The organism is Phenylobacterium sp., assembly GCF_004297125.1.
Classification (GTDB): domain Bacteria; phylum Pseudomonadota; class Alphaproteobacteria; order Caulobacterales; family Caulobacteraceae; genus Phenylobacterium.
On sequence record NZ_SCVD01000019.1, the window covers coordinates 221,166 to 274,727 of the forward strand.

The 53,562-nt window shown below is 70.3% G+C and carries 54 protein-coding genes and 1 riboswitch (2 of these 55 running past the window's edge); of the genes, 28 read left to right on the top strand and 26 right to left on the bottom strand.

Annotated elements, in window-relative coordinates:
- From EPO51_RS09380 to EPO51_RS09390, 3 genes are all read left to right on the top strand, one after another.
- Positions 1-430 carry the 3' portion of an NfeD family protein gene (locus EPO51_RS09380; protein ID WP_293349185.1) on the top strand. 29 nt of this gene lie to the left of the window's left edge, so 430 of the gene's 459 nt are visible here — the last part of the coding sequence; its start codon lies off the left edge, out of view; it ends in the stop codon at positions 428-430.
- A gap of 171 nt (positions 431-601) precedes the next feature.
- Complete coding sequence (locus EPO51_RS09385) at positions 602-1,918, top strand: hypothetical protein (RefSeq protein ID WP_293349187.1); 1,317 nt, start codon at positions 602-604, stop codon at positions 1,916-1,918.
- Between the two features lie 129 nt (positions 1,919-2,047).
- A complete protein-coding gene (locus tag EPO51_RS09390) occupies positions 2,048-2,341 on the top strand; it encodes a DUF1330 domain-containing protein (RefSeq protein WP_293349189.1) in 294 nt (97 codons plus the stop codon).
- On the opposite strand, the gene EPO51_RS09395 is transcribed toward EPO51_RS09390, so the two are convergent.
- The 3 genes from EPO51_RS09395 to EPO51_RS09405 are packed head-to-tail and all read right to left on the bottom strand — an operon-like array spanning position 2,338 to position 7,310.
- A complete protein-coding gene (locus EPO51_RS09395; protein ID WP_293349191.1) occupies positions 2,338-3,879 on the bottom strand; it encodes an acetolactate synthase large subunit in 1,542 nt (513 codons plus the stop codon). The two genes, EPO51_RS09390 and EPO51_RS09395, sit on opposite strands and share 4 nt — an antisense overlap.
- Positions 3,876-5,654 (bottom strand): feruloyl-CoA synthase, encoded by a 1,779-nt coding sequence (locus EPO51_RS09400; RefSeq protein ID WP_293349193.1) that lies wholly within the window; start codon positions 5,652-5,654, stop codon positions 3,876-3,878. The genes EPO51_RS09395 and EPO51_RS09400 overlap by 4 nt, the downstream gene beginning before the upstream one ends.
- 51 nt (positions 5,655-5,705) lie before the next feature.
- Entirely contained in the window at positions 5,706-7,310 is a 1,605-nt protein-coding gene (locus EPO51_RS09405; RefSeq protein WP_293349195.1) for an ADP-ribosylglycohydrolase family protein, read from the bottom strand.
- 90 nt (positions 7,311-7,400) lie between these two features.
- On the opposite strand from EPO51_RS09405, the gene EPO51_RS09410 reads away from it, so the two are divergent.
- On the top strand, positions 7,401-8,042 hold the full coding sequence (locus EPO51_RS09410; RefSeq protein WP_293349198.1) for an NUDIX hydrolase: 642 nt from the start codon (positions 7,401-7,403) through the stop codon (positions 8,040-8,042).
- On the opposite strand, the gene EPO51_RS09415 is transcribed toward EPO51_RS09410, so the two are convergent.
- Both EPO51_RS09415 and EPO51_RS09420 read right to left on the bottom strand, forming a co-directional pair.
- Positions 8,039-9,256, bottom strand: coding sequence for an RNA polymerase sigma factor (locus EPO51_RS09415; RefSeq protein WP_293349201.1), 1,218 nt, complete (start codon positions 9,254-9,256; stop codon positions 8,039-8,041). The two genes, EPO51_RS09410 and EPO51_RS09415, sit on opposite strands and share 4 nt — an antisense overlap.
- Positions 9,256-9,606 (bottom strand): YciI family protein, encoded by a 351-nt coding sequence (locus EPO51_RS09420; RefSeq protein ID WP_293349203.1) that lies wholly within the window; start codon positions 9,604-9,606, stop codon positions 9,256-9,258. The genes EPO51_RS09415 and EPO51_RS09420 overlap by 1 nt, the downstream gene beginning before the upstream one ends.
- 95 nt (positions 9,607-9,701) lie before the next feature.
- On the opposite strand from EPO51_RS09420, the gene EPO51_RS09425 reads away from it, so the two are divergent.
- The gene (locus EPO51_RS09425; protein ID WP_293349205.1) at positions 9,702-11,057 is read left to right on the top strand and encodes a serine hydrolase domain-containing protein; all 1,356 of its coding nucleotides are present in this window, start codon (positions 9,702-9,704) and stop codon (positions 11,055-11,057) included.
- Here the strand turns inward: EPO51_RS09425 and EPO51_RS09430 are convergent.
- Both EPO51_RS09430 and EPO51_RS09435 read right to left on the bottom strand, forming a co-directional pair.
- Positions 11,054-12,388 carry a dihydroorotase gene (locus EPO51_RS09430; protein WP_293349207.1) on the bottom strand — a complete coding sequence of 445 codons (1,335 nt, stop codon included), beginning with the start codon at positions 12,386-12,388 and terminating at the stop codon, positions 11,054-11,056. The genes EPO51_RS09425 and EPO51_RS09430 overlap by 4 nt on opposite strands.
- Positions 12,389-12,391: 3 nt before the next feature.
- Positions 12,392-13,372, bottom strand: a complete 981-nt coding sequence (locus EPO51_RS09435) for a glycosyltransferase family 9 protein (RefSeq protein ID WP_293349209.1) — start codon at positions 13,370-13,372, stop codon at positions 12,392-12,394.
- Between the two features lie 54 nt (positions 13,373-13,426).
- Here EPO51_RS09435 and ygfZ point away from each other — a divergent pair, with 54 nt between their 5' ends.
- On the top strand, positions 13,427-14,248 hold the full coding sequence (gene ygfZ / locus EPO51_RS09440) for a CAF17-like 4Fe-4S cluster assembly/insertion protein YgfZ (RefSeq protein WP_293349211.1): 822 nt from the start codon (positions 13,427-13,429) through the stop codon (positions 14,246-14,248).
- Here ygfZ and EPO51_RS09445 read toward each other — a convergent pair.
- A complete protein-coding gene (locus tag EPO51_RS09445) occupies positions 14,219-15,100 on the bottom strand; it encodes an alpha/beta fold hydrolase (RefSeq protein ID WP_293349214.1) in 882 nt (293 codons plus the stop codon). The genes ygfZ and EPO51_RS09445 overlap by 30 nt on opposite strands.
- 51 nt (positions 15,101-15,151) lie before the next feature.
- On the opposite strand from EPO51_RS09445, the gene EPO51_RS09450 reads away from it, so the two are divergent.
- The 5 genes from EPO51_RS09450 (at position 15,152) to EPO51_RS09470 (ending at position 21,190) form a co-directional block, all read left to right on the top strand.
- Positions 15,152-15,742 (top strand): DNA-3-methyladenine glycosylase I, encoded by a 591-nt coding sequence (locus EPO51_RS09450; protein ID WP_293349216.1) that lies wholly within the window; start codon positions 15,152-15,154, stop codon positions 15,740-15,742.
- Positions 15,742-16,407 carry a ribonuclease HII gene (locus tag EPO51_RS09455; protein WP_293349218.1) on the top strand — a complete coding sequence of 222 codons (666 nt, stop codon included), beginning with the start codon at positions 15,742-15,744 and terminating at the stop codon, positions 16,405-16,407. The genes EPO51_RS09450 and EPO51_RS09455 overlap by 1 nt, the downstream gene beginning before the upstream one ends.
- A gap of 136 nt (positions 16,408-16,543) precedes the next feature.
- Positions 16,544-18,787: an ATP-binding protein gene (locus EPO51_RS09460; RefSeq protein WP_293349220.1), complete on the top strand. Its 2,244-nt coding sequence runs from the start codon at positions 16,544-16,546 to the stop codon at positions 18,785-18,787.
- Positions 18,788-18,874: 87 nt separating this feature from the next.
- A complete protein-coding gene (locus EPO51_RS09465; RefSeq protein WP_293349222.1) occupies positions 18,875-19,954 on the top strand; it encodes a site-specific DNA-methyltransferase in 1,080 nt (359 codons plus the stop codon).
- 81 nt (positions 19,955-20,035) lie between these two features.
- Complete coding sequence (locus EPO51_RS09470; RefSeq protein ID WP_293349224.1) at positions 20,036-21,190, top strand: MFS transporter; 1,155 nt, start codon at positions 20,036-20,038, stop codon at positions 21,188-21,190.
- On the opposite strand, the gene mutY is transcribed toward EPO51_RS09470, so the two are convergent.
- Positions 21,187-22,233: an A/G-specific adenine glycosylase gene (mutY, locus tag EPO51_RS09475; protein ID WP_293349225.1), complete on the bottom strand. Its 1,047-nt coding sequence runs from the start codon at positions 22,231-22,233 to the stop codon at positions 21,187-21,189. The genes EPO51_RS09470 and mutY overlap by 4 nt on opposite strands.
- 44 nt (positions 22,234-22,277) lie before the next feature.
- On the opposite strand from mutY, the gene EPO51_RS09480 reads away from it, so the two are divergent.
- The 9 genes from EPO51_RS09480 to EPO51_RS09520 all read left to right on the top strand — a co-directional run bounded on the left by EPO51_RS09480 (position 22,278) and on the right by EPO51_RS09520 (position 30,363).
- A complete protein-coding gene (locus EPO51_RS09480; protein WP_293349227.1) occupies positions 22,278-22,817 on the top strand; it encodes a DUF721 domain-containing protein in 540 nt (179 codons plus the stop codon).
- A 116-nt stretch (positions 22,818-22,933) separates the two neighbouring features.
- Positions 22,934-23,554: a DsbA family protein gene (locus tag EPO51_RS09485; protein WP_293349230.1), complete on the top strand. Its 621-nt coding sequence runs from the start codon at positions 22,934-22,936 to the stop codon at positions 23,552-23,554.
- Positions 23,555-23,556: 2 nt separating this feature from the next.
- Positions 23,557-24,192: a DsbA family protein gene (locus EPO51_RS09490; RefSeq protein ID WP_293349232.1), complete on the top strand. Its 636-nt coding sequence runs from the start codon at positions 23,557-23,559 to the stop codon at positions 24,190-24,192.
- A gap of 5 nt (positions 24,193-24,197) precedes the next feature.
- The gene (locus EPO51_RS09495; protein WP_293349234.1) at positions 24,198-27,641 is read left to right on the top strand and encodes an AAA family ATPase; all 3,444 of its coding nucleotides are present in this window, start codon (positions 24,198-24,200) and stop codon (positions 27,639-27,641) included.
- Between the two features lie 169 nt (positions 27,642-27,810).
- Positions 27,811-28,155 carry an AtpZ/AtpI family protein gene (locus tag EPO51_RS09500; protein ID WP_293349236.1) on the top strand — a complete coding sequence of 115 codons (345 nt, stop codon included), beginning with the start codon at positions 27,811-27,813 and terminating at the stop codon, positions 28,153-28,155.
- A 9-nt stretch (positions 28,156-28,164) separates the two neighbouring features.
- Positions 28,165-28,992: a F0F1 ATP synthase subunit A gene (locus EPO51_RS09505; protein ID WP_293349238.1), complete on the top strand. Its 828-nt coding sequence runs from the start codon at positions 28,165-28,167 to the stop codon at positions 28,990-28,992.
- Between the two features lie 32 nt (positions 28,993-29,024).
- A complete protein-coding gene (locus EPO51_RS09510; RefSeq protein ID WP_293349240.1) occupies positions 29,025-29,249 on the top strand; it encodes a F0F1 ATP synthase subunit C in 225 nt (74 codons plus the stop codon).
- Positions 29,250-29,271: 22 nt separating this feature from the next.
- Positions 29,272-29,868 carry a F0F1 ATP synthase subunit B family protein gene (locus EPO51_RS09515; protein ID WP_293349242.1) on the top strand — a complete coding sequence of 199 codons (597 nt, stop codon included), beginning with the start codon at positions 29,272-29,274 and terminating at the stop codon, positions 29,866-29,868.
- A gap of 3 nt (positions 29,869-29,871) precedes the next feature.
- Positions 29,872-30,363: a F0F1 ATP synthase subunit B family protein gene (locus EPO51_RS09520; protein ID WP_293349244.1), complete on the top strand. Its 492-nt coding sequence runs from the start codon at positions 29,872-29,874 to the stop codon at positions 30,361-30,363.
- Positions 30,364-30,697: 334 nt separating this feature from the next.
- Here EPO51_RS09520 and EPO51_RS09525 read toward each other — a convergent pair whose 3' ends face one another.
- The 6 genes from EPO51_RS09525 to EPO51_RS09550 all read right to left on the bottom strand — a co-directional run bounded on the left by EPO51_RS09525 (position 30,698) and on the right by EPO51_RS09550 (position 37,670).
- Positions 30,698-31,093, bottom strand: coding sequence for a PGPGW domain-containing protein (locus tag EPO51_RS09525; RefSeq protein ID WP_293349246.1), 396 nt, complete (start codon positions 31,091-31,093; stop codon positions 30,698-30,700).
- A gap of 215 nt (positions 31,094-31,308) precedes the next feature.
- Positions 31,309-32,865, bottom strand: a complete 1,557-nt coding sequence (gene gcvPB, locus EPO51_RS09530) for an aminomethyl-transferring glycine dehydrogenase subunit GcvPB (RefSeq protein ID WP_293349248.1) — start codon at positions 32,863-32,865, stop codon at positions 31,309-31,311.
- Complete coding sequence (gene gcvPA / locus EPO51_RS09535) at positions 32,865-34,205, bottom strand: aminomethyl-transferring glycine dehydrogenase subunit GcvPA (RefSeq protein WP_293349250.1); 1,341 nt, start codon at positions 34,203-34,205, stop codon at positions 32,865-32,867. The genes gcvPB and gcvPA overlap by 1 nt, the downstream gene beginning before the upstream one ends.
- A gap of 163 nt (positions 34,206-34,368) precedes the next feature.
- Positions 34,369-34,734 carry a glycine cleavage system protein GcvH gene (gcvH, locus tag EPO51_RS09540; protein ID WP_293349252.1) on the bottom strand — a complete coding sequence of 122 codons (366 nt, stop codon included), beginning with the start codon at positions 34,732-34,734 and terminating at the stop codon, positions 34,369-34,371.
- A 94-nt stretch (positions 34,735-34,828) separates the two neighbouring features.
- Positions 34,829-35,974: a glycine cleavage system aminomethyltransferase GcvT gene (gene gcvT, locus EPO51_RS09545; RefSeq protein WP_293349254.1), complete on the bottom strand. Its 1,146-nt coding sequence runs from the start codon at positions 35,972-35,974 to the stop codon at positions 34,829-34,831.
- Positions 35,975-36,135: 161 nt separating this feature from the next.
- Positions 36,136-36,227, bottom strand: a riboswitch (glycine riboswitch).
- A 726-nt stretch (positions 36,228-36,953) separates the two neighbouring features.
- A complete protein-coding gene (locus tag EPO51_RS09550) occupies positions 36,954-37,670 on the bottom strand; it encodes an Npun_F0296 family exosortase-dependent surface protein (protein ID WP_293349256.1) in 717 nt (238 codons plus the stop codon).
- Between the two features lie 629 nt (positions 37,671-38,299).
- Here EPO51_RS09550 and EPO51_RS09555 point away from each other — a divergent pair.
- Positions 38,300-38,869, top strand: a complete 570-nt coding sequence (locus EPO51_RS09555; protein ID WP_293349258.1) for a VOC family protein — start codon at positions 38,300-38,302, stop codon at positions 38,867-38,869.
- A 179-nt stretch (positions 38,870-39,048) separates the two neighbouring features.
- Here the strand turns inward: EPO51_RS09555 and EPO51_RS09560 are convergent, their stop codons facing one another.
- Together EPO51_RS09560 and EPO51_RS09565 are read right to left on the bottom strand one after the other, a co-directional pair.
- A complete protein-coding gene (locus EPO51_RS09560) occupies positions 39,049-39,525 on the bottom strand; it encodes an SRPBCC family protein (protein WP_293349260.1) in 477 nt (158 codons plus the stop codon).
- Complete coding sequence (locus EPO51_RS09565) at positions 39,515-39,859, bottom strand: ArsR/SmtB family transcription factor (RefSeq protein WP_293349262.1); 345 nt, start codon at positions 39,857-39,859, stop codon at positions 39,515-39,517. The genes EPO51_RS09560 and EPO51_RS09565 overlap by 11 nt, the downstream gene beginning before the upstream one ends.
- Before the next feature lie 125 nt (positions 39,860-39,984).
- Here EPO51_RS09565 and EPO51_RS09570 point away from each other — a divergent pair, with 125 nt between their 5' ends.
- Positions 39,985-40,314, top strand: coding sequence for a hypothetical protein (locus tag EPO51_RS09570; protein ID WP_293349264.1), 330 nt, complete (start codon positions 39,985-39,987; stop codon positions 40,312-40,314).
- Between the two features lie 47 nt (positions 40,315-40,361).
- Positions 40,362-41,081 (top strand): hypothetical protein, encoded by a 720-nt coding sequence (locus tag EPO51_RS09575; RefSeq protein ID WP_293349265.1) that lies wholly within the window; start codon positions 40,362-40,364, stop codon positions 41,079-41,081.
- Positions 41,082-41,115: 34 nt separating this feature from the next.
- Here the strand turns inward: EPO51_RS09575 and EPO51_RS09580 are convergent, their stop codons facing one another.
- Complete coding sequence (locus EPO51_RS09580) at positions 41,116-41,490, bottom strand: VOC family protein (protein WP_293349267.1); 375 nt, start codon at positions 41,488-41,490, stop codon at positions 41,116-41,118.
- 108 nt (positions 41,491-41,598) lie between these two features.
- On the opposite strand from EPO51_RS09580, the gene EPO51_RS09585 reads away from it, so the two are divergent.
- Positions 41,599-42,567, top strand: a complete 969-nt coding sequence (locus EPO51_RS09585) for an alpha/beta fold hydrolase (protein ID WP_293349269.1) — start codon at positions 41,599-41,601, stop codon at positions 42,565-42,567.
- Here EPO51_RS09585 and EPO51_RS09590 read toward each other — a convergent pair.
- From EPO51_RS09590 to EPO51_RS09605, 4 genes are all read right to left on the bottom strand, one after another.
- Complete coding sequence (locus tag EPO51_RS09590) at positions 42,535-44,343, bottom strand: arginine--tRNA ligase (protein ID WP_293349271.1); 1,809 nt, start codon at positions 44,341-44,343, stop codon at positions 42,535-42,537. The genes EPO51_RS09585 and EPO51_RS09590 overlap by 33 nt on opposite strands.
- Positions 44,340-45,023, bottom strand: a complete 684-nt coding sequence (locus EPO51_RS09595) for a Tat pathway signal sequence domain protein (protein WP_293349274.1) — start codon at positions 45,021-45,023, stop codon at positions 44,340-44,342. The genes EPO51_RS09590 and EPO51_RS09595 overlap by 4 nt, the downstream gene beginning before the upstream one ends.
- Before the next feature lie 131 nt (positions 45,024-45,154).
- Complete coding sequence (locus EPO51_RS09600) at positions 45,155-45,541, bottom strand: VOC family protein (protein WP_293349276.1); 387 nt, start codon at positions 45,539-45,541, stop codon at positions 45,155-45,157.
- A gap of 30 nt (positions 45,542-45,571) precedes the next feature.
- A complete protein-coding gene (locus EPO51_RS09605) occupies positions 45,572-46,144 on the bottom strand; it encodes a TetR/AcrR family transcriptional regulator (RefSeq protein WP_293349278.1) in 573 nt (190 codons plus the stop codon).
- Between the two features lie 182 nt (positions 46,145-46,326).
- Between EPO51_RS09605 and EPO51_RS09610 the strand changes: the two genes are divergently transcribed.
- Both EPO51_RS09610 and ispH read left to right on the top strand, forming a co-directional pair.
- Entirely contained in the window at positions 46,327-47,028 is a 702-nt protein-coding gene (locus EPO51_RS09610; RefSeq protein WP_293349280.1) for a nitroreductase, read from the top strand.
- Positions 47,029-47,104: 76 nt separating this feature from the next.
- Entirely contained in the window at positions 47,105-48,046 is a 942-nt protein-coding gene (gene ispH, locus EPO51_RS09615; RefSeq protein ID WP_293349282.1) for a 4-hydroxy-3-methylbut-2-enyl diphosphate reductase, read from the top strand.
- Positions 48,047-48,068: 22 nt separating this feature from the next.
- Here ispH and EPO51_RS09620 read toward each other — a convergent pair whose 3' ends face one another.
- The 4 genes from EPO51_RS09620 to trxC form a co-directional block, all read right to left on the bottom strand.
- On the bottom strand, positions 48,069-49,034 hold the full coding sequence (locus EPO51_RS09620; protein WP_293349284.1) for an oxidoreductase: 966 nt from the start codon (positions 49,032-49,034) through the stop codon (positions 48,069-48,071).
- 2 nt (positions 49,035-49,036) lie between these two features.
- Positions 49,037-49,816, bottom strand: a complete 780-nt coding sequence (locus EPO51_RS09625; RefSeq protein ID WP_293349286.1) for an enoyl-CoA hydratase-related protein — start codon at positions 49,814-49,816, stop codon at positions 49,037-49,039.
- A 57-nt stretch (positions 49,817-49,873) separates the two neighbouring features.
- Complete coding sequence (locus EPO51_RS09630; RefSeq protein ID WP_293349288.1) at positions 49,874-50,941, bottom strand: MBL fold metallo-hydrolase; 1,068 nt, start codon at positions 50,939-50,941, stop codon at positions 49,874-49,876.
- A gap of 72 nt (positions 50,942-51,013) precedes the next feature.
- Positions 51,014-51,460: a thioredoxin TrxC gene (gene trxC / locus EPO51_RS09635; RefSeq protein WP_293349291.1), complete on the bottom strand. Its 447-nt coding sequence runs from the start codon at positions 51,458-51,460 to the stop codon at positions 51,014-51,016.
- A gap of 101 nt (positions 51,461-51,561) precedes the next feature.
- Here trxC and EPO51_RS09640 point away from each other — a divergent pair, with 101 nt between their 5' ends.
- Together EPO51_RS09640 and EPO51_RS09645 are read left to right on the top strand one after the other, a co-directional pair.
- The gene (locus EPO51_RS09640; protein WP_293349293.1) at positions 51,562-52,716 is read left to right on the top strand and encodes a serine hydrolase domain-containing protein; all 1,155 of its coding nucleotides are present in this window, start codon (positions 51,562-51,564) and stop codon (positions 52,714-52,716) included.
- A gap of 70 nt (positions 52,717-52,786) precedes the next feature.
- Positions 52,787-53,562, top strand: partial view of a M20/M25/M40 family metallo-hydrolase gene (locus tag EPO51_RS09645; protein ID WP_293349295.1) — the 5' portion only. 643 nt of this gene lie beyond the right edge of the window; only the first 776 of its 1,419 coding nucleotides appear in the window; its start codon is at positions 52,787-52,789; its stop codon lies off the right edge, out of view.

Below are 53,562 nucleotides of genomic sequence, written 5' to 3' on the forward strand. Positions count from 1 at the left end.
CCAGCCCTTCTGGGTGTGGGCCGGCCTGGCGGCGGCGTTGCTGGCGGTCGAGGTCGTGACCGGTTCGGGCTGGCTGCTGTGGGCCTCTGCGTCCGCGGCGGCGACCGCGGCGGTGGTCGGCCTGCTGGACCTGTCCGTCCCGACCGCGCTGCTGGTCTTTGCGCTCCTGACCCTGGTCTCGACCCTGTTGGCGCGCCGCTACCTGCCGCGGCAGGCGACCGCGCCGGCGGGGGACATCAACGACAACATCGCCAGGCTGATCGGCCACCGGGGTGCGGCGGTGAAGGCTTTCAAAGGCCACTCGGGCCGGGTGTTTATCGACGGCAAGGAGTGGGCGGCCGAGCTGAGCGAGGGCGAAGCGCTCGAAGCCGGCGCCAGCGTCGAGGTCGTGGGCGTGGACGGCGCGCGACTGAAGGTGCGGCGCACCTGACGGCGAGGGCTTCGCCACGGGGGTCGCCGAACGTGGTGCTGTCAAGCTAAGTATTTGGAAACAAGCCACACTTCGGCCCGCTTCGCTGGGCAGCTTGACCCCGGCGACGTGGCCGCGTTTATGTGCCCGCAAAATCACGACCCCAAGGTCACGACCCAGGAGAAGACACAGGTGAAGACGCCTAAAGCAATCGGGCTGGCGATGGCGATGATCGCCGCGCTTCTCGTCCCGGCGGCTGCTGTTTCGCAGTCCAAGAAGGCCGCCGAGGTTCCCGCCGCCGCGCGCAAGTCGGGCATGGCCCAGGCGCCGGCCGTGGTGCAGACCGCGGGCCTCTCCTGCCAGGTCTCGGACGCCCGCCTGATCGGCGAGGACAAGAAGTCCAAGACCTCCTACTATGAGGTCGCCTGCGGCACGGGCCAGATGGGCTACGTCCTGCAGAAGCCGGCCGAAGGCTCGGTCACCGCCTATAGCTGCGTCGAGGCCAACACGCCGCCGGCGCCGGGCCAGGCGCCCTCGGCCCCCTGCATCCTGCCGGGCAACTCCGATCCGAAGGCCGTGCTCCAGCCGCTGCTGAAGACGGCCGGCGCCGACTGCATCCCCGAACAAGTCCGCGGCATCGGCCAGACCAAGACCAACACCTACATGGAAGTCGCCTGCCAGGGCGGCACGGGATACATCGTGCTGGCCAGCGTGCCCTTCGACGGCGCCAAGCCGCTGCAGGCGCAGAACTGCCTGATGTACGATGACGCCGAGACGAACATCAAATGCACGATGACCGACAAGGCCACGCGCCTCGCCGCCATCGACAAGTACGTCACCCAGGCCAACAACGGCTGCGCGGTGAAGGATCGCCGCTTCGTGGGCGTGTCAAAGGACAACTCCACCTTCTACGAAGCCTCCTGCCAGGACGGTAAGGGCTACATCTACAAGGTGGGCTCCACGGGCGCCCTGACCGAGACCTACGAATGCGCCAAGGCCACCCAGATCCTGGGCGGCTGCACCCTGACCGACGCCCGCCAGGCCCAGAACGAACAGGCCGGCCTCTACACCAAGCTGGTCACCAACGCCGGCGGCAAGTGCGACGTCGACAAGTACGCCCTGTTCCCCTCGAAGCCGGGCGAGGAAGTCGTCGAACTGGTCTGCAAGGACGGTTCGGGTTCGATCCTGATCTCCAAGGCCGGCGCCAAGGGCCAGGCCCTGGACTGCGCCCGCGCTCCGGTGGCCGGCTACAAGTGCTCGCTGACCAAGCCGGAAGCCGCCTACGCGCTGCTGACCGCCGACCTCAAGAAGTTCAACTACAACTCCTGCGAGGTCTCGAACAGCCGAGTGGTCGGCAAGACCGAGAAGGGCACGACCTACGTGGAAGTGGCCTGTGCGGACAAGCTCAAGGGCTACATGATCGAGTACCAGGACACGCCGACCGTGACGGCCGTGCAGGCCATCGGTTGCGCGTTCGCCGGCAACTGCAAGCTGCCCGGCAACACCTAGACCTCGGCGAAAGCCAGGACGGCCAAGGCCCGCGGAGCGATCCGCGGGCCTTTTGCTTGCGCGATCCCCCCTTGCCGAACGTGGGGGCAGGGCGTCGAGATTGGGCCTTCTGGAATCGAAGGAACGCCCATGCCGGCCTATGTGATCTTCATCAAGAACAGCACCATCGACGCCGAAGAGCTGAAGACCTACAGCCAGAAGGCCGGCGCGGCGCGGGGCGACCACCAGATCACGCCGCTGGCGTACTACGGCCCGCTGGAGGTGTTGGAGGGCGACTCCGCCGAGGGCGTGGTGCTGCTCCAGTTCCCCGACAAGGCGGCGGCCCGGGCCTGGTACGATAGCCCTGCCTACCAGGAGGCCAAGCAGCACCGGCTGAAGGGCGCCGACTATCGGGTCATCCTGGCCGAAGGGCTGGGCGGCTAGATCGCCGCCTCGATGAACATGGGCCCGCGCTGGCCCATGGCGCCTTCGAAGGCGCGCTCGAAGTCCTCGGCGCTGGTGCAGCGGACGGCGGGCAGGCCGAGGCCGCGGGCGAGCTGGACCCACTCCACCTTGGGGTCGCCCAGGTCCAGCAGCTTGCGGGCCGAGGGGCCGGCCTCACCGGCCCCCGTGCGCTGCATCTCGATGTTGAGGATGCGGTAGGTGTGGTTGGCGAAGACCACCACGGTGATGTCCAGGTCTTCCCGCGCCATCGTCCAGAGCGCCTGGACGGTGTACATCGCCGCCCCGTCGCCGTTGAGGCTCAGCACCTTGCGGTCGGGCGCGGCGACGGCGGCCCCGATGGCCAGCGGCAGGCCGATGCCGATGGCGCCGCCGGTCAGGGCCAGCACCTCGTGCGGCCGCGCCGTCGAGCCGGCCGCCGCGACGCCCGCGCCGGAGGTGACGGCGTCGTCGCAGATGATGGCGCCTTCGGGCATGTGCCGGGCGATCGAGGCGCCGACCGCATAAGCCGTGAGCTTGCCGGTGGGCGCCGCCTCGGGCAGCGAGAGCGTTTGGCTGGGCCCCTCCTTGGGCGCGCCCAGGGCGTCGGCCAGGGCCGCCAGGCCCGCGACGGCGTCCTCGCCCCGCTCGGCCAGGGTGAGCTGCGCGCAGCCCTCCGGGACCAGCACGCTGGGCCGGTCGGGATAGGCGAAGAAGGCCACCGGCATGGTGGTCCCCGCATAGACCATCAGGTCCACGCCCTCGAGCTCGGCCAGGGCCATCTCGCCGAAGTACTGCATCTTCTTCGGCGCGAAGCCGCCGGCGCCGCGCGGCTGGCGGGAGACGAAGGTGTCGGAATAGACGGTGACGCCGGCCGCCTGGAGGCGCGCGGCTTCCTTGAGCGCCTCGGCGCGGACGGCCTGGCCGCCCAGCAGGAGGACCGGCTTCTTCGCCGCCTTGATCGCCCTGGCGGCCGCCTCGACCGCGGAACCTGCCGGGGCGGGGCGCACCGGACGCTGGGCGATCACCGGCTCGCCGGAGGCGGGGAGCCAGGCGCTGTCGGCCGGCAGGATCAGGCTCACGGGCCCGCCGGGCGGCCCGAAGCTGGCGGCCACGGCCTCGGCCGCGAGGCCGGCCACGGCGTCCGGCGTGTCGGCCGACTTCGCCCAGATGGAGTTCGGCTTCACCAGCGTGGCGATGTCGGAGTTCAGCGGCGCGTCGTACTGGCGATGATAGGTGGCGTGGTCGCCGATCACGTTGACAATGGGCGTGTAGGCGCGCCTGGCGTTGTGCAGGTTCGCCACGCCGTTGCCGTAGCCGGGGCCCAGGTGCAGCAGGGTGCAGGCGGGCTTGTCGGCGATCCGGCCGTAGCCGTCGGCCGCGCCGGTGGCCACGCCCTCGAACTGGCACAGCACCGGGCGCATGGCCGGCACGCCGTCGAGCGCCGCCACGAACTGCATCTCGCTGGTGCCGGGATTGGCGAAACAGGCGGTGACCTCGTTGGCCACCAGGGTCGAGATCAGGGCGTCGGCGCCGTTCATTGGAACACCATCACGTCGGAGGGGGCGGGGTCGGCGAACAGCCGGTCGATGGCCTCGGCGCGGCGGGCGCGGGCGAGGCTCTGGGCGATGTAGCCCTTGTCGGTGATCTCGCCCGAGCTGGCGTCGGGCGCCTCGGGCAGCAGCAGGGCGCGGGCGACGCGGCCGCCGGAGCCCTTGGCGCGCGCGTTGAGCCCCTCCAGGCCCTTGCGGACGGCGGCCTCGATCTCGGGCCGGGGCCGGGTGGGGTTCGGGTAGAGCAGCAGGCCCACGGCCTCGCCGTTCTCGCCGCAGACGACCGCGTCGGTCACCGCGTCGCCGATCGCGCCGACCGCGCCGATCCGCAGTTCCCCGACCGAGACGAAGGTGCCGGAGGCCAGCTTGAAGTTCTCCGAGAGCCGGCCGTCGAAAACCATCCCGGCCCCCGGCTGGCCCGGTTCGACGAAGCGGGCGGCGTCGCCCAGGCGGTAGAAGCCCTCGTCGTCGAAGGCGGCGGCGGAGAGTTCGGGCCGGCCCAGGTAGCCGGGCGTGATCTGGGGACCCTTGACCCGGAAGTCGAGCTTGCCGGCCTCCGGGACGAGGCGCACCGAAGTCCCCGGCAGGGGCAGGCCGATCATGCCCATCCGCGCGTTGGCCCAATGGACGTTGCAGGCGGTCGGCCCGGTCTCGGTGGCGCCGTAGCCCGACCCGAAACTGATCCGCTCGCCGACCGTGCGCACCGCCACGGCCTGGATGCGGTCGGCGGTGGCCTGGCCCAGGGCGGCGCCGCCGTACTGCAGGAGGCGCACCCGCGAGAAGAAGGCGCGCGCCAGTTCGTCGTCCTGCTCGAGCGCCTCGGCGAACAGCATCCAGGCGGCGGGGACCATGTTCTGGTAGGTGGGCGCCACCTCGCGCAGGTTGCGCAGCGTCTCGCCGAACCGGGCGGCGGTGGGCTGGCCGGCGTCGATGTAGAGCGAGCCGCCACGGTGGGCTGAGTAGTGCAGAATCGCGTTGGCGCCGAGGCTGTGGCTCCAGGGCGCGGAGTGAACCATCACCGGGGGATCGGGATCGTCGAAGCAGGCGGCGATCTGGGCCGCGTTCACGCTCATGGTGCGCTGGGTGTTGATCACAGCCTTGGGCAGGCCGGTGGAGCCAGAGGTCAGCAGGTACTTGGCGTGCTGCTCCGGCGTGGCGGTGGGCGGGGTTGATCCGACGCTATACAGCCGCGCCAGGGGCGTGTCGCCCGGCCGGGGATTGGCGGCGGCGATCACCGGCAGGCCGGCCAGGACGTCGGCGGCCAGGCCTTCCGCGAACAGGGCGGCGTCTTCGGTGTAGACGGCGGCCGGCCGCAGCACTTCGCAGGCATGGGCGAGGCGCGCGACATTCGCGCCCGGAAGGCCGTACTGCGGGGAGACCGGCGCCACCGGCATTCCCTGGCCCATGGCGGCGTAGGCGATCAAGGCATGGTCGATGCTGTTGCGGGCGAGGATCAGCAGCGGCCGCTCGCCCACCACGCCCAGGTCTCGCAGGCCCGCGCCCAGGGCGGCGATCCGCTGCCAGGCCTCTGCGAAGCTCAGGGTCCGCCAGCCGGCGCCCGAGCGCTCGGCCAGCCAGACGCGCTTCGGCGCCGCGACGGCCCAATGGGCGAGTGGGGACGTGGTCGTCTCGAACCGGGTCGAGAACGGCGTCGGGTTGGTCAGCACATATTCGCCGCCGGCGCGTTCCTCGACGTCGAGACGGCTTGGCGCATAGCGTGGGTCCCGGAACGGGGCGGTCGAGATGTTGAGCTCGGCGTCCATGCGCCGAGGGTTACGGGGGCGGCGCGCGAAAGGGAAGCCCTTCGCGTCGGCTCATTGAGACGGCTGGCTCGCCTCGAGCGAGGGCGACGGCCTGTACCGCAACGACTGAAGGGGCCTGGCGTCCACGGGCTCGGTCTCTCCCACGCTCGCGGCGGCGCACGCGATGAGGCGGTCCGCGACGTCGCAGAGCGGCTCGATCACGTCGAGCTGCCGTATCCAGGCGTGGATCAGCGCGTCGACCCCGTGGAGCGTTCCCCAGACCTGGCCGGCGATCGAGGCGGTGGTGTCGCTGTCCCCGTCATGGTTCGCCGCCAGGCGGAGCGCATCCTCGAAGCTGTCGGCCCGGAGCGCGGCGTAGAGGCCGATCGCCAGGGCCTCCTCGCCGGTCCAGCCTTGCCCCAGGGTCGCGAGCGCGTCGCGGGGCGGGGTGTCGCTCGCCGCCGCGGCCCTGGCCGCCCGGACCGCCGCCAGCACCTCCTGGCCGCCCGCCGTCTTCTCCAGGCGGGCCTCCATTCGCGTCAGCGCCGTCGCCAGGGGCGTCTCGGCCAGAAGGTCGCGGACCAGGCTCGCGAGGGCGGCGGCGCTGAGGCGGCCGGTGGGGTGGCCGTGGGTGAGCGCGGCCGCGGCGTGGGCAAGGTGGAAGGCCTCGTCCACGTCGATCCCCGGAATCAGGCCCAGCGGCGCCACGCGCGCGACGGCGCCGCTGCCCTTCGAGTCGTTGATGGGCGCGGCGGGCGTCCCGCGCGCGCCGGCCTTCAGCGCCGACAGGCAGGTGCTGCCCGGCGCGCGCACGGCCCAGAGTTCGCGATACTGACTGAGGCCCGTGGGTCCTGACGTCCATTCTTCCCGCTGGGTGCGGAACCAGGCCAGGTAGGCGTGCCGCACCCGGGCCAGGATCTGCTCGGGCTTGGGAGGAGCCCCCGCCGCGACCGCCGACAGAAGGCCGTCGGCGGTGTAGAGCGCCATCTGGGTGTCGTCGCTGACCGGGAGGCGTCCTCCTTGGGCTTGCGGCTCCAGGAGCCCCGCGTCGCCGAACGTCTTGCGGATCTGCGTCCAGGACTTGAACTCGACGGGATAGCCGAACGCGTCGCCCAGCGCCCCGCCAAGGAGGCAGCCCAGGATCTTCCCCGCCAGGCGGTGTTGCCGGACGGCTCCGTCGGCCGGCGCCGAGGCGCGGGACTGGCCCAGCGCAGGCGTCGCAAGGCGCGGGGCCCGCGCCTTCGCCGCGGCCTCGCCGGCGGGAACGCCAAGCTCGACCAGGAGCCGCGCCGCCATCCACCGGGCGCGCGCACCGCCCCCGTCGCAATGGATCAACACCTTGCCGCCCCGCCGCAGGACCTCCCTCAATCGATGCCCGGCGTAGGTCCACAGGCGTTCGAAGCGCGCGTCGGGCGGGGCGCCGACGCGCAGGGCGATGTGGTGCCACTGGGGCGTCAGGCCGGACAGGGCGTCGGGAAGGTCCGCGAGCCCGAGGAGCCTGAGCTCCTGCGGCGACATGAGGGTGACGATCGCGTCGGGCCGGAAGGCCGTCACCGCCTCGAGGTCTTCCGCCAGGCTGGCCGAACCCCCGCCGGGGCAGGCCGACACGCCAATGATCGCCCGACCGTGAGCGATCGCTTCGATACGGAACGATTGCGAGGCGCAGGCGAGACTCATGACCGGGACCCTCGGTTGACACGGAGGTGAACTGACTTAGTGTGTGAATCACACTTACCAGCCCTGACTTAGTGTCGTCAATACACGAACATGCCCTTCACATACGAATATCCCCACCCCGCCGTCGCGACGGACATCGCGGTCTTCACCCTGAGGCGCGGCGCGTTGAACGTGCTGCTCATCGAGCGGGGCGCGGCGCCCTACCTGGGCGCGTGGGCGCTTCCGGGCGGCTTCCTCCAGCCCGACGAGGAGCTGGACGAGTGCGCGCGTCGCGAACTCCTGGAGGAGACCGGCGTCGACGCGGACCTGCTCCTGCACTTCGGCAACTTCAGTGCGCCGGATCGCGACCCGCGGGAGCGGGTGATCTCCGTGGCCTATCTGGCGCTGCTGGCGTCCGACGAGCTGCGCCTGGAGGCCAGCACCGACGCGGCCCAGGCACGATGGTTCGCGGTCGGCGACCTGCCGGAGCTGGCCTTCGACCACGCCGAAATCCTGCGCCGCGCGCTGGAGGTGCTGGGGTCGAGGGCGCGGACGATCTCGCCCCTGTTCGCCCTGCTGCCGGCGAGGTTCACCCTGAGCCAGCTCCAGGGGGCGTATGAGGCGGTCACCGGCGAGGAAGCGGAGAAGCGGAACTTCCGCAAGATGGTGGCCAGCCTGGGGTGCGTGTCCGAGACCGATGATTTCGCCCACGGCTCCCATCGGCCCGCCCGCCTGTACGAGGCCGCGAGCTAGGTGGTCGTCAGGGAACGCCGCCGCGCCTCCAGATACAGCCGTTCCGCCGGCGCGGGCCCGAGCGCCAGCGCCGCGTCATAGGCCGCGCGGGCGTCCGCGCGCCGGCCGGCCTTGGCGCTGAGGGCGGCGAACGCGGCCTGGTAGGGCAGCCAGGTCTCCATGCCCTGGATCTTCGCCAGTTCCGCGAGGCCCGCCGCCGCCCCCTCCGCCTCGCCGATGGCGACCGCGCGGTTGATGGCGATGGCGGCGTGGGGCCGGAGTTGGGCCAGGATGTCGTAGAGGGCGGCGATCGTCGGCCAGTCGGTGGCGCCCCCGGTCTCGGCGCGCGCGCAGTGGGTCGCGTGGATCGTGGCCAGGATCTGGCGGGGTCCGCTGCGGCCCAGGGCGGCGGCGCGGTCGAGGAGCGTCGCTCCCTCGGCGATCAGGTCGCGGCGCCACAGGCCGATGTCCTGCCGGTCGGGCGGAACCATGGCGCCCAGGTCGCCCAGGCGGGCGGGGCGGCGCGCCTCCGCGAACCGGACCAGGGCGGCCAGGCCCAGAACCTCGGGTTCGTCGGGGACGAGCTCGGCCAGCAGGCCGGAGAGGCGCAGGACCTCGACGGCGAAGCCGGCGGTCTCGCCGGCCAGGGCGGCGTCCTCATAGGCCTGGGCGTAGGCGATCTCGAGTGTGGTGAGGACGGCTTCCAGGCGCTCGGGCCAGGCGTCGCGGGCCGGAACCTCGAAGGGCACGCCGGCGCCGGCGATCTTCGCCTTGGCCCGCGTGATCCGTTGCAGCATGGCCGGTTCACCGACGAAGAACGCGCGCGCCAGCCGCTGGGTGGAGAGGCCGCAGACAACCTTGAGGGTCAACGCCACCCGGGAGTCCGGCGCCAGCGCAGGGTGGCAGCAGACGAAGATCAGTTTCAGCCGCTCGTCCGGGATGGGCTGGTGGGCCGCCATCAGCGCCTCCTCGGGCGTGGGTTCCGGTTCGGGCGTGTCCAGCACGGCGCGCTCGCGCACGGCGGCGCGGCGCTTGGCGTCGATGGCGCGCCGGAGCGCCGCGCGCCACAGCCAGGCGGCCGGGTCGCGCGGCGCCTGGTTGGGCCAGGCGACGAGGGCAGAGGTGCAGGCCTCGGCGAAGGCGTCCTCGGCCAGGTCCAGGTCGCGCAGGCGCGCGGCCAGGGCGGCGACCACCCGCGGACGGGCCGCGGAGATAGCCTGGCCGAAGCGGCGCATCAGTGGACGATCAGCGGCCGGACCTCGACCTTGCCGCCATCGGTCACCGGCACGCGTCTGGCGATGGCCAGGGCCTCATCGAGGTCGGGCACGTCGATCAGGTAGTAGCCGCCCAGGTGCTCGCGGGTCTCTGCGAACGGGCCGTCGTGGATCGTCTGCTGGCCGTTCTGGGTGACCACGGTGGTCGCGGTCTCGCTGCCCTGCAGGCCGGCGCCGTCCTTCTGGATACCCTTGGCGCGAAGTTCGCCGGCGAGCGCCATATGCTTGGCGACGATGTCCGCCAGCGCGGCCTGGCCGGCCTCGCCGGCATAGGCGTCCTCGGGTTCGTAGATCAGGATCATGTATTGCATCTTGGTCTCCCGCTCGGGTTGAGATTGCGCGACGCGGAGGCGTGCGTCATCCGGGAGACGCGCCACCGGCAGCGGATTCGACAGGGGCTTGCGACATGCGTGCGATTTTTCTGACGGCGGCCCTGGTGCTGGCGGCGAGTTCGGCCTCGGCCGCGGACGATCCACACAACCGCGCCCTGGCGGCCGGCTACAAGGCGGCCTTCCTGTGCAGCGGGATCTTCAACGCCGGCCAGAGCGAGGCGCAGGTCGCCGCCGACGACCTGGAAGGCATCTATCCAGACTACCAGGCGCTGGTGCGGACCCTGCCGGCGACGGTGGACCGGACGGCGAAAACGGTAAGCGTGCCGTTCGACGACAAGCTGCCGCCGCGGATCGCGGCGTGGCGGCCGGGCCTGGGCTGCGCGCAACTGCCGATCGGCGCGCCGGCCACGGGGATCGCGAAGCTCCCCCGACTGGCGATCCAGCCGCCGCCTGCGAAGGCCCGGTGGCCGGATGGGGACGAAGGGGCGACCGCGCCCGGCCCGGCCAAGCTGGGCCCCGTGGTGGAGAAGGCGTTCGACAAGGCGGCCTACGGCGGCGCGACCACGGCCGTGCTGGTGGTGCGCGACGGCAAGATCATCGGCGAGCAGTACCGGGCGGGCTACGACCTGCACACGCCGCAGCGGACCTGGTCAGCGGCCAAGAGCCTGACCGCCACGGTGGTGGGACGGGCCGTGCAACTGGGCAAGGTGAAGGTGGAGGCGCCGGCCAACATCCCGGAGTGGAAGACGCCCGGCGACCCGCGCGCGGCGATCACGATGGCGCAACTGATGCACATGAACTCGGGCCTCTGGACCGACGGGCCGGGCAACCGGACGGACGAGGTCTACCTGGGCGGCGGCGCGGTGACCGAATGGGCGACGCGGATGCCGCTGGAGGTCGCCCCCGACACCCGGTTCCGGTACGCCAACAACGACACCCTGCTGGCGGCGCGTAGCGTGCGCGCGGCCCTGGGCGACGGGAAGGCGGCGCTGGAGTTCCCGTTCGCCGAGCTGTTGTGGAAGATCGGGATGCGGCGCACCACGCCGGAGACCGACTGGCAGGGGAACTACATCCTCTCCAGCCAGGTCTGGACGACGGCCCGCGACCTGGCGCGGCTGGGCCTGCTCTACCAGAACGACGGGGTCTGGAACGGCGAGCGGCTGCTGCCGGCCGGGTGGTCGGGGTTCGTGGCCACGCCGGCGCCCGTGCAGCCGGAGCGGAACGCGGGCTACGGCGCCTTCTTCTGGCTCTACGGCGAGGCGCTGGGCCTGCCGGAGGGGACCTACGCCATGAACGGCAACCGCGGACAGTACGTGTTCATCGTGCCGTCGAGGAAGGTGATCGTCGTGCGGCGCGGCTTCGACGCCGCGGGCGGCCCGCAGTTCGATGCGCCGAAGTTCGCGAAAGACGTGCTGGCGGCGCTGGATTAGGCGGCCAGCGTCTCCAGGAACCGCACCGGCTCGCCCAGGCTGGGCGCCACGATCTCGTCGTCGCGCATGACCACGCGGCCGCGGATGATCGTGGCCTTGGGCCAACCCTTCGCCTCGAAGCCGTCGAACGGGGTCCAGCCGGCGCGGGTGGCCATCTGGTCGTGGGTGATGGTGCGCCGGGCCTTCAGGTCGACGATGGTCAGGTCGGCGTCGTAGCCGACGGCCAGCCGGCCCTTGTCGGCCAGGCCGAAGATGCGTTGCGCGCCGTGGCTCGTCAGGTCCACCAGGCGCTCCAGGCTGAGCTTCCCGTCGGCCACATGGGTCAGCATGATCGGCAGCAGGGTCTGCACGCCGGGCATGCCGGAGGGCGAGGCGGGATAGGGCCGGGCCTTCTCCTCGCGGGTGTGCGGGGCATGATCCGAGCCCAGGACGTCGGCCACGCCGTTGGCGATGCCGGCCCAGAGGCCCGCCCGGTGATAGGCGTCGCGGATCGGCGGGTTCATCTGGGCGAAGGCCTTGAGCTCCTCATAGGCCTCGGGGCCGGCCAGGGTCAGGTGCTGGGGCGTGACCTCGACCGAGGCCACGTCCTTGTGGGCGGCGAGGTATTCGATCTCGTCCTTGGTGGTCACGTGCAGGACGTGGATCCGCTTGCCGAGCTGCTGGGCCAGCCGGACCAGGCGGTGGGTGGACTGGATCGCCGACTGGGCGTCGCGCACCTCGGGGTGGCTGGTCCAGTCGCCGGTGCGGGCCAGCGGCCGGCGCTCGGCCAGGCGGTACTCGTCCTCCGAGTGGAAGGCGGCCCGGCGGTTGATGTGGCGCAGCACCTGCTCGATGCCTTCGTCGTCCTGCACCAGCAGGGTGCCGGTGGAGGCTCCCATGAACACCTTGATCCCGCAGCAGCCGGGCAGGCGCTCCAGCTCGCCCAGGAAGGCGGCGTTCTCGTGCGTGCCGCCGACGTAGAAGGCGTGGTCGCAATGCATGCGGTGGTTGGCGCGCTTAAGCTTGTCGGCCAGCGCGTCCGGGTCGGTGGTGGTGGGCTCGGTGTTCGGCATTTCAAAGACCGCAACAACGCCCCCGAGAACCGCGCAGCGCGACCCGGTCTCCAGGTCTTCCTTCCACTCCAGGCCGGGCTCGCGGAAGTGGACCTGGGTGTCGATGACGCCCGGCATGATCGTGAGGCCCGAGGCGTCGAACACCTCGCCGGCCGAGGCCTGGGAGAGGTCGCCCACCGCGGCGATCTTACCGCCGGTCACGCCCACGTCGGCGGCCCCGCGCCCGGCATGGTTCACCACCTCGCCCCCGCGGACGATCAGGTCGTAGCTCTCAGGCATCAGTCAGGCTTTCTGGGGTTCCGTGGCCTTCAGGAGGTCGTTGGCGGCGGCGAGGACGGTCTTCACCGGCAGGTCCATCATGTGACACAGCGCCTGGCCGAATCCAGGGTCAACCGCCCGGATCTGCTCGAACGACCGGGGCCCGCGCACGACCACGGCATGCTCGCCCCACGGCGCGTAGAGCCGTTCGTCGGAGGGGCCGAAGAGGCCGATCGTGGGGCAGCCGGCCGCGGCGGCCAGGTGCATGGCGCCCGAGTCGTTGCCGATGAACAGGCGCGCCCGCTTCAGGCAGGCGAAGGCTGTAAGGAGGTCGACCTTGCCGGCCAGGTTGATGAAGCGTCGCCCGGCGGAGTCCTTGAGGGAGCGGCCCAGCGCCTCGTCCCCGGGACCGCCCAGCACCATCAGCCGCCCGCCGGCCATGGGTCCGTAGCCGTGCAGCAGGGACATGGCCACCTGGCTGAACCGCTCCACCGGCCAGGTCTTGCCGATCCAGTTGGCCGCCGGCGCCATGGCCAGGATCGGGCCGGCGCCGTTCAGCAATTCGTCGGCGTAGGCCTCGACGTCGGGGTTGGTGAAGATGTGCGGCGGGGCGGGCTCATCCTCGATCCTCAGGACGCGGGCCGCCTCCAGCACCTTGTGGATCGGCTCGGTGCTTTTCCTGTGGATGGCGCGGCGCCGGGTCGACAGGAAGCGCGAGATCCCCGAGCCGCGCAGGTCGACCACCAGGCCCCACTTCGTCTCATGCACCTTCCGCCACAGCTCGAACCAGTGGCTGCCGCTCTTGGATTTCTCGAGCACGATGAGCCGAGCCAGACCGGGGACGTGGGCGAACAGCGGGGCGGCGTCCGGGCCCGCGACGATGGTGAAGCGGGCGTTGGGGATCTCGTCGGCCAGCCGCTTGATCAGCCCCGAGGACAGCACCGCGTCGCCGATACGCGTGGCGGTGATGAACAGGATCGGGAAGGCGGCGGCGGACATCGGCATGTCTATAACGCCAGACGGCTGGCGCTCCACCGCCTGCGGCCCCAAATTGTCGGGATGTCGGACACTGTCTCTATTGCGCACTTGCCAAGCCGCAGCCTCATCGCGCTGGGCGGGCCGGACTGGCGGAGCTTCCTGCAGGGGCTGATCACCCAGGACGTGGAGACGCTTGCGCCCGGCGAGGCGCGGTTCGGGGCGCTGCTGACGCCGCAGGGCAGACTGCTCTTCGACCTGTTCGTGGTCGGGCGCGCGGAGGGCGCGTGGCTGGATGTCGAGGCGCAGCATCGCGACGCCATCCTCCAGCGGCTCGGCCTGTACCGGCTGCGGGCCAAGGTGGAGCTCGCGGCGGACGAGACGCCGGTCAACATCCTGTTCGATGGCGAGGCTCCGGACGGCGCGGGCTGGGTGCGCGATCCGCGGCTTCCCGAGCTGGGGTGGCGTGGATACGGCGCCTTCGAGGCTAACGCCCAGGAGGCCGACCGCGAGGCGCAGAAGCTGCGGCTGGGCGTGCCGGGACCGCGGGATTGGGGGGCCGACAAGACCTATCCGATCGAGGCCAATTTCGACCTGCTGAACGGGATCGATTTCAAGAAGGGCTGCTTCGTCGGCCAGGAGACGACCTCCCGCATGAAGCGGCGGGGCGTCATAAAGAACCGCATGCTGCCGCTGGTGTTCGAAGGGCCGGCCCCGGCCTACGGGACCGAGGTGCTGAACGGCGAGCTGCGGGCGGGCGAGGTGCTGTCCGGGGGCGACGGGCGGGCGATCGCGCTGGTGCGCCTGGACCGGGCGCTGGGCGCGGCGCTCACCGTGGATGGGCGCGCTGCGCGGGTAGAGACGCCCGGCTGGATGCTATCGGCCCTCGGCGAAGAAGCCGCGTAGCAGCGCCAGAGTCTCCTCCGGCTTTTCCTCCGGGATGAAGTGGCCGCAGTCGAGGGATTGGCCGCGCACGTCGTCGGCCCACTCGCGCCAGACGGCCAGGGTGTCGTACCAGGCGGCGAGCGCCCCCTTGCCGCCCCAGAGGACCTGGAGCGGGCAGGCGATCCTTTTCCCGGCCGTCTTGTCGGCCTCGTCGAGCAGGCGGTCGTAGCCCGCGCCGGCCCGATAGTCCTCGCACATGGCGTGGACGACGGAGGGCCGCTGCACCGCGGCCACATAGTCGGCCAGGGCCTCGGCGCCGAAGATCGCCGCCGCGTGGGGGTACTGTCCCTTGAAGAAGAAATACTCCGGATCGGCGCCGATCAGGGTCTCCGGCACGGGATAACGCTGGGCCAGGAACGGCCAGTGCCAGTAGCCGAGGGCGAAGCGGCGGTCGGCCCGGGCCCAGACCTCGCCGGTGGGGATGATGTCGAGGATCGAGAGCCGCCGCACCGCCCGCGGGTGGTCCAGCGCCAGTCGATAGGCCACGCGGCCGCCGCGATCATGCCCGGCCACGTCGAAATGCTCGAAGCCGAAATGGCGCATTGCGGCTATCGCATCCTGGGCCATGGCCCGCTTGGATGAGGTCTCGTGGTCGTCGGATGAGGGCGGCTTGGTCGAACCGCCGTAGCCGCGCAGGTCGGGGCAGACCACGGTGAAGTCGCGGGCCAGTCCCTCGGCGACCCTGGCCCACATCATGTGGGTCTCGGGGTAACCGTGCATCAGCAGCACCGGCGGGCCGGAGCCGCCGTGGCGCACGCGCAGCGAAACCTCGTCGGTCTTCACCTGCGACAACTGGAAGCCTTCGAACGCCATCGAAAGTTGGCCTCTTGTTTCGGGACCCCGGCTGCGCTGAGAGTGCGGCCGATGACCCAGACCCTGACTCGTTGCGAATGGCGCGGCATGGCCGGCGACCCGCTGTACGAGGCCTATCACGACACCGAATGGGGCGTTCCGGAATACGATTCCCGGGCGCTCTGGGAGAAACTCGTCCTCGATGGATTCCAGGCGGGGCTCGCCTGGATCACCATCCTCCGCAAGCGTGACGCCTTCCGCGCGGCCTTCGACAACTTCGATCCGGAGAAGGTGGCGCGCTATGGCGAGGCGGACCGGGCGCGGCTGATGGCCGACGCAGGCATCGTGCGGTCGAACGCCAAGATCGACGCGGCCATCGAGAGCGCCAGGATCTATCTGCTGATGCAGGCGCGGGGCGAGGACTTCTCGGAGTTCTGCTGGGGCTTCGTGGGCGGCAAGCCGATCCAGAACCGGTGGAGCGCCTTCGGCGACGTGCCCGCCAAGACCGAACTGGCCGAAGAGGTGTCCAAGGCGCTGAAGGCCAAGGGTTTCAAGTTCGTGGGGCCGGTGATCGTCTACGCCTGGATGCAGGCCGTGGGCATGGTCAACGACCATTTCACCTGCTGCTTCCGCCACGACCAGGTGAAGACGCTGGTGCGCTGATGACCAAGGGTCCCACGCTCCTGCTGGAAAAGGCCTTCGTGGGCGGTCCCGTCTGCGGGGTCGACGAGGCCGGCCGCGGGCCGTGGGCCGGGCCGGTGAGCGCAGGGGCGGTGATCCTTTCCGACAATCCGCGCAAGATCCCCAAGGGCCTGGACGACTCCAAGAAGCTGACCGCCAAGGCGCGCGAGGAGCTGGAGCTGGAGATCAAGGCCAAGGCGGTGGCCTGGGGCGTGGGGTTCGCCAGCGTCGAGGAGATCCACGAGCTCAACATCCTGCACGCGACCGGCCTGGCCATGTGCCGCGCCATCGAGGCCCTCGCGGTGGAACCCATGTTCGCCCTGGTCGACGGGAACTACCGCTTCAAGCTGCCGTGCGAGGTGAAGACGGTGGTGGGCGGCGACGGCAAGTCGAAGTCCATCGCCGCGGCCTCGATCCTGGCCAAGGTGGCCCGCGACCGGCTGATGATGGAGATGGACGGGCTCTATCCCGGCTACGGCTTCGCCAGCCACAAGGGCTACAACGCGCCGGTGCATATCGAGGCCCTGGTCAGCCTCGGGCCGTGCGAGATCCACCGCCGGTCATGGCGGCCGGTGAAGCTGGTGCTGGCGGGCAAGGACCCCCGGCTGGAAAGCGATTTGCAGGACGAGCTCCCGTTCGGGGAGTGATCCAGGCGATCTCTTCGGTGGCCGCGAATGCAGCTTTGGGTGGTGTTCTCGAAAGTAGCGTCCCAGGCGGGAATCCGGCCAACTAATCTTAACTTGGTTCACCTAGGCTTCGAACCCGTTGAGTTCGAGCCTCCCCATGCTTTCGGTCCTGACGTGCATTGTCGTCGAGCACGACCTTCGACTGGTCGTGTTGGCTGCGCTGACCTGCGCCATCGCGTGCAGCTCGGCGATGGGCTTCCATGTCCGCAGCCTGACGGCGCCCAAGGGATCGCGCCTGCTCTGGCTGGGGCTGACCGGCATGGTGGCGGGCTGCGGCGTGTGGGCTACCCACTTCATCGCCATGCTGGCCTACCTGCCGAGCTTGCCCACCGGCTATGCCCCGGCCACCACCGCCCTCTCGCTGGTGACGGCGATCATCGGCATGGGCGTCGGCTTCGCCGTTCCGGTGCTGCAGAGCGGGCGCGCGGCGGCCCTGGCGGGTGGGGCGCTGACGGGCCTCGCCGTGGCGGCCATGCACTTCATGGGCATCGACGCCATGCGCGCCGCGGCCCACACCGAATGGGACACGGCGTACGTGGTCGCCGCCGTCGTGGTCGGCATGGCCGGCGGCGCGGCGTCGTTCTACGCGCGACTGCAGCTTAAGGGCCGCGCCGGCTGGACCGTGCCTGCGACGCTGCTGCTGCTGGGCATCGTCGGCCTGCACTTCACCGCCATGACCGCCCTTCGGCTCGTGCCCGACCCGACCCTGGCCCTGCCGGAAGAACTGGTCGGCCGTGGCGTGCTGGCGCTGGCGACTGTGGCGATGACCGGCCTGATCCTGGCGGCGGCCTTCAGCCTGATCTGGATGGAGCGCCTTGGGCGCCGCTCCACGCTCAGCGGGATGCGCGACGCGTTGCATGCGGTGTCTTCCGGGCTGGCCTTCTTCGACCCCGACGGCCGCCTGGCGTCGTGGAACAAGGCCTACGAGACCCTGATGGCGAGCGCCAAGGTGACCCTGACCGAAGGCATGGCGAAGGAAAGCCTGATCGAGCGCGTGCTGGCGGCCGGCTGGGAGCCACAGTTCGATCTTGACGCGCCGCCGGCGCGGGCGGCCCGGAACAGCATCGGCCTGGAGCTGAGGCTGCCTGACGGCCGCTGGATCCGCCACGACTCGTTCCAGACCCAGGACGGTGGTGGCGTTTCGGTCGTGACCGACATCACCGAGCAGCGTGAAACCACCCGCGCCATGGCCGAGGCGCGCGACGCCGCCGAGGCCGCCAACCGCGCCAAGAGCCAGTTCCTGGCCAATATCAGCCACGAGATCCGCACGCCGCTGAACGGCGTACTGGGCGTGGCCGACGTGCTGATGGGCTCCGACCTCACGCCGAAGCAGCAGGAGCTGGTGGGCGTGATCCGCACGTCCGGCGCGCTGCTCAATTCGCTGCTGACCGACCTCCTGGACCTCGCGCGGGTGGAGGCCGGGGCCGCCGAGCTGCGGCCAGAGCCCACGGCGCTGGGCGACCTGGTGCATGCGGTGGCCAACCTCTACGCGGCCCGCGCGGCGCAGAAGGGCCTGGCCCTCACCGTCGAGATCGCGCCGGGCGCCGGCGTCCACGCGGCGTGCGACGCCATGCGCCTGCGCCAGGTGCTGGGCGCCCTGGTGAGCAACGCGGTGAAGTTCACGGATGACGGCGAAGTCGCCCTCGTGCTGGATCGCCAGGGCGACCAAGTGACTTTCAAGGTCCGCGACACCGGCTCCGGCTTCGACGACGCGTTGAAGGCGACCCTGTTCGGCCGCTTCCAGCAGGCCGACGACAGCTCGACACGCAAGCATGGCGGCGCCGGCCTGGGCCTGGCGATAAGCCGCGAATATGTGGCGCTGATGGGCGGCGAGCTCGACTGCGTCAGCCGGCCGGGCGTGGGCTCGACCTTTTCGTTCACCCTCGACCTCCCCGCGCTGCGCGAGGCCGAGCCCCCGGTCGTACTGGCGGTGGCCGTGGCGGGCGAGCCCGGGTGCTTCCGCGTCCTGGTGGTGGACGACAACGAGATCAACCGTCAGGTCCTGGGCCTGATCCTGGACTCCGCCGGCATCGACCACGCGGACGCCGAGGACGGCAGGGCCGGTGTGGAGGCCGCGACCACCGGCCGGTTCGACGCCGTGCTGATGGATATCCAGATGCCGGTCATGGACGGCTTCGAGGCCACCCGCCGCATCCGCGACTGGGAAGCCGGGGCCGGCCGGCCCCGCATGCCGATCTACATCGTCTCGGCCAACGGCCTGCAGGAGCACGTGGCGGCCGGGATCGCCGCCGGCGCCGACGGCCACCTGAACAAGCCGGTGTCGGTGCCGCAGCTGCTCGGCGCCCTGGAACCGCACCTCAATGCGGCGTTGGCGGCCTGACGTTCGAATTTTTCGCCAACGTCGTTGACGGCCTGTTCACCATGTCAGACCGAAAGATTCAGCCTTCTGTTGGATTGAGGTTGGGCCATGGGGCTGCCGGTTGACGCCATTCTGCAAGGCGATTGCCTGGAGGAGCTGAAGAAGCTCCCCGACAGGTCGGTCGATCTGGTCTTCGCCGATCCGCCGTACAACCTGCAGCTCGGCGGCGATCTGCTGCGGCCGGACAACTCGAAGGTGGACGCGGTCGACGACGACTGGGACCGTTTCGAGAGCTTCGAGACCTACGACACCTTCACCAAGGCTTGGATGAAGGAATGCAAGCGCGTCCTGAAGGACGACGGCGCCCTGTGGGTGATCGGCAGCTACCACAACATCTTCCGCGTCGGCGCGACGCTGCAGGACCTGGGCTTCTGGATCCTGAACGACATCGTCTGGCGCAAGTCGAACCCGATGCCGAACTTCAAGGGCACGCGCTTCACCAACGCCCACGAGACCCTGATCTGGGCGGCCAAGAGCCGGGGCGGGCGGCGCTACACCTTCAACTATGACGCCATGAAGATGGCCAACGACGAGCTGCAGATGCGTTCGGACTGGACGCTGCCGCTCTGCACCGGCGAAGAGCGGTTGAAGGACGAGACCGGGACCAAGGCGCATCCGACCCAAAAGCCGGAAGCCCTGCTGCACCGGGTGATCATGGCGTCCACCAAGCCGGGCGACATCATCCTGGACCCCTTCTTCGGCACCGGAACCACGGGCGCGGTGGCGCGGCGGCTGGGTCGCAAGTTCATCGGCATCGAGCGCGAGGAGAACTACGCCAGGATCGCCAAGGAGCGCATCGCCAAGGTGATCCCGGCGACCTCCGCGGAGATGGCGGTGACGGGCTCCAAAAAGTCCGAGCCGCGAGTGCCGTTCGGCAGCCTGGTGGAGGCGGGCCTGCTCCGGGCCGGCGACGTGCTCTACTGCTCGCAGGGACGCAACGCCGCCCGGGTCCGCGCCGACGGCAGCCTGGTGGTGGGCGAACTGGCCGGCTCGATCCACAAGGTGGGCGCCATGGTGCAGTCGGCCCCGGCCTGCAACGGCTGGACCTACTGGCACTTCAAGACCGACAAGGGCCTGGCCCCCATCGACGTCCTGCGCGCCAAGGTCCGTGCGCAGATGCCGAACTGACGTCTAGCCACATACCGGTTCTTCGGTCACCTTGACCTCAAACAAGCGTTTGGGGGCGATCGGCATGGGGCAGCGGCGGCGATGAATCCGCGCGTCTTCGTGCTGACCATGGTCACCTTCGCGTTCGGGTCGGCGGCGTTCATCTTCGCCGGCCTGCTCGAGACGATGGCCGCGGACCTGGGCGTCTCGACCGCGGTCGCGGGCCAGCTGCAGACCGCCTATGTCCTGACCTCGGCCGTGCTCGGACCGGTGGCCGCCCATGTGCTGGCGCGGTTCGATCGGCGGCTGGTGGTGCTGGCGGGGCTCAGCTTCGGCCTGTTGCTGCACCTGGCCTGCGCCTTCACGCCGAACTTCGAGACCTTGCTGGGGCTGCGCGGCCTCGCGGGACTGGCGGGCGCCATGTCGGGCCCGGCGGCCAGTGTGGCGGCGGCCTCGATGGTTCCCCCGGAGCGGCGCGGATCGGCGCTCGCGATGGTGGCGGGCGGCATGACCCTGGCCTTCGTGCTGGGCATTCCGATGGGCAGCGTCGTGGGCTCGATCTTCGGCTGGCGCGCCACCTTCCTGTTCGCCGCCCTGCTCTCGGCCTCGGCCCTGGTGGCGGTGACCTTCTTCCTGCCGCCGGTCCCGGCGCCGGCGAAGCGCGAGGGCGGCACGGTTCCGGTCCACGCGATCTGGCCCCTGTACCTCACCACCTTTCTGGTGTTCGCGGCCAACATGACCCTCAACCTCTACATCGCCCCGGTGGTGCGGGTGGGGGCGGGCGTGACCGGCGCCGGCGTGGGCGCCTTCCAGGCGATGATCGGCCTGGGCTCCATCGCGGGACTGTGGCTCGGCGGCCGCGCCGCGGACCGCGACGTGGGCAAGGCCTGGATCATGCAGGGCTTCGCGATCCAGGGGGTGGCCATGGCCCTGCACTTCGCCGCCACGCACCACGCCCTTCCGCCCGGCCTGCCCAGCCAGTTCCTGGTGGCCCTGGCGATCTTCGTGGCGGCCACGGCGCTGTTCTCGATCACGCCGGTGATCCAGGCGCGGCTGATCCACATGACCGACGGCGCGCCGGTGGCGCTGGCGCTGAACGGCTCGGTTATCGCGGTGGGCCAGGCGCTGGGTTCCGCGGCCGGCGGAGCGTCGCTGGCGGCCTGGGGCGTGCCGGCGATCCCGGCCACGGCGCTGGTCCTGTCGTTGACCGGCTTCGCGATCCTCAGCGTCGCCTTCCCGCGAAAGGCCCGTAGCTAAAGCAGGTTCGCGAGCCCCGCGCGGGCGGCCTTGAGGAACACGCTGGGCAGGGCGTCCAGGTCGCGGCGCGGGCTCCAGATCACATCCTCCGCGTCGCCCTCAGCCCGCAGGAGCTGGAGCGTCAGGGTGAAGTGGGTGAAGCCGTGCTCCACCTCGCCCACCCCGCGCCAGGCGGCGTCGGCCGGCGCATCCCGGATCGCCTCGTCGTTGCACCAGCGGGCGGCGCGCCACTCGCTGGTGGGCAGGGCCAGCATGCCGCCCAGCAGGCCTCGGGGCGGGCGGCGCACGAGGGCCACTTGGTCGCCACGGGTCAGGACGTAGGCCACCCCGTAGCGGTGCGGCCGTTCGGCCTTGGCGGTCTTGCGGGGATAGGTTTCCGGCGCGCCCGTCGCCAGCGCCGCGCAGTGTTCCGACACCGGGCAGCGGTCGCAGAGCGGCGCCTTGGGCCGGCAGACGGTCGCGCCCAGGTCCATCAGCGCCTGGGCCCAGTCGCCGGGGCGGTCGTCGCGGACCAGGGCGGCGGCCAGGCGCTTCAGCTCCGGCTTGGCGTCCGGCAGGGGCTGTTCCACGGCGAACAGGCGGGACATGACCCGTTCCACGTTGCCGTCCACGACGTTGGTGGGCAGGTCGAAGGCGATCGCGCCGACCGCGGCGGCCGTGTAGGGGCCCAGGCCCGGCAGGCCGCGAAGACCTTCCTCGGTGTCAGGGAAGACGCCGCCGTGCCCGCTGGCGACCGCACGGGCGCAGGCCAGCAGGTTGCGGGCGCGGGCGTAGTAGCCAAGCCCCGCCCACGCGGCCATCACCTCGCCATCCGCCTCGTCCGCCAGCGCGGTGACGGTCGGCCAGCGGGCGGTGAACTTCAGGAAGTAGGGCGTGGCGTGCGGCACGGTGGTCTGCTGCAGCATCACCTCCGACAGCCACACCCGGTAGGGATCGGCCCGCACGCCCGCGGCATGGTCGGCCGGCCCCACGCGCCAGGGCAGGTCGCGGGCGCCTGCGTCATACCAGGCGAGGAGCTGGGCGCGGAGGGTGTCCGGGGTCACGCGCACCGCCTACCATCCCCGCCGGCCGCGCGGTAGAAGGAGACATGGCCCGCCAGCTCCCGACCAAAGAGGAAGCGCTTCTGATCCTCGCGCGGAAGCGGACGCGGCCGCCGTTCCGGCCCGCGCCGCCGGCGGGCCGGGCGCTGAACCGGCTCATGAAGGATCTGGACGCCAAGTATGGCCAGGGCTCCGGGGCGCTGACCGCCCGCTGGCGCGAGGTGGTCGGCCCGGAGGTCGCGCGGCGGACCGAGCCGGTGAAGCTGGTGCGCGGCCGCAACGGGGGGCCGTCCTCGCTGGAGATTCGGGTGGCGGGGCCCGCCGCCGCGATCATTCAGCACCAGGCCCACGACATCCTGGCCCGCGTGAACCTCTTCCTGGGGCCGGACGCCGTGCAGAAGCTGCGGATCGTGCAGGGGCCGCTGCATCGCGCGCCCGAACCGCCGCCGCGCCGCCGCGCCGCGCCGCTGAACGCGGCCGCGGAAGCGAGGCTGGCGCAGGGGCTTGCGGACGCGCCGGAGGGCAAGCTGAAGGACGCGCTGCTGGCGCTCGGCCGCGGCGTGCTGAAGCGCAACGGCCAAGGTTGACACATATCCGCCGCGGTCCCATCGGCATGTGCCGCCGCCGCCCTCACGCGGGGGTTGCTTGGGGCGCGGGGGAATCGCGCTTTAATCCTTCGTTCAGAACTACCGGAAGGTTTTCGATGTCGATCCTCAGCCGCCGTCTCCTGATGGTCGCCGCCGCCGCGGGAGCGGCCCTGACGCTGGCCAGCTGCAACAAGGCCGGGGGTGGCGCGGCCACCGACGAGGCCATGACCATGGGCAAGGCCGACGCGCCGGTGGTGATCGAGGAATATGCCTCGACCACCTGCAGCCACTGCGGCCGCTTCGCAACCGAGGTCTTCCCGGCCTTCAAGGCCAAGTACATCGACACCGGCAAGGTGAAGTGGACGTACCACGAGTTCCTGACGCCACCGGAGGCCGTGGCCGCCGCCGGCGTGCTGGTCGCCCGCTGCGCCGGCAAGGACAAGTATTTCAGCGTCATCGACGCCCTCTTCCATAGCCAGGAAGAGATGTATCGGACCGGCGACGCGCGCGGCACGCTGCTGAAGGTGGCCCAGTCGGCGGGCATGACCGAGGCCCAGTTCAACGCCTGCGTCCAGGACGAAGCCGCGGCCAAGGCGCTGAACGCCCGGGTCGAGAAGGCGCAAAAGGACCGCAACATCAGCTCGACCCCGACCTTCTTCGTCAACGGCAAGAAGCTGAAGGAAGGCGAGCTCAGCATGGCCGAGTTGGAAGCCGCGGTCGCCGGGGCCGGCAAGTAGCCATGGGCGCCCTGACCCGCCGCGCCGCCGTCCTGACCGCCGCCGCCGTCGCGGCGGCCGGCGTGGCTGCGCCCGCCTGGGCCCAGTACAAGGCGGCCCCCGGCGACATGAGCCTGGGCAGCCCCAAGGCGCCGATCCAGGTGGTCGAGTACCTGTCGCTTACCTGCCCGCACTGCGCGCACTTCCACGCCGACGTCTTCCCGGCCTTCAAGGCCAAGTACATCGACACCGGCCGGGTCCATTTCACGATCCGCGAACTGCTGACCGCCCCGGCCCAGGTGGCGGCGGCGGGCTTCCTGCTGGCGCGCTGCAACGGCGGGAAGGACTACTTCCAGGTCGTCGACGAGGTGTTCAAAAGCCAGTCCCGCTGGCAGGGCGGCCAGATCAAGCCGATCTTCCTGGAGATCGCCAAGAAGCACGGCCTGACCGAGGCCCAGTTCGAGGCCTGCATCACTGACGAGAAGGCACAGGAGGATCTCCAGAAGCGTCTGGAATACGCCACGGGGACCGACAAGGTCACCGGCACGCCCACCTTCTTCGTCAACGGGGTGATGCTGCCCAACGCCGAGGTTCCGACCCTGGCCGACCTCGACGCGGCCATCGCCAAGGCCGCCAAACCCGCTGGGGGGAGGCGCTAACGGCCGTGCACTTCCAGCGCCTCAGGCTCGCGGGCTTCAAGTCCTTCGTCGATCCGACCGAGTTCCGGATCGAGCCAGGACTCACGGGCATCGTCGGGCCGAACGGCTGCGGGAAGTCGAATCTGCTCGAGGCGCTGCGGTGGGTGATGGGCGCCAATTCCGCCAAGGCCATGCGGGCCGGCGGGATGGACGACGTGATCTTCGCCGGCGCCGCCAACCGGCCGGGCCGCAACCACGCCGAAGTCTCCCTCACCATCGACAATTCCGAGCGGCGCGCGCCGCCGGCCTTCAACGACCACCCGGTGATCGAGGTGGTCCGGCGGATCGATAAGGGCGCGGGGTCCACCTACAAGATCAACGGCCGTGAGGTGCGCGCCCGGGATGTCCAGCTTCTCTTCGCGGACGCCTCCACGGGCTCGAACTCGCCGGCGCTGGTGCGCCAGGGCCAGATCTCCGAGCTGATCGCCGCCAAGCCGCAGAACCGCCGACTGATCCTGGAAGAGGCCGCCGGCGTCTCCGGCCTGCATTCGCGTCGGCACGAGGCGGAGCTGCGGCTGCGGGCGGCCGACGCCAATCTCACCCGCCTGGACGACGTGGCCCAGGAGCTGGAGGCCAACCTCGGGCGGCTGAAGCGCGAGGCGCGGCAGGCCGAGCGATACAAGCGCCTCTCGGCCGAGATCCGGGCGCTGCAGGGCGCCGTGCTCTACGCCAAGTGGGCCGAGGCCAAGACGGCCGCCGAGCGGCTGGTGAACGAGACCCAGGCGGCGATCCGCGCCGTCGAGGAGACCGCCCGGGCCGCGGCGACCGCCACGACGCGGGCGGCGCAGGCCGAGGCCGCGCTGAAGCCGCTGCGCGAGGCCGAGACCATCGCCGCCGCCATCCTGCACAAGCTGGCCATCGACAAGGATCGGCTGGAACGGGAGGAGGAGGCGCACGCCGCCGAACTCGCCCGCCTGACCGGCGACCTGGAGCGGATCGACGCCGACCGCGCCCGCGAGGCCCACATCACCGAGGACGCCGAGGTCGCCCTGAAGCGGCTGGCCGATGACCTGGAGGCGCTGCAGGGTCAGATCGCCGCCGCGCCGGAACGGGGCCCCGAGCTGGAAGCCGCCGCAAAGGCCGCCGAGGTCGCCCGCGCGGCCGCCGACGCCGAAGTCGAGCGCCTGGCCGGCGAACTGGCCGCCCAGGAGGCCCAGCGCCGCGCGGCGCGCGCGCGAGTCGAAGAAGCCCAGACCCGCGTCGCCCGCACCCGCCGCGCGCTGGACCAGGCCCGGCACGAGCGCGAGGCCCTGGGGCCGGCCGTCAACCCGCAGGCCGCCGCCGCGCGAGCGGCCCTGGCCGAGGCCGAGGCCGCTCTGGCCGCCGCCCGCGCCGCCCTGGACGCCGCCGAGGACGAACGCGCCAAGGCCAACGAGGCCGAAGGCGTCGCCCGGGAGGCGGCGCGCAAGCTGGAGGAACAGCTCGGCCGTCTGACCGCGGAGGCCCGCGCCCTGGCGGGGCTGGTCGCCCAGGCCAAGCGCGGCGGCTTCGCGCCGGCCCTGGATTCCGTTTCCCCGGACCGCGGCTACGAGAAGGCGCTCGCCGCCGCGTTCGGCGATGATCTCGACGCGTCGCTCGATCCCGCGGCCCCGTCCTACTGGGGCGGCCGCGAGGCGCCGGCTCCCACGTGGCCCGACGGCGCGACGCCGCTGGGGCCCCTGGTGAAGGTGCCGGCTGTCCTCGCGGCTCGCCTCGCCTATGTCGCCCTGGTGGACCGCGCCGACGGCGACCGCCTGCAGAAGGCGCTGCCGCCCGGCGGCCGGCTGGTTTCGCGGGAGGGCGATCTCTGGCGCTGGGACGGCTTCACCGCGCGGGCCGACGCGCCCAAACCCGCGGCCGTCCGGCTGGAACAGAAGACCCGGCTGGCCGAGGTCGAGACCGAGATCGAGAAGCTGGAGCCCCGGGCCAAGGCCGCGCGGGAGGCCGCCACTGCCGCCATGGCCCGCGTGCGCGCCGCCGACGAGACGCTTCGCACCGCCCGGCGCGAGCCGCCGGCGCTGGAGCAGCGCACGGCCCAGGCCCGAATCGCCCTGGAGCGCTTCGACCGTGAGGCCGCCCTGAAAGAAGCGCGCGCCGCCTCGCTGGACGATCTGATCGGCCGCTTCGAGGTCGAGATGGCCGAGCACGAGGCCCAGCTCGCCACCGTCACCGCCGAGGCGGGCGGCGAGGGCGAGGCCGGTGATCTGGCCGAACACCTGGCCGCCGCCCGCGCCGCCGCGGGTCCCGCCCGCGAGGCCGCCGCCCAGGCGCGCGCGGCCTACGAGATGGAGATCCGCGAGCGGGATGGCCGGGCCCGGCGCCTGGAGACCCTGACCCGCGAGCACGACGACTGGATCCGCCGCTCGGGCGCCGCGACGAAGCGGGTGGCGCAACTGGAGGAGGCGCGGGCCAAGGCCCACGCCGCGCTCGTCGCCGCCCAGGATGCGCCGTCGACCCTGGAGACCCGCAAGGCCGATCTGATGGACGAGCTGGCCGCGGCCGAGGCCCGCCGCGCCAAGACCTCGGACGCGCTGGCCGCCGCCGAGCATGAGCGGGCCGAGGCCGACCGCGGCCTGCGGGCGTCCGAAGCCGCAGCCTCCGAAGCCCGCGAAGTGCGGGCGAGCCTCTCGGCCCACGCCGAGGCGGCCGTCCAGCGGCTGAAGGAGGTCTCCGAGAACATCCGCGAGGCCGCGAAGATGGAGCCCGACGAGCTGGCGAAGAAGCTGGCCGACGAGGCGGTGGCGATTCCCTCCGACGCCGACGGCATGGAGGCCCACCTCTTCAACCTGGAGCGCCAGCGCGAGGGCATCGGCCCGGTGAACCTGCGCGCGGAGGAAGAGGCGGGAGAGCTGGCCGCCCGCCTTGAGACCATGAACGTCGAACGCGCCGACCTGACCGGGGCCATCGCGCGCCTGCGCCAGGGGATCGACGAGCTGAACCACGAGGGCCGCGAGCGCCTGACGGCCGCCTTCGGCACCATCAACGAGCACTTCAAGACCCTGTTCTCGGCGCTCTTCCAGGGCGGTCAGGCCGAGCTGAGACTGGTCGAATCGGACGACCCGCTGGAGGCCGGCCTGGAGATCTACGCCTGCCCGCCCGGCAAGCGGATGGCGACCATGAGCCTGATGAGCGGTGGCGAGCAGGCGCTGACCGCCTCGGCCCTGATCTTCGCCGTCTTCCTCGCCCAGCCGGCGCCGATCTGCGTCCTGGACGAGGTGGACGCGCCGCTGGACGACGCCAACGTCGACCGCTTCTGCAACATGGTCGACGAGATGTGCCGCCGCACCGAGACCCGCTTCATCGTCATCACCCACAACCCGGTGACCATGGCCCGGACGGATCGGCTGTTCGGCGTGACCATGGCCGAGCGGGGCGTGTCGCAACTGGTGTCCGTCGATCTGCGGCAAGCCGAGGCGATGGCGGCCCAGTGACGTAACGTCCACCTGGTCAAGCTGTCGCGGTGCGAAAAATTGTCAGCAATAACAGGCGCTTAAATGCTGGCTCACCAGCCTTGACGCACTGCACACCCATCTATAGGTTCCGCGCGACCTGAAGCCCCCGCCGTGGCGGCGACGTGGCGGTCGTAAGGCCATTCCACGCATGCGCCCGGATGACGAGCCGAAAGCCGAGGCGCCAAGCCTCGACCAACGGCTCGCAGCGGCGGAGGCGGCCCAGGACCGGCGGGTGAGCGGAGTCTCGCACCGGGCCATGGCGCAAGGTTACCGCTTCATCGGTGAAGTGGTTGGTGGGGTGCTGATGGGGGCCGGCTTCGGCTGGCTTTTCGATCGGTTTGCCGGCACGGGGCCATTCGGATTGGTCTTCGGGCTGCTGGCTGGCACCGGAATTTCGATCTTCATCGCGGTGCGATCCGCGGCGAAGACCACAAACGAAGAAGCGGCGAAGGCCGGGCCCCTGCCCAGCGTTCCCGATGAGGATGAGGGCTAGAGGACGCTAATGGCGGAACAACCTGCCATCGAACCGATGCACCAGTTCCTGATCCACAAGATCTGGGACGGTCCGGTTTTCCAACTGGGCGGCCTGACCGTGGACATGTCGATCACCAATTCGGTGGCCAGCATGATCGCCGGCGCCGTGATCCTCGTGCTGTTCTTTGCCCTGACCGCCAAGGGGCAGATCGTGCCGAACCGCGCGCAGGCGACGGCCGAGGGCCTGTATAATATCGTCGACAAGGTTCTGGTGACGCCGATCATCGGCCCGGGCGGCAAGCCCTACATCCCGTACCTGTTCACGCTGTTCATGGTCATCTTGGTCCTGAACCTGATGGGCGTGGTGTTCGCCATCGGCAACCTGGGCGGCCTCAGCCTGACCTTTACGGTGACCTCGCAGCTCGCGGTGACCGCGACGCTGGCGGTGCTGACCTTCTTCAGCGTCTTCTTCCTCGGCTTCATCAAGCACGGCCCGAAGTTCCTCGGCCTGTTCGCACCCAGCGGCATGCCGCTGCCGCTGCTGATCTTCATGGTGCCGATCGAGATGATCTCCTACTTCGTGCGGCCGGTGACCCTGGCTATGCGTCTGTTCGGCAACATGCTGGGCGGCCACGTGGTGATGAGCCTGTTCGGCTCCTTCGTGGTGGCGCTGGGCCTCGTGGCGCTCTCGGGCGGCCTTGCCTCGCTGGCCATCATTCCCAGCGCGCTCTCGTTTGCGATGATCGTCGGTCTCACCGGCCTCGAGCTGGTGGTCGCGGTTCTCCAGGCCTTCGTGTTCACCGCGCTGGCCACCGTCTACCTCAACGAGGTCGTGAACTTCGGTCACGGCCACTAACCCAACAATTCTACCTCAAGAGGACTACTCAAATGGAAGCTGAAGCCGCGAAGCTTATCGGCGCTGGCCTCGCCACCTCGGGCATGATCGGGGCCGGTATCGGCCTGGGCAGCCTGTTCGGCAACTACCTGCAAGCCGCGATCCGCAACCCCTCGGCCGCCGCCAGCCAGCAGACCATGCTGTTCCTCGGCATGGCGCTGACGGAAACCATGGGTCTGTTCTCCTTCGTCGTCTCGCTGATCATCCTGTTCGGCTAAAGAGGACGCTCAGGCGCTCCCCATGGCGATGCAGACTGAAGACCATACGGCCGCCGCGGGCCCCATGCCCGCCGAGCCGGGCCATGAGGCCGCCGCCGTCGGCGCGCACGAAGGTGCAGCCGCCGCAGGCGAGCACGCCGAAGGCGGCCTGCCGCAGTTCGACTTCTCGTGGTGGCCGGGCCAGATCGCCTGGTTCCTCATCATCTTCTTCCTCGTGCTGGCGTTCATGCGCCTGTTCGCGGTGCCGAAGGTGGGTGGGACCATCGATGCGCGTGAGGGCAAGATCGCCGGCGACATCGCCGACGCCCGCCGGATGAAGGACGAGGCCGACGCTCAGGCGCAGGTCGCGGCCGCCGAGGCCGCGCAAGCGCGCGCCGCGGCGCAGAAGGTCGGCGCCGAAGCCCGGGCCAAGGCCCAGGCCGAAATCGCCGCCCGCCTCGCCGAGGAGGAGGCAAAGCTGGCCGCCACCGGCGCGCAGGCTGAAGCCCGCATCGCCAAGGCCCGCGAAGCCGCCATGACCAATGTCGCCGGCATCGCCGCCGATACGGCTGGGGCGATCGTCCAGAAGCTGACCGGCAAATCGGCGACCGCGGCCGAACTCGCCGCGGCGAAGGGATAATCGATGGAACTGCTGCTCGACGGCCACTTCTGGGTCGGCGTCGCTTTCGTCGTCCTGATGGGCATCCTGGTCATGGCCGGGGTCCACAAGTTCGCCTGGAAGGCCCTGGGCGACGCCGGCGCCAAGGTCCAGGCCCAGCTCGACGAGGCCAACGCGCTTCGCAGCGAGGCCCAGGCCCTGCTGGCCCAGGTCAACGCCCAGAAGGCCGCCTCTGAAAAGCTGGCGGCCGAGATCCTGGCCAACGCCAAGGACGAGGCGACCCGCCTCCAGGCCGAGGCCCAGGTGAAGCTGGCCGAACAACTCGAGCGCCGCGGCCAGATGGCCGAGCGCAAGATCGCCCAGGCTGAGGCTCAGGCCGAGGCCGAAGTCCGCGCCGCCGCCGCAGAGCTGGCCGCGCAGATGGCCGAGCAGGTGCTGGTCCAGCGCCTCGCCGGCGCAAAATCCGACCCGCTGATCGACAAGGCGATCGGCCAGCTGGCGGGGAAGCTGCAATAGCTGACGAGATCGGGTCCGCGCGCATGTCGCGCGGCCCGTGGCCGGACGCCTGGCGTTGGGGAACGCCGCGCGTCCGTGACCTGTCCACGAACCCCACAATCACATGAACAGTCCGCGGCGCTCCACCTGGGGAGACGCGCCGATTTTACGGATTGTCCGTGAGCATTGTGGGGTTCGTGGGCGCCCACCGCTTCGCATCCACACGATCCCTCATCCCCGCGCATGCGGACGCCCCGGCCACGCCTTCGGCGCGGCTGAGCCACGGAGCGCGCGAGGGCCCGCCCCATGAGGAAGCAAGTCTGGGTCCCCGCATGCGCGGAATGAGCGAAGTGGCTTAGGCCGCGACGGCCGAGCGCCGGAATCTGCGGCGGAGCGGCTTGATGAAGCGGATGCGCTTGGGCAGCAGGATCCGTTCGACCCGCAGCGTCTGGTGGTAGAACAGCGCCATGAACTCCGGCTCTCGCCGCAGCAGGCGTCGGATCGGGTACAGCATCCGCGGGTGCGCCCGGTGCAGCCGCACGAACTGGCGACGCGCCTTGAACGAGTTCCGCAGGACGACCATCAGCCCGACCACGATCACCGGAATCCCGCCGGGACCCGGCAGGGGTGCGATGGCGACGCCGAAGACGATGATCGCGAAGCCAAGCAGCACCAGCCCGAACCGCTTGAGGCGGCCGGCAATCTCGCGCGCGAGATCGTCCGTGGCGCGGTAGACGCGCAAAGAGGGCATGGCGAAAGACACGTGATCAGTCCTGGGGAGCGAGCGGCGGAGCGGGGAGGTCCCGCCGTCACAACCTTCATATGCGTACGTAGCGGGGAATCGTAAAGACGCCGTGCCGTTAAATTTTGCTAAGGCGCGGCTATTCCCCTGCCCATGGCGCCGGAGCCACAGTCCCTTGCAGAACCGTCACACGCGGTAACAAGATTCCGTGCATTCTTCGCCTCTTAGGCGAGTTCGGCTTCCGGCTTCCATGTGAGTTTCGGCTTCCGGGCGGCCAGGGTCTCGTCCAATCGGCGCAGCGGAGCCAAGTGCGGGGCGCCCTTGAAGCGCTCCAAGTCCCCAAGCTTGGCCGTTGCGGCCAAAGCGCGCAGAGCGTCGCAGAATCGGTCCAACTCGCGCCTGGACTCGGTTTCCGTGGGCTCGATCAGCATCGCGCCATGCACCACCAGCGGGAAGTACATGGTCATCGGATGGAAGCCCTCGTCGATCATCGCCTTGGCGAAATCGAGGGTGGTGATCCCCGTTCCCTCCAACCAGGCATCGTCGAACAGCGCCTCGTGCATGCACGGCCCGTCGGGGAACGCGGGCGTCATGACGTCCGACAGCCGGGCCTTGATGTAGTTTGCGTTGAGAACGGCGTCTTCGGCCACCTGGCGGAGGCCGTCGGCGCCATGGCTGCGCATGTAGGCGTAGGCGCGGACGAACATGCCCATCTGGCCCTGGAAGGCGCTCATGCGGCCGAAGGCGCGGGCGGCCTCGTCCACGGCTTCCTCGACGAGGTGCAGGCCGTCGGGGCCGCTGACCACCCAGGGGGCGGGGGCGAAGGGGGCGAGGGCCTCGGAGAGGACCACGGGGCCCGCGCCGGGGCCGCCGCCGCCGTGCGGGGTGGAGAAGGTCTTGTGCAGGTTGATGTGCATGGCGTCGACCCCGAGGTCTCCGGGTCGCACGCGGCCGACGATCGCGTTGAAATTCGCGCCGTCACAGTAGAAGTAGGCGCCGGCGGCGTGGGTCAGGCGACCGATCTCGATGACCTCGCGTTCGAACAGCCCGCATGTATTGGGGTTGGTCACCATGATGGCCGCGACATCTGGTCCAAGTTTGGACTCCAGGTCGGCGAGATCGACGCGGCCGTCGTCGGTCTGGGCGATCTCCTGGACCGAGTAGCCGACGAAGGCGGCGGTGGCGGGGTTGGTGCCGTGGGCGGAGGTGGGGACCAGGACGGTGCGGCGGTGGCCCTGACCGGCGGCCTCGTGGGCGGCCCTGATGCAGAGCAGGCCGCAGAGCTCGCCGTGGGCGCCGGCCTTGGGCGTGAGCGCGACGGCGGGCATGCCGGTCAGGGTCTTCAGCCAGTGGGCCAGGCGGTCCATGAGCTCCAGCGCGCCCTGGGCGGTGGCGACGGGGGCCAGGGGGTGCAGATCGGCGAAGCCGGCCATGCGGGCGGCCTTCTCGTTGAGGCGCGGGTTGTGCTTCATGGTGCACGAGCCGAGGGGGTAGAGCGCCAGGTCGATGGCATGGTTCTTCTGGCTGAGGCGCACGTAGTGGCGCATGGCCTCAGGCTCGGAGAGGCCGGGCAGGTCGAGCGAGGCGCGGGTCAGGCCGGCCAGGTCCGAGGCGTCCTCGGAGGCCGCGGGCAGGTCGACGCCGGTCTTGGTCCAGCCGCCCAGTTCGAAGATCAGCGGCTCGTCCTGGAGCAGGCCGCGGCCGCCGGTGAGCGAGGCGAAGCCCTCGGAGGCGGCGTCGCCTTCGGGACGGGTGGGGCGTCCGATGTTCTGCATGGTCATCAGGCGGCCTTCCGGGTCAGCGCGCTCTTGAGCGCAGCAATGTCTTCGCTGGTGGTGGTCTCGGTGGCGCAGAGCAGCAGGACGTCACCTAAGCCGGCGTGCGGGTCTAGGCGGGAGTAGGGGACGCCGGCGACGATGCCGTCGGCCAACAGGTCGTCCACGAGCTGGGCGGCCGAGCCCTTCACGCGCACGGCGATCTCGTTGAAGAACCGCGGCGTCAGCACCTCGAGGCCGGCGGCTTCGACGGCGGCCTTCAGCTCGCGGGCCCTGGCGTGGTTGATCCGGGCGAGCTGTTGCAGACCCGTGCCGCCCAGCAGCGTCATGTGGATGGTGAAGGCCAGCGCGCAGAGGCCCGAGTTGGTGCAGATGTTCGACGTCGCCTTCTCGCGGCGGATGTGCTGCTCGCGGGTCGAGAGCGTGAGCACATAGCCGCGCCGCCCCTCGGCGTCGACGGTCTCGCCGCAGAGGCGGCCGGGCATGTTCCGCACCAGCTTCTCGCGTACGGCGAACAGGCCGACGTAGGGGCCGCCGTAGTTCAGGGCGTTGCCGATCGACTGGCCCTCGGCCACCGCGATGTCGGCGCCCATCTCGCCGGGCGACTTCAGGAGGCCGAAGGACACCGCCTCGGTGGTCACGACGATCAGCAGGGCGCCGGCGGCGTGGGCGGCCTCGGCGATCCTGGTCACGTCGGTGACCACGCCGAACACGTTGGGGGTCTGGACGACGACGCAGGCGGTCTCGGCGTCGATGGCGTCGATCACCGCGGCCTCGGCGTCGATGGCGGCCTTCTGGCGCACGATCTCCATGCCCTCGGCGTGGGCGATGGTCTGGGTGGTGGCGGCGTAGTGCGGGTGCAGGCCGCCGGAGAGGATCGCCTTCTCGCGGCGGGTCACGCGCTGGGCCATCATCACGGCTTCGGCGCAAGCCGTGGAGCCGTCGTACATCGAGGCGTTGGCCACATCGAGGCCGGTGAGCGCGGCGACCTGGGTCTGGAACTCGAACAGCACCTGCAGCGTGCCCTGGGCGATCTCGGGCTGGTAGGGCGTGTAGCTGGTCAGGAATTCCGAGCGCTGGATCACGTGATCGACGGTGGCCGGCACATGGTGCTTGTAGGCGCCGGCCCCGCAGAAGAACGGCCCCGCGCCGGCCGGGCGGCTCATGGCCGAGAGCTGCGCCAGCTCCCGCTCCACCTCGAGTTCGCCCGCGTGCAGGGGCAGGTCGAACAGGTCGGCCTTGCGCGCGGCGGCCGGGACGTCGGCGAACAGGGCGTCGATGTCCGGGGCGCCGATCACGCCCAGCATCTCGGCGCGGTCGTCGGGGGTGAGGGGGAGGTATCTCATGAGATCATTCCGGGAGGTGGTGCGCGCCGCAGGCGCAGTTTTGTTTGTCCACGAACCACACGAACGACACGAACAGGCTTCGCGAGCGGCACGGCCCCGCGAGGAACGACGCGTTCGTGTGGTTCGTGTGGTTCGTGGACATTCTTATTGGCGCTGCGCGCCGTTACTGGGTTTCGAGGAAGGCTTCGTAGGCGGGGCGGTCCATGAGGGCGTCGTACTGGGACGGGTCGGAGACCTTGACCTTGGCGAACCAGCCGCCGTTTTCCGGGTCGGCGTTCACGGTCTCCGGGGCGTCGCCCAGGATGGTGTTGCCTTCGACCACCTCGCCCGAGATCGGGGCGTAGACGTCGGAGGCCGCCTTGACGCTCTCGACCACGGCGAAGGCGTCGCCGGCCTTCACGGTCTTGCCGACCTCGGGGGTCTCGACGAACACCACGTCGCCCAGCTGCTCGGCGGCGTGGGCGGTGATGCCGATGGTGGCCACGTCGCCCTCGAGGACGACCCACTCGTGATCCTTGGTGAAGCGCATTGGAGGTCTCCTAGGCGAGGCTGTGGGCGGCGGAGCCGCTCGAAATCTGCGGTTTAATTGAGAGCGCCTGTGGCGCGGGGGGTGTGGCCATCGCCTAGACCTTCCGCACGTAGCGGTGGGGGACGAAGGGGCTGGCGACGACTTCGGCGGGCTGGGCCTTGCCGCGGACGATGACCTTGAGCTGCGTGCCGACGGCCTTCAGCTCGGGGGGCACGAAGGCCAGCGCGATGCCGCCCTTCAGGATCGGGGAATAGCCGCCGGAGGTGACGACGCCGACCACCACGCCATTGGCGTCGGCGACCTCCGCGCCCTCGCGGGCCGGGGCGCCTTCCAGCACCTTGAGGCAGACCTTGGCGCGGGCCGTTCCGTCGGCCAGCTCCTTGACGATCCGGGCGGCGCCCGGGAAGTCGCGCTGTTCGCGGCGGTTCTTGTTGATGGCGAAGGTCAGGCCGGCTTCCACGGGGCTGACGGTCTCGTCCAGGTCGTGGCCGTAGAGCGGCAGGCCGGCCTCCAGGCGCAGGCTGTCGCGGGCGCCCAGGCCGATGGGCTTCACGCGTTCGTCTTCCAGGAGGAGGTTCCAGACGCGGACCGCCTCGCCGGCCGGGACCGAGATCTCGTAGCCGTCCTCGCCGGTGTAGCCGGAGCGGGAGACGATGATGTCCGTGCCGAAGCCCGGCATGGACCGGATGTCCATGAACACCATGTCGGCCGTCGCGGGCACGTGGGCCTGGACCACCTCGGCCGCCTCGGGACCCTGGATGGCCATTAGGGCGCGGTCTTCCAGGCGGTGGATGGTGACCTGGCCGGCCAGCTCGTCGTCGATGACCTTGAAGTCGTTGTCCTTGCAGGCGCCGTTGACGACGACGAACAGGCCGTCGTCACAAGTTCCGTCGGGAGACGTTGGGCGGCCGGCCATCAGGTCGTCGATGATCCCGCCCGTCCTGTTGAGCAGGACCGAATACTTCTGCTTGCCGGGCTTCAGGCCGATGTAGTCGCCGGGGACCACCTCCTCGAAGGCCGAGAGGGGCGAGACGCCGGTAAGGCGCGCCTGGCCCATGTGGCTGACGTCGAACAGGCCGGCGTGCTCGCGGGTCCAGAGGTGCTCCTTCATGACGCCGTCCGGGTACTGGACGGGCATGGAGTAGCCGGCGAACGGGACCATGCGGGCGCCCAGCGCCACGTGCGCCTCGGTTAGCGGCGTGGTCTTCAGCGGCGGGTGATCTTCATGGGTATCGGGCAAGTGGGCGACCTCGGCTGACGATCCGGCGAGCGCCAGGACGGAACCCTGACGTCACACGCCCCCGCTGTCCCTTGGGCCTGAGAGATTTCGGATCGCCGGATGTCGGCGGTCCCCTGCTCCTTCGGCGAGCCTCCGGTTGGAGACTACTTTCCAGCGTTCATCAGCCCGTCGCGGTCCTTTTGCCTGAGCGTTTCCGGGGCGGTTGCGCCTTCGGCGCCGGATGCAATGACCCGGCCTCTCCCGCGAGAGTTGGATCCTAGGTGTCTGAGGGGGGGCTGGGAGTCAATGAGGGATTGGGTGCAGCGCGTTGTGGGGCGCGCGCTGCGTTAGGATTGGTCAAGCGGGGCGGGCTACACCTGAGGCGGGCCATGGTCCCGTCAAGCCAAAGGCTGGCTCATAATGACCTTGGCCTTATCCAACCACCCTCAGTCGGGAGGGACTCATTCGCGACTCGTTCCTCGAAATCTCGTGGGATTTGAGCGGCCCCACCGCAGCGTGCCAGCCTCTTCCGCTTCCTCAAGGACGGCGCGGGCGCGCCGGCGCGGGGCGCCCAATCCTTGACCAAGCTCCAGAGGCTGGCAGGGGCTGACCGTGGCCTTCAGGGTGGGGTGCGTCCTGGCGGACGCGCGCCTCACCGTCTCCTCTCCCCCCGCGAAGCGAGAGGGGAGAGGGTAGGGAGAGGGGCGGCGCAGGAGGGGCCGCCGCCGCTCCGGGTTCAGCCAGGGCCATGGACGGATGCTCACCGCCGCAGGCGTCGAGGGTCGTCGCGCACACGCCCGACGATGGGTCCTGGCTGGGCCGTCGTGCAAGCGGCAAGGCCTGCGTCGCCCCTCTCCCTACCCTCTCCCCACTCTTCGCTGCGCTCGGGGGGAGAGGAGGGGATGCGCCTGGGTCTGCTAGGGGCGTCATCCGTCCCGACAGCATCCCTGGCGCGTCGGGCGCCAGGGAGCTGCCGACAACCGTGGCCGCGAGGACGAACTCAGGCGGCGACGAGGAGACGGCGGCGGGCGCGGAGTACGCTACCGAGGCCGCCGAACCCGAGCAGCATCAACGCCCAGCTCGTCGGTTCCGGGACGGCGATTGGGGTGCCCCCCTGGCTGGTGAAGAAGCCCACGGTATGGTTGTCGGACTCATAGCCGCCGATCTGGGGCGCTTCGGAGAACACCACCTGGTCGAAGGTGCCGTCGGTGTCATAGAAGTTGAGGAAGGCGTACGGCTGGTTGGCGTTGGCGCCTTCGAACGGTGCATTGGGATTTCCGGCATAGGCGGGCTTCCCGGCCAGCAGGGTGGTGACATCACCGGCGTTGAAGGTGAACTGGAGCACGCCAGCCTTGTAGAACGCCAGGTTGTTTCCGCCGTCCAGAGCGGACAGCCAGAAGCCAAAGTAGTTGATCCCCCTGGGGTCGGTGGTGGACAGCGCCAGCGAGTAGCCTTGCGAACTCGCTATGCTGGCGAAGTTGGTCGCCGAGGCGCCGCCGTACTGGTTGGCGGCGCGGATATCCACGCCGGTGTAGGCCCCGCTTATGACTCCGCCTGTGCCGAAGTCCGTGTTGAAGGACTGGCCGTCGGCGATCGGGCGGCTATCGAACGTCTCCACGCCCGACGAACTGAAGGTGGCCGTGGAGTTGAGGACGCCCGGCGCTTCATAGGTCACGTTGAATGTGGCTGCGCTCGCCGACGTGGCGCTGGCAACCAACCCCAACCCCACGACCGCTGAGCCCAGGGCCAAGCGCAAGGATCTCAGAGGCGCTGTCGCCAAGACGGCAATGTAAGTCTTCATATCGCACCCCGTATTAATCGAACCCAGATCGAGTCCGATCCCAGTGGGGCGTTATTCCTTCATGGTCAGAAATCGTCAATGATGATGAAGGTGAATGGTCGCGGTGAAATGTAAAAGGTTGTAACGTCGTCCTGGTTGTTTTGCAGGGTCGCTCGACTACGAAATATTTGACCGTCTGCGTGCGGTTATTATTAGCAACTCTGGTCGTCTTTGGGCGCCGCGAGCGCCTGGGGGGACTGTGGTCCTTATGAGCCTCTACGTTCGGCCATCCGCCCACCTCGGCGTGTTGGGCGGGGGCGGCTCGGCGGTGAGAGTCGCGCCGGGATTGGAGCCGTAGGTCCTGGCTTCCGGTCGCGTTGGCGTGGGTCGGGTGGGGCCGTGATCCAAGGGGAGTGGCGGGATCCCGTTCAGCGCCGCCCTCACCCGGCCTCTCCCACGGCGCTGGCGCGCCTGGGAGAGGAGCATGTCCAGGTGACGTCGAACGCCGTTACGCTAGCCAGGGTCCGCGAGAGTGGACATAGTCTTCCGGCAAACCGGGGGTCGGGATGGTCAAGCCAATCAAGTTCGCGCACGTCGTCTATCAGACGCGTCGCTTCGACGAGATGATCCGGTGGTATCAGCTGGTCTTCGAGGCGCAGGTCGTCCACCAGAACCCGGCGCTGGCGTTCATGACCTACGACGACGAGCATCATCGCTTCGCCTTCGCGAACCTCTCGGTCCTGAAGCCCGAGGCCGAGCGGCCGGGCGAGCGCGGGGACATCGGGGTCAACCACGTGGCCTATACCTATGCGGACGCGGGCGACCTGATGAAGACCTACGCCCGACTCAAGGCCGTGGGGATCATGCCCTACTGGCCGGTGCATCACGGGACCACGCTGTCGCTGTACTACCGGGACCCGGACGGCAACCGGATGGAGTTCCAGGTCGACTGCGGCACGGTCGCGGAGGCGAACGCCTTCATGGCCAGCGAGACGTTCGCCGCCAATCCGATCGGCGTGGTCTATGACCCCGAGCTGCTGCTGGAGCAGTACGAGCGCGGGGTCGACGTGGAGGTGCTGGCGCGGCGGCCCGAGGGGCCGATGTCGGAGATCCCGGTCGAGCACGGCATGACCTGAGGTGGGGCGGGTTCCGCGAGGACACGCCGGGCTGGCGGCCGCCGAAGGGGTACGGGATGTCGCCGGGTGGTGGAAGGGGAGCCTGAGGCTCGCCCCCTCCACCACCCGTTCTTCCCCCGGCTCGAGGCCGGGGTCGGCGGGCGGTCCCGCTCCCCCCGCTTCGCGGGGGAGGTGAGCGGTCACCCCACGCCGAGGTGGCGCGCGAGGTGGCCCAGGGTCTGGTAGCCGTATTCCACGGCGCCGAAGCCGATGCCCGCCTCGCGCTGTTCCTTGGTCGGGTGCAACTGGCGCAGGGTCAGGACGGTCTTGCCGTCGCTCTGGGCGTCGAAGGTCACGGTGACGTGGAAGCGCGTGGGATCGTCGTCCTTGTCGGAGCCGTGCTCCAGCTCGATCAGGTGGGGCGCCTCGATGCGGAGGAACACCATGCGGTTGTCCCAGCGCGTGCCGTCGGGGCCGGTGTAGATGAAGCGCCAGCGCCCGCCGACGCGGATGTCGCACTCCAGGCTCTCGACCTTGAAGCCGTCGGGGCCGAACCACTGGACGATCTGCTTGGGGTCGGTCCAGGCCTGGAACACGCGCTCGCGCGGGGCGGCGATCACGCGGGCCAGCACGATCTCGCGGTCGAGGGCCCAGGTGGCGCGCGGATCAGCGGTCATGGTCGTCATCCTTCGTCTCCGTCGTTGCAAGGAATTGTTCGAGGCGGTCGAAGCGGGCTTCCCAGGCCTCCCGCGTGTGGTTGAGCCAGCGGGTCGCCTCGGCGAGGCGTTCGGGCCGCAGGGAGCAGGGCCGCTTCTGGCCGTCGCGGCCGCGGGCGATCAGCCCGGCGCGCTCCAACACCTTCAGATGCTGGGACACCGCGGGCAGGCTCATGGCGAACGGCTGGGCGATCTCCTGCACGGTGAGGTCGCCCTGGGCCGCGAGGCGGCTGAGGATCGCCATCCGGGTCGGGTCGCCGAGGGCCGCGAAGGTCTGTCCGAGATCGGGGGGCATAGGCAGGTCTTCGGGGGTCAGATATTTAAGAGATCACTTAAATATGTGGCGTGCGCCCATCCGTCAACCCGAAGGGGGCGGCGGACGGTGTGGCCTGGGAGGGCTGGCCGGGGTAACTCCCTGGCATGGCGCGAAGCAGGCAACTCCCGGAGTTCGAGATCGAGGTCGATGGGGAGCCCTATGTCTGGCGCCTGCAACGGCTTCCCCAATGGTCCAGTGACGCGATGGAGTTTCGCGGCAAGGCGATCGCCGTGCGTCATCGCGAGGGGCAGCGCGAGGCGCTGCTCGAATTTCCGGCGGGCCGGCAGCCGAAGTTCGGCGCGCCGCAGCTGAAGGCCTCGCAGATCGCGCCGGAGCTGGTGGTGAAGGCCATCACCTCGGCTATCGCGGCGGGCTGGGATCCGCTGTCGCGGGGCAAGACGGTGACCATCGTCGTGGACGCGGACGGCGGGTGAAGGCCGCATTCTGGACACCCTTGGCCGGTTGGTTCACGGCGATGTGGATGCGGGTCAGAACGATTCTCCTTGCCGTGGCCGCCGCGCTGGCGGCGATGACGGTCGCCGGCGCGGCGCAGGCGCAGTACGCCCCCGAGGCGGTGCGGGTGCTGGACCGGGCGCGGGCGGCGACCGGCGGCGCGGCGTGGACCAAGCTCGCCGGCGTCCACGAGGTCGGGACGGAGGGGGGGCTCCGCTATGAGCGGTGGGCCGATCCGCTGCGGTTCGGCCTGCGGACCGACGTCGAGACGCCCGCCGGGCGGGTGGTGCGCGGCTATAACGGCGCCGGCGCCTGGAGCCTGCACCCGGCCAGCGTGAACGTGGCGGCGGAGCCGGCGCCGGACCTGGCCGTCCAGCGGGCCGAGGCCTATGTCGCCGCCTACGGCTACTATTTCCGCAGCCGCTTCGACGCGCGCGCCGCCTATGTGGGCGTGCGCAACAGCGACGGCCGCGCCTTCGAGGTGGTGCGGGTGCATCCCAACGAGGGCAAGGCCCGCGAGCTGTGGTTCGACCGCAAGACCGGGCTGCTGGGCCGGATCGTCGACCCCAACGGCCAGAAGGCGCTGACCGTGGAGGTGGGCGATTATCGACGGGTCGGCGGGGTGACGGTCCCGTTCCGCTTCGTGACGTTCGGCGGCGGGCTGGCCAAGCCCGTGGAACGGGTGCTGCAGACGGTGGACTTCAAGCCGGCGCCGCGGGAGATCTTCAGCCTGCCGCGGCCGAAGTAGGGAGGGCGGGGGCAAAGCCCGCCGCCCACCGCGGCTACATCCGGTGCAGGGCGCAGAGCTTGTTGCCGTCCGGGTCGCGCAGGTAGGCGAGGTACATCTTGCCGTTCGCGCCTTCGCGGACGCCGGGCGGATCCTCGCAGGTGGTCCCGCCGGCGGCGAGGCCGGCCGCGTGCCAGGCGTCGGCCTGGTCCGGCGAGGCGCAGGCGAAGCCGATGGTGCCGCCGTTCGGCGCGGTGGCCGGCTCGCCGTTGATCGGCAGGGAGACGGAGAAGACGCCGGTGGGGGTGCGATAGAAAATCCGGTGACGGTCGACGAAGGCCGGCGGGACGTCCAGCGTGCCGAGCAGGGTGTCGTAGAACGACTTGGCGCGGTCCAGGTCGTTGGTGCCGATCATGATGTGCGAGAACATGCGGTGCTTCTCCCTCTTCGCCACGGACATGCGGGAAGTTCGCGGCGGTGACAATCCTGCTCGCCAAGTCCACTCGCGCAGGGACGGCATCCGATCTAGGGATTGGGGATGCTGCTGCGCCTGCTCGTGCTTGTCGTCCTGGTCCTGGCCGCCGCGTGGGCGACGGCGGCGGTGGCCGTCGAGGTGGCGAACCGCAGCCAGAAGTTCCGCGGAGAACTGGTGGATATCGGGGGACGCAAGCTCAGGCTGGTCTGCGAGGGGCCGAAAGCGAGCACGGCGCCGGTGGTGTGGATGGAGGCCGGGGCGTTCAGCGGGGCGGCGGACTTCGCGGCGATCCAGCAGAAGCTGACGGCGAAGGGGATGCGGTCCTGCGCCTATGACCGGGCGGGGATGGGCTGGTCCGACGCGGGCCCCGAGCCGCGGGACGGCGATGCGATCGTGGCCGACCTGGAGCGGCTGGTGACGGCGTCCGGCGAGCGGGGCCCGTTCATCCTGATGGGCCATTCGATGGCGGGGCTGTACGCGCGGCAGTTCGCGCTGCGCAATCCGGACAAGGTGGCGGGGCTGGTGCTGCTGGACGCGGTGACGCCCGAGATGATCGCCCAGCCCGGGGCGGAGACCTTCATCGACCGGATGACCGGGCTGGCCAGGCTGGGGGCGGCGGCGGGCGGGCTGGGGCTGAAGGGGCCGCTGTACTTCATGGGCGACCGGATCGGCCTGCCTCCGGCCGGCCGGAGGGAGAAGCGGCTGGGGTTCGTGTCCCGCCGGCAGAGCCGCACGGCCTATGCGGAGGTCAAGAGTTGGCGGGCGGCGGCGGCGCAGGCCCAGGCGGCCGGCGAGCTGGACCCGGCCTGGCCGGTGGCTGTGATCACCGCGGGGCCGCCGTCGCCGCAGATGAACGCCTGGAACACCGTGCGCCAGGCGCCGGCGCGGATGTCGCGGGCCGGCTCGATCGACAACGTCGACGCCGCCAGCCACACGACCATGCTGGGCCTGGCCCATGGCGACCGGGTGGTGGCGGGGGGCGAGCGGGTGCTGGCGGCGCTACATCCGCTCGGGCGTGGAAATCCCCAGTAGGTCCAGGGCCAGCTCGAGCTGGCGCAGGGTGGTGGCCGCCAACGTCAGGCGCGAGGCCTTGGTGGCCGGCTCGGACTGCATGATCGGGCAGGCGGCGTAGAACTTCGAGAAGGCCTGGGAGAGGCGGTAGGCGTGCTCGGCCAGCGCGTTGGGCGCCTTCTTGTCGTAGGCCTCGGTGAGCGCGGCGTCGAAGGCGTCGAGGGTCAGGACCAGGTCGCGCTCGGCCGGTTCGGAGACGGTGACGGGGCCGGCCTGAGCGCCCTCGTCGGAGGCGCGGCGGAGCAGGCTCTTCACCCGGACGGCCTGGTAGAGCAGGTAGGGGCCGGTCTTGCCCTCGAAGCTGGTGAAGCGGTCGAGGTCGAAGACGTAGGACGTGCCGCGGAAGTTCTGCAGGTCGGCGAACTTGAGCGCGGCGACGGCGACCTTGCCGGCGATGTCCTCGAACTCCCCGGGGGTCAGGTCCTCACCGAGACCGGCCTCATGCAGGCGCTCGCGGGCCTTGGTCCGGGTCATCTCGATCATGTCGTTGAGCTTCAGGACGCCGCCCTCGCGGGTCTTGAAGGGCTTGCCGTCGGTCCCGTTCATGGTGCCGAAGCCGATGTGCTCCAACTGGCCTTCGGCGGCGTAGCCGGCCTGATAGGCGGCGCGGAACACGATCTCGAAGTGGTCGGCCTGGCGCTGGTCGACGCAGTAGATGACCAGGTCGGGGCCGAACGCCTGCTTGCGGTCCAGGATCGTGGCGAGGTCGGTGGTGCCGTACATGGCCGAGCCTTCGGAGGAGACCACGAGCAGGGGCGGCAGCTCGCGCTTATCGCCCTCCTTGGCGACGCGGATGATCCGGGCGCCCTGGTCGTCGACCAGCAGGCCCTTGGCGTCCAGCTCGGCGACCATCGGTGTGATCAGGTGCTCGACGTCGCTCTCGCCCTTCCACCAGTCGAAGTCGACGCCGAGCGCGTGGAAGTCGCGCTCGAGGGCGACGCGGGTCACGTCGCGGAAGCGTTGCCAGAGGGCGTAGTAGCCGGGCTGCTTGGTCTGAAGCGCGGCGGTGATCTTGCGGGCGCGGTCGCGGTAGTCGGTGTCGGACTTCCCCTTGGCGGCGGCCTCGGGATAGAGGCGGTCGAGGTCGGCCAGGCTGACGGTGTCGAAGACCGTTGCGCGCGGATCGTCGGCCAGGAAGAACTCGGTGTCACCAAGGGGCTCAGGCAGCTCGTTCAACACTTCGACGAAAGCCCGGATCTCGGGGTTCTCGTCCATGACGGCGCCGATCAGGAGGCCCATCTGGTAGCCCCAGTCGCCGAAGTGGGCGTCGCCGATCACCTCGTCGCCGCGGAATCGGTAGAGGCGCTTGATGCTCTCGCCGATGATCGAGGCGCGCAGGTGGCCCACGTGCATCGGCTTGGCGACGTTGGGGCCGCCGTAGTCGACGATGACCTTGCGGGCGTGGGCCACGGTCTCGGCGCCGGCGCGCGGATCCGCGGCGATCACGTTGGAGCGGTCCGAGAGCGCGGCGTCGCCCAGCTTCAGGTTGATGAAGCCGGGGCCGGCGATCTCGACGGAGGCGAGGCGCGGATCGCCCGCCAGCTGCGCGGCGACGGCGGTCGCGATCTCGCGCGGGTTCTTGCCCAGGCGCTTGGCGGCGGCGAGCGCGCCGTTGGACTGGAAGTCGGCCAGGTCGGGCCGGTCGGAGGGGGTCACGCGGCCCAGTTCAGGAGGCGCGCCAATGGCGGCGAAGGCGGCTTCCACCGCCTCGCCCAGGACCGATTTCAGATCGCTCATGGGTTGGGCGTGTTGCTCGCCTGGCCGACGTTCAGGCGGAAGCGCTTGCCCTCACGGTTGAAGGCCGCCATCTGCGGCGTCACGTCGAAGCCGATCAGGATTTCGAAGTTCGAGCCCGAGGTGGTGACCGAGGCGCGCGGGATGGTGATGTTGCCGATGTTCTCGGTGACGTAGACGCGGTCCTCGCCCTCCGGGAAGGTCACGGGCAGTTCGAAGGTCTCCTTGGCCAGGACCGCCTTGTTGCGGTCGGTGACCGCGACCCAGTAGCGGTAGGTCTTCTGGCGGCCGGTGGCCTGCGGGCCCTTGCCCATCTCGAACAGCACTTCCATCTGCACCTGGATGGGCTGATCGTCCTTGTAGGAACAGCCGGCGGAGATGCCCTGGATCTCGCCCGACCAGGCGACATTGGCCGAGGCCTCACGGGCCTCCTTGAACTCCACGAAGCGCGCGGCGTCGTACAGCGACTTCACGAACGGGCAGGGGCCGGCGTTGCGCAGGGCCTGCAGCGGGGCCTGATTGTCGCCCCACTCTTCCTTCTGCTTGCGCTTCTTGGCGGCTTCTTCCTGCTGCTTGCGCTGGTCGGCCTCCGGGTCGCGGCCGCGGCCCTGGGCGTACGACAGGGTCGGAACGGCGGTGAGGGCCGCCATGACGGCGGCGGCGACGAGCATTTGGCGGCGCATGGAAGGCGTCCAACAAGAAGGGCCGCGAGAAGGCCGCGGAGTCAGGGGCTAAGTACAGCCTCAGGAATACGGCTGCAACGCGGCCCTCGGCCTCATCGATAACCGGCCGCCGTTTTGGCTCGGCGCCGGCCTCAGCCGCGCGCCGCCGGCTGGAACAGCTCGACCACATTGCCCGAAGGGTCCTCCGCCAGGATCTGCGATCCTCCGGGCCCCACGACGATCTCGTTGCGGAAGGTCACGCCGCGGGCGCGAAGGCGTTCGACTTCGGCGCCGATGTCCTCGACGATGAACTGGAAGCGGTTCCATCCGCCGGGCTCGGGCTGTCGGCCATCCGGCATCGGCCGGCCGGCGGAGGCGGCCCTGCCGCTCAGCAGCAGCCTGAGCGCGCCGCGTTCGACGGACGCAAAAGCCGGCGCCGCGTTGAGCTGCACGCTGAAGCCGAGATTGCCGACGTACCAGTCGACGGACTCCTGCACGTCGCTGACCATGTAGCGGACGTTCACTGGGCTCTCACTCATGGGAGGTTCCTCCTTGGCGTGGCGCGGGGGTCATGGCGCGAGGGTGCGCCGGAGCAGGGTCTGCAGCGCCGCCAGGATGGCCGCGCGGTCCTCGCCGCCCGCGACGGCGCGGGGGGCCTCGTCGATGGCGGCGAACAGCAGGCGCGCCGTGGGCTCGGGATCGACCGGCCCGAACGCCCCAGCCTCCTGGCCCGCGCGGATGATGGCGGAGAGCCGCAGGATGGCGTTGTCGGCCATGGTCCGGCGCTCGGCGAAATCGGAGTGGAACAGGGCCTGGCCGATGCCCTGGCGCGCGCTGGCGAAGTCGATGAACGCGCCGGCCTGCGCCTCTATGACGCTCGGCCAGTCCACCGGCCCGTCGACTTCGGTCGGCAGGGGATGGGCCGTGTCGAACTCCGACACGAGCCGCTGGCGGACCGTGTCGAGCAGGTCGTCCCAGGTGGGGAAATAGAGGAAGAAGGTGCCCTTCGCGACGCCGGCCTCGCGGACGACGTCCTCGACCCGCACGCGGGAGCCGTGGACCTGCAGCAGGCGCTCGGCGGCCTCGACGATTTCCAGTCTCCGCGCCTCGGGCCGGAGGCGGCGTCGCGGCGGTTTGGCCATGCGGGGGACCTTCTACTGACCGAAGGTCATTAACTACTGACCAGCGGTCAGTGTCAAGAGCTGCGGCGGACGAGGCCCTCTCCGCGAACGCGACGTTACCCGGCGGCATCTTGAACTGCGCGCCGCATGACGCTCCATTGGCCGCGCGCCGCGCCCTTCTTTCCCCACACCCGGAACGCCCCATGACCTCTGAAACCGGCCCGGCCCCGACCTTCGACGAGGTTGTCGTCGGCCGCCGCAGCATCCGCGGCTACAAGCCCGACCCCGTGCCCAAGGCGGTGATCCGCGAGGTCCTGGAACTGGCGATGCGCGCGCCGTCGTCGCTGAACACCCAGCCTTGGAATTTCTACGTCGTGGCGGGCGAGGCGCTGGACCGGATCCGCGCTGGCAACACCGAGCGCAACCTCGCCGGCGTGCCCGACTCGCGGGAGTTCCGCAGCCATGGCGCCTATGAGGGCGCGCACCGGGAGCGGCAGATCGAGATCGCCAAGCAGCTGTTCGCGGCCATGGGCATCGAGCGGCACAACCAGGACCAGCGCCGCGACTGGGTGCTGCGCGGCTTCCGCCAGTTCGATGCGCCGGTCTCGGTCGTCGTGACCTATGACCGTTCGATCCATGGCGGGGACATCGCACCGTTCGACTGCGGCGCCGTGGCCAATGCGCTGGTCAACGCGGCCTGGTCCCGCGGCCTGGGCTGCGTGATCAACAGCCAGGGGATCATGCAGTCTCCCGTCGTCCGCGAGCATGCCGGCATCCCCGACGACCAGGTGATCATGATCTGCATCGCCATGGGTTATCCGGAGGAGGCGTTCCCGGCGAACGCGGTGGTGTCGCGCCGCAAGTCCGTGGACGAGGCGGCGGTGTTCGTGGGTTTCGACGACTAGCGACGGACGCGCCAGGACAACGCCTCGGCCGGATGCGCGCTGGAACTCGACGGGGCGGCGCACTAGGTTCCGCGCCATGTCGAGCCGTCCGCCCCTTACCGTTCTCCTGGCCAGCCCGCGCGGCTTCTGCGCGGGGGTGGACCGGGCGATCCAGATCGTCGAGCGGGCGATCGCCAAGTACGGGGCTCCGGTCTATGTGCGCCACGAGATCGTCCACAACCGTCACGTGGTCGACCGGCTGAAGGCGCTGGGCGCGGTGTTCGTCGAGGAACTGGACGAATGCCCGGCCGACCGGCCCGTGGTGTTCTCGGCCCACGGCGTGCCCAAGTCGGTGCCCGCCGAGGCCAGGTCGCGGCAGATGCTGTTCCTGGACGCCACCTGCCCGCTGGTCTCCAAGGTCCATGTGGAAGCGGGCCGCCATTTTGACGCCGGCCGCGAGATCGTGCTGATCGGCCACGCCGGGCATCCCGAGGTGGTGGGGACCATGGGCCAGTTGCCCGACGGCGCGGTGGCGCTGATCGAGACGGTGGAGGACGCCAGGGCGTTCCAGCCGCGCGACGCATCCAACGTGGCCTTCGTCACCCAGACGACGCTGTCGGTGGACGATACCGCCGAGATCGTGGCGGCGCTCAGGGCCCGGTTTCCGGAGATCGCCGCGCCGCATAAGGAAGACATCTGCTACGCCACCACCAACCGCCAGGAGGCGGTGAAGGCGATCTCCGCCCGCTCGGAAGTGCTGCTGGTTCTGGGCAGCGCCAATTCGTCGAACTCGGTGCGGCTGGCCGAAGTGGGGCGCCGCTCGGGCGCGAGGGCCTATCTGATCGATGACGCCACGAGCCTCGACCCGTCGTGGGTGGCCGGCGCCCGGATCGTCGGCGTCACCGCCGGCGCCTCGGCCCCTGAGGTGCTTGTGCAGGGCGTCATCGACCGGCTGGCCGAGACCTTCGAGGTCACCGTCGAGGAGATCGACACCGCCCGCGAGACGGTGACCTTCAAGCTGCCGCGCGCGGTGGCCTGAGGGCGCCTACGCGCTGTCGCGGCTAGACCTTGGCCCCGGTCGTTTCCTCGGACACGGCCCAAAGACGTTCGGCGGTTTCCGGATCGAGGGCGTGGGGCATGACCCCTTCGAAGGGATTGTCCTGGGTCCAGGGCAGGGCCTGGTTGCAGTTCTCCAGGTAGAGGCCGCCGACGCCCTCCAGCTCGTCGCCGAGCGCCGCCCAGACGGTGGTGGAGGCGCCCTGCTCCGTCGACTTGAAGCGGTCGTTGGTCTTGCCGCTCTCGTCCATCCAGCCGAAGGCGATCATCTCTTCCCGGGGAAGGTGCCGCTGCAGCGGGGTCATGATGCCGCCGGGCATAACCGCGTTGGCGTTGACGCCCAGGTCGGCGAAGCGCTCGTTGAAGCCCACCGCGAAAAGCGAATTGGCGGTCTTGGCCTGGCCGTAGGCCTCCCACTTGTCGTAGGGGCGCTGGCGGTAGTGGATGTCCTCGAAGTGGACGCCGCTCCGGCGATGGCCGATGGACGACAGCGAGACCAGCCGGCTCTGACGGCCGTCCTGGGCCGCGTTCATCAGGGCGCGGGCCAGCAGCACCGACAGCAGGTAGTGGCCGAAGTGGTTCGTCCCGATCTGCATCTCCAGATCCTGGGCCGTGTAGGTCAGCGGGCAGGCCATGACGCCGGCGTTGTTGATCAGGATGTCCAGCGGCCTGTCGCCCCAGGCGCTGGCGAAGGCCGCCACGGTGGTCAGGTCCGACAGGTCGATGACGCCCACCGAGACCTTGCCCGGAGCCGTCTTGTGGATGTCGGCGGCGGTCGCCTCGCCGGCCGCCTGGTTGCGGACCGCGAGCATCACCTCGGCCCCGGCCTCGGCCAGGGCTCGGGCGGTTTCGACCCCGATGCCGGAGGCGGCGCCGGTGACGATGGCGGCGACGCCGTTCAGGTCATGGCCCGCGGCCACTTCCCGGGCCGTGGTCTTGGCCCCGAATTCCGAGGTGACGCGCGCATTCATGCTCAGACCACCTTGCTGAAGTCGGGCTGGCGCTTCTCGGCAAAGGCGGCGAAAGCCTCCTTGGCTTCGGCGCTCTTGAGCTGGGCCGAGAAGATCGCGTTCTCCCGGGCCATCTGCTCCTGGATCGCAGGCGCGTCCCGCATCAGCGCCTTGGCGCCCTGTACAGAGGCCGGCGCGCGGGCGACGATCGCCTCGGCGCCCCTGCGGGCGCGGTCGCGGAGCTCCGCCGCCGGAACGGCCGCGTTGGCGATCCCCCAGGCCGCGGCGGTCCGGCCGTCGATCGCCTCGCCCAGCACGAACATGGCGAAGGCGCGAACGTGGCCGATCCGGGCCGGCAGCAGCAGGGACGAGGCCGCCTCGGGCGCCAGGGCCAGATTCACGAAGGGCGTGGTCAGCAGGGCGTCCTCGGCCACATAGACCAGGTCGCAGTGCAGCAGCATGGTCACGCCCACGCCCACCGCCCGGCCATGTACGGCCGCTACTAGCGGCGTCTTGGCCCGGCCCAGGGCGATCAGCAGGGGATTGCCCTTGCTGCGGGCGTCCTCCGCCGACGCATCGCCCGAGTTCACGGCCATGAAGTCGGCCAGGTCGTTGCCCGCGGTGAACATGTCGCCGTTGGCCTGGAACAGGATGCAGCGCACCGCCGGGTCGTCGTTCGCCGCGTCGATGGCGTCGCCCAGGGTCTGGTACATCGCACGCGTGATCGCGTTCTTCTTTTCCGGCCGGTTGAAGGTCAGCGTCAGCACGCCGCCCGACAGCTCGCTCAAAATGTGATCCGTCATTCCGATTTCGGCCAAAGGCCGCCCTTCTCGCGTTCGTTCCTACCCTTGCCGCGGAGCTTAAGCCGCGGCCCGGTACCAGTCGACGCCGTTCTCGTCGCGCTCGCGCACCGCCTGCCCGCGGGCGATCAGGCAGTTGAGGTGCGCCAGGCTCTCGCCGGTGGCCAGGCCCAGCAGGTTCTCGTCGATCTTGCGGCGGAACAGCACGGAGAACACGTCCACCACCCGCTTCGGCTCGGCGAGCAGAGCGAGCAGCCGCTCCAGCCCGCGCTCGTGGCCGCCGATCAGGTGGTCGATGCGCGCGTGCAGACCGTAGAACGGGTCGTTGTGCGCGGGAAGCACCAGGACGTCGTCCGGCACCCGGCGCCTGATCGCGTCCAGGGACGTCAGCCAGTCGGTCAGCGGGTCGCCGTCCGGCTCGGTGGGGAAGACCGAGACGTTGGACGAGATCTTCGGCAGCACCTGGTCGCCGGAGATCATCAGCTTCAGGTCCGCGCAGTGCAGGCTGGCGTGCTCGGGGCTGTGGCCGGATCCCACGACCACCTTCCACACGTGATCGCCGATCCTGACCTCGTCGCCGTCGGTCAGCCGGCGGAAGCTGTCGGGCAGGGCGTAGAGGCCGCGGCCGAAGCCGCCGAACTTCGCACGGTAGCTCTCGAGCGCATCTTCATCCCAGCCCGTCGCCTTGAAGAACGCCAGGGCGTCGGTGGGCGCCTCACGGCCGGTGTCCGCCGCCAGCGAGCGGCAGGTGATGTACTCGAGCCGGGTGATCCACAGCCGCGCGTCGAACTTGCGCGTCAGATAGCCTGACATGCCGATGTGGTCGGGGTGCATGTGGGTGACGAACACGCGTGTCACCGGCTTGCCCTCCAGCGGGCCCTTCAGCACCGCGCGCCAGGCGTTGCGCGTGTCCATGCCGCTGATGCCGGTGTCGACGATGGCCCAGCCGCCTTCCTCCGCGATCGCCCAGACGTTGATGAAGGACAGTGCCCCGCCCAGGGGCATCCGCATCCACTTCACGCCGGGCGCGATATCCACCGCCTCGCCGGTCTTGGGCCCATGCTCGAACGGATAAGCCAGCTTCGGCCGATGGCTTTCCCAGCCGCCCTGTTCGATCCCGTCCCGCAAACGCCCAACTCCCGCCAGTTCAACGGGCATTATCCCGTGCGGACCTTAGGGAGGGCAAATGCCTTCTCTCCCTCAGCCGTTCGCCGCCCCGAACTGGTCCACCCAGCGGCGGAAGACGCCGGGGTCCGACAGGCCGGCCTGCTGGGCGGCGACCTTGCCGCCGGCGAAGCAGAACAGCGCGGGGATGCCCTGCACGCGGAAGCGCGCCGCCAGGTCCGGGTTGGCGTCGACGTCGATCTTGATGAAGCGGGCCCGCGGCTCCAGCTCTGCGGCCGCACGTGCGAAGAGCGGCGCCACGGCGCGGCACGGTCCGCACCAGGCCGCCCAGAAATCCACGATCAGGGGCAGGTCGCTCCTGGCCAGGTGCTTGTCGAAGCGCGCGCCGGTCAGCGCCACCGGCTCGCCGGTGAACAGCGGCTTCTGGCATTTCCCGCATTTCGCGCCATCGGCCAGGCGGGCGGGCGGCAGTCGGTTGGTGGCGTCGCAGTGCGGGCACACCACATGCAGGGCGTCGGGCATGGGACCTCCTTGCCGTTGACAACGCCGGGCCGAGCGTTCGGTTTTGGATGACGCCGCGTCGGCCGGCCTAGGTTGATGACCAGAAGAACCAGGAGACGTCCATGGGCCAGATCAAAGACCGTCCCGACCCCGCCCTCGCCGCCGTGCTCGATCCCATCGTCGACGCCGCCCTGGCGGAGGGCCGGATCGCCGGGGCCGTGGTGCTGGTGGGACGCAAGGGCGAACGCGCCTACGCCCGCGCCGCCGGCCTGGCCGACGTGGAGGCCGGGCGGCCCATGGCGCTGGACGCCATCTTCCGCGCCTCGTCGCTCACCAAGCCGATGGTCACCGCCGCGGTGCTTTCCCTCGTCGAGGACGGCGTCATCGGCCTGGACGACCCGGTCACCCGCTACCTGCCGGACTTCCAGCCCAAGTGGGACGGCCAGGTCCCGACCATCACGCTTCGCCAGTTGCTTACCCACACCGCTGGCCTGTCCTACGGCTTCATGCAGCCGGCCGACGGGCCCTACCTGAAGCTGGGAGTCTCGGACGGCATGGACCAGCCGGGGCTGGGGTTCCCCGAGGAACTCAAGCGGATCACGCAGGCGGGCCTGTTCTTCCCGCCCGGCGCGGCCTGGCTCTATTCCGTCGGCCTCGATGTGCTGGGCGCGGCGGTGGAGGAGGCCACGGGCAGGGGCTTGGGCGAGGTGGTGGCCGAGCGGGTGACGCGGAAACTGGGCCTGGCCGACACCGGCTTCGCCGTCTCCGACCGCATGCGCCTGGCCAGGGCCTATGCGGACGGACCGCCGCCCGTCCCTATGGGGGCGACCCACACCGTGCCCTTCGCGGAGCTGTCGGGGATCAAGTTCGCTCCCGACCGCATCTTCGACCCCGGTTCGTTCCCCTCCGGCGGCGCGGGCATGGCGTGCTCGGCCCCGGACTTCCACGCCTTCCTGGAGGCGATGCTGGACGGCGGGGGCGGGGTGGTCAGCGCCGAGACCGCCCAGGACATGCGGACCAACCAGACCGGCGGCCACGCGATCGTCACCAGCGGACCCGGCTGGGGCTTCGGCTTCGGCGGCGCGGTGATGCTGGATCCGGCGGCTGCGGGTTTGCCGCTGCCGGCGGGCGCCTGGATGTGGGGCGGGGTCTATGGCCACAGCTGGTTCGTCGATCCCGCCAGCCGCACCAGCTTCGTCCTGATGACCAACACCTCCACCGAAGGCATGAGCGGGCGGCTGTCGCAGGAGCTGATGGCGGCGGTGGCGGGAGGCTAGCCGACGCACGGCAAGCCTTGTGATCCGCCGCCGGGCGGTGGAATAGTCCGCCCGCTTTCGGGAGGGTTCCATGTTCAGGTTCGCCGCGGCTCTGGCCGCCACCACGCTCGTCGCCGGGTCGGCCGCCCAGGCCCAGACAGGGGCGCAACAGCCCGGCGAGGCCGGCTTCCGCGCGCTCTACAAGGAGCTGGTCGAGACCAACACCACCTTCTCGGCCGGAAGCTGCACCCTGGCCGCCGAACGCATGGCCGCGCGGCTGAAGGCGGCGGGCTTCGCGGACAGCGACATCACCCTCTTCACCCCGCCGGACCGGCCCAAGGACGGCGGTCTGGTCGCGGTCCTGCCCGGCAAGGACGCCAAGGCGAAGCCGATCCTGCTGCTGGCCCACATCGACGTCGTCGAGGCCAAGCGCGAGGACTGGACCCGCGATCCGTTCACCCTGGTCGAGGAAGACGGCTATTTCTATGGGCGCGGGTCGTCGGACGACAAGGCGCAGGCGGCGATCTGGACCGACCTGCTGATCCGCTTCAAGCAGGAGGGCTATAAGCCGCGGCGGGGGATCAAGATCGCGCTGACCTGCGGCGAGGAGGGTGGCGGACAGGTCAACGGGGCCGCCTGGCTGGCCGAGAACCGCCGCGAGCTGATCGACGCCGCGTTCGCCCTGAACGAGGGCGCGGGCGGGGCGCTCGACGCCCCCGGCGGCAAGCCCGTGGTGCACAACATCCAGGCCGGCGAGAAGAGTTCGGTCAGCTTCCGCCTGGAAGCCACCAACCCGGGCGGCCACTCCTCGCGCCCCGTGCCGGACAACGCGATCTATCAGCTCGCGAAGGCCATCGACCGGATCGC

Bases quoted from the DNA above. Each gene is read 5' to 3' on its own strand.
- gcvPB (WP_293349248.1), bottom strand. From the start codon at position 32,865: ATGACCATGCAGAACATCGGACGCCCCACCCGTCCCGAAGGCGACGCC.
- EPO51_RS09445 (WP_293349214.1), bottom strand. From the start codon at position 15,100: ATGGCGTTCGAAGGCTTCCAGTTGTCGCAGGTGAAGACCGACGAGGTT.
- EPO51_RS09590 (WP_293349271.1), bottom strand. From the start codon at position 44,343: ATGAGCGATCTGAAATCGGTCCTGGGCGAGGCGGTGGAAGCCGCCTTC.
- EPO51_RS09605 (WP_293349278.1), bottom strand. From the start codon at position 46,144: ATGGCCAAACCGCCGCGACGCCGCCTCCGGCCCGAGGCGCGGAGACTG.
- EPO51_RS09405 (WP_293349195.1), bottom strand. From the start codon at position 7,310: ATGAGTCTCGCCTGCGCCTCGCAATCGTTCCGTATCGAAGCGATCGCT.
- EPO51_RS09400 (WP_293349193.1), bottom strand. From the start codon at position 5,654: ATGGACGCCGAGCTCAACATCTCGACCGCCCCGTTCCGGGACCCACGC.
- EPO51_RS09525 (WP_293349246.1), bottom strand. From the start codon at position 31,093: ATGCCCTCTTTGCGCGTCTACCGCGCCACGGACGATCTCGCGCGCGAG.
- EPO51_RS09555 (WP_293349258.1), top strand. From the start codon at position 38,300: ATGGTCAAGCCAATCAAGTTCGCGCACGTCGTCTATCAGACGCGTCGC.
- EPO51_RS09460 (WP_293349220.1), top strand. From the start codon at position 16,544: ATGCTTTCGGTCCTGACGTGCATTGTCGTCGAGCACGACCTTCGACTG.
- EPO51_RS09585 (WP_293349269.1), top strand. From the start codon at position 41,599: ATGCTGCTGCGCCTGCTCGTGCTTGTCGTCCTGGTCCTGGCCGCCGCG.
- EPO51_RS09510 (WP_293349240.1), top strand. From the start codon at position 29,025: ATGGAAGCTGAAGCCGCGAAGCTTATCGGCGCTGGCCTCGCCACCTCG.
- EPO51_RS09395 (WP_293349191.1), bottom strand. From the start codon at position 3,879: ATGAACGGCGCCGACGCCCTGATCTCGACCCTGGTGGCCAACGAGGTC.
- trxC (WP_293349291.1), bottom strand. From the start codon at position 51,460: ATGCCCGACGCCCTGCATGTGGTGTGCCCGCACTGCGACGCCACCAAC.
- EPO51_RS09480 (WP_293349227.1), top strand. From the start codon at position 22,278: ATGGCCCGCCAGCTCCCGACCAAAGAGGAAGCGCTTCTGATCCTCGCG.
- EPO51_RS09500 (WP_293349236.1), top strand. From the start codon at position 27,811: ATGCGCCCGGATGACGAGCCGAAAGCCGAGGCGCCAAGCCTCGACCAA.
- EPO51_RS09465 (WP_293349222.1), top strand. From the start codon at position 18,875: ATGGGGCTGCCGGTTGACGCCATTCTGCAAGGCGATTGCCTGGAGGAG.
- EPO51_RS09455 (WP_293349218.1), top strand. From the start codon at position 15,742: ATGACCAAGGGTCCCACGCTCCTGCTGGAAAAGGCCTTCGTGGGCGGT.
- gcvPA (WP_293349250.1), bottom strand. From the start codon at position 34,205: ATGAGATACCTCCCCCTCACCCCCGACGACCGCGCCGAGATGCTGGGC.
- EPO51_RS09390 (WP_293349189.1), top strand. From the start codon at position 2,048: ATGCCGGCCTATGTGATCTTCATCAAGAACAGCACCATCGACGCCGAA.
- EPO51_RS09425 (WP_293349205.1), top strand. From the start codon at position 9,702: ATGCGTGCGATTTTTCTGACGGCGGCCCTGGTGCTGGCGGCGAGTTCG.
- EPO51_RS09610 (WP_293349280.1), top strand. From the start codon at position 46,327: ATGACCTCTGAAACCGGCCCGGCCCCGACCTTCGACGAGGTTGTCGTC.
- EPO51_RS09505 (WP_293349238.1), top strand. From the start codon at position 28,165: ATGGCGGAACAACCTGCCATCGAACCGATGCACCAGTTCCTGATCCAC.
- EPO51_RS09595 (WP_293349274.1), bottom strand. From the start codon at position 45,023: ATGCGCCGCCAAATGCTCGTCGCCGCCGCCGTCATGGCGGCCCTCACC.
- EPO51_RS09515 (WP_293349242.1), top strand. From the start codon at position 29,272: ATGGCGATGCAGACTGAAGACCATACGGCCGCCGCGGGCCCCATGCCC.
- EPO51_RS09430 (WP_293349207.1), bottom strand. From the start codon at position 12,388: ATGCCTGAGAGCTACGACCTGATCGTCCGCGGGGGCGAGGTGGTGAAC.
- EPO51_RS09410 (WP_293349198.1), top strand. From the start codon at position 7,401: ATGCCCTTCACATACGAATATCCCCACCCCGCCGTCGCGACGGACATC.
- EPO51_RS09580 (WP_293349267.1), bottom strand. From the start codon at position 41,490: ATGTTCTCGCACATCATGATCGGCACCAACGACCTGGACCGCGCCAAG.
- EPO51_RS09560 (WP_293349260.1), bottom strand. From the start codon at position 39,525: ATGACCGCTGATCCGCGCGCCACCTGGGCCCTCGACCGCGAGATCGTG.
- EPO51_RS09420 (WP_293349203.1), bottom strand. From the start codon at position 9,606: ATGCAATACATGATCCTGATCTACGAACCCGAGGACGCCTATGCCGGC.
- EPO51_RS09575 (WP_293349265.1), top strand. From the start codon at position 40,362: ATGCGGGTCAGAACGATTCTCCTTGCCGTGGCCGCCGCGCTGGCGGCG.
- EPO51_RS09565 (WP_293349262.1), bottom strand. From the start codon at position 39,859: ATGCCCCCCGATCTCGGACAGACCTTCGCGGCCCTCGGCGACCCGACC.
- EPO51_RS09625 (WP_293349286.1), bottom strand. From the start codon at position 49,816: ATGACGGATCACATTTTGAGCGAGCTGTCGGGCGGCGTGCTGACGCTG.
- ygfZ (WP_293349211.1), top strand. From the start codon at position 13,427: ATGTCGGACACTGTCTCTATTGCGCACTTGCCAAGCCGCAGCCTCATC.
- EPO51_RS09415 (WP_293349201.1), bottom strand. From the start codon at position 9,256: ATGCGCCGCTTCGGCCAGGCTATCTCCGCGGCCCGTCCGCGGGTGGTC.
- EPO51_RS09435 (WP_293349209.1), bottom strand. From the start codon at position 13,372: ATGCCGATGTCCGCCGCCGCCTTCCCGATCCTGTTCATCACCGCCACG.
- EPO51_RS09450 (WP_293349216.1), top strand. From the start codon at position 15,152: ATGACCCAGACCCTGACTCGTTGCGAATGGCGCGGCATGGCCGGCGAC.
- EPO51_RS09570 (WP_293349264.1), top strand. From the start codon at position 39,985: ATGGCGCGAAGCAGGCAACTCCCGGAGTTCGAGATCGAGGTCGATGGG.
- gcvH (WP_293349252.1), bottom strand. From the start codon at position 34,734: ATGCGCTTCACCAAGGATCACGAGTGGGTCGTCCTCGAGGGCGACGTG.
- EPO51_RS09640 (WP_293349293.1), top strand. From the start codon at position 51,562: ATGGGCCAGATCAAAGACCGTCCCGACCCCGCCCTCGCCGCCGTGCTC.
- EPO51_RS09470 (WP_293349224.1), top strand. From the start codon at position 20,036: ATGAATCCGCGCGTCTTCGTGCTGACCATGGTCACCTTCGCGTTCGGG.
- EPO51_RS09600 (WP_293349276.1), bottom strand. From the start codon at position 45,541: ATGAGTGAGAGCCCAGTGAACGTCCGCTACATGGTCAGCGACGTGCAG.
- EPO51_RS09520 (WP_293349244.1), top strand. From the start codon at position 29,872: ATGGAACTGCTGCTCGACGGCCACTTCTGGGTCGGCGTCGCTTTCGTC.
- EPO51_RS09620 (WP_293349284.1), bottom strand. From the start codon at position 49,034: ATGAATGCGCGCGTCACCTCGGAATTCGGGGCCAAGACCACGGCCCGG.
- EPO51_RS09485 (WP_293349230.1), top strand. From the start codon at position 22,934: ATGTCGATCCTCAGCCGCCGTCTCCTGATGGTCGCCGCCGCCGCGGGA.
- ispH (WP_293349282.1), top strand. From the start codon at position 47,105: ATGTCGAGCCGTCCGCCCCTTACCGTTCTCCTGGCCAGCCCGCGCGGC.
- EPO51_RS09490 (WP_293349232.1), top strand. From the start codon at position 23,557: ATGGGCGCCCTGACCCGCCGCGCCGCCGTCCTGACCGCCGCCGCCGTC.